Consider the following 57,671-nt stretch of genomic DNA (forward strand, 5'->3'; position numbering starts at 1 on the left):
TCCTGCGAACGCAAGGCGAAAATATCCTGCTGTTCACGGCCGATCTTCCATTGCCTTGCTACATTTTCAGCCGTTTCTCCCATCGTATAAGGATGATAAGCCGCCGACAGGCGCGGATTCACAAAACGCCAGCCCAAAGTGGTATCATACATTTCAGGCTGCCGGCTCCATGCAGTTTCGCCCTTGGCCATTACAAACGGAGCGCGGGTCATACTTTCAGCGCCACCCGCTATGTAAAAAAGCCCTTCGCCACACATGATAGCACGGGCAGCATCCATAATAGATTGTAAACCACTGGCACATAATCGGTTAACCGTTATGCCGGCAGTGGTTACCGGCAGGCCGGCCAATAATGCCGCCATCCGGGCAACATTGCGGTTGTCTTCACCCGCCTGGTTGGCAGCACCCGCAATAACATCCTCGATAACAGCAGGATCCACCCCCGCATTTCTCGTCATAAGCGCTTTTATCACATGCGCAAGCAGGTCGTCAGGACGCATCCTGCTTAACTTTCCGCCATACCTCCCCACCGGAGTACGCACGGCATCAATTATATAGCAAGTTCTCATAGAAACTGAAGATAGGAAAATAATAGATGTTAGTATTGGCGAACGCGGCCACTTGTGTCTACTATTGTATCTTTGCGCCATGGCAATGCAGCAACAGAATATCCGGCACCTTAGCCTGCCGGAATTAGAGGCGTACTTCCTGGAAATGGGAGCTCAGAAATTCAGGGCAAAACAGGTCTATGAGTGGATCTGGCAGAAACATGCACATAGCTTCAACGCTATGACCAACCTGAGTAAGGAACTGAGAAACCAGCTGGCCGAAAACTTTACATTGCCCGCCCTCTCTTTCGATGCCACACAGCATAGTAACGACGGCACCATAAAAAGCCGCTTCAAAACAGTGGAAGGACATCTCGTCGAAGGGGTGCTCATCCCTACCGACGAACGCAAAACCGCCTGCGTATCCTCACAGGTAGGCTGCAGCCTTAGCTGCAAATTCTGCGCAACGGGCTATATGGACCGGAAAAGAAATCTTCATTACGACGAGATCTACGACCAGGTAGTGCTCATCAACCAGCAAAGCGAAGAAGCCTACGGTAAAAAACTGTCCAATATTGTATTTATGGGCATGGGCGAACCCCTGCTTAACTACAATAACGTCCTTAAAGCCATTGAAAGAATATCGGCTGAGGATGGTCTGGGCATGAGCCCGCGGCGTATTACGGTTTCTACAGCAGGCGTTGCCAAAATGATCAGGAAACTGGGAGACGATAAAGTACGCTTTAAACTCGCCCTGTCCCTGCACGCCGCAAACGATAAAAAGCGGAATGAGATCATGCCGGTTAATGAAAGCAACAACATCAAAGCACTGATCGACGCGCTGAATTATTTTTATAAACAAACAGGCAACGAAATCACCCTGGAATATATTCTCTTTCAGAATTTTAACGATAGTTTAGAAGATGCCGCCGAACTGGTGCGCGTATTCAGGCAAATACCAGCCGATCTCGTTAACATCATTGAATATAATACAATAGACGCCTTCCAGTTTTCAAAACCCGATGAAGATACTGTTGAAGCATTCATGCAATACCTCGAGAAAAACCGCGTCAACGCAAGGCTTCGCAGAAGCAGGGGAAAAGATATAGATGCAGCATGCGGACAGCTCGCCAACAAGGAGTCTTAGAATAGAACTGCCGTTGATGATTCCACCCGTCTCAGAATGTACCTCCTGGCATTTTTCTCTATTTTTTTCTATATTTGTTTCGAACGAAATCAGTAGCACTCAACTGCCGACTGCTGCCATATGAGTCCTGGTTAATGTAGAAAAAGCAGTATGCCGGTAAAGAAAATAAATACTTTCATATCCGTTATTCTGGCCATCTCTTTTGGCCTGATGAGCTTTGCTTTGCCCGGAAATCACTTCACTCCGAAGCCGATAAACGGAACCGACCATCTTTCATTAACACCAGACCCACGTACCAACTACGGCACCGACGGATACTTCCTCGGATGTCTGCTCGATCTGCTGGCAGGTAACCCCGAAACAGCGGAAGAAGCACCCATAAAACATTTTCATTTTCACTACAGCTACTTCAACCTGCAACGCACGCCCATCAGGCACCAGGTGCGGCAGAAAGAAGCCCACCAGTATTGCGGCACACATGCTCACGCCAGGAACGCTGTCCTGCATGCCAAACCCGCCAATACCACGGAAGCACTACTACCTCCTTATTACAACTACCTCTTCCGGTTAACACCGTTCTGAGTTCAATCACTGGCTTTAGTACATACGCCCTTTGATTGAATTAACTTAATTGAACATTAATGATACGGAAGAATACACTCTGTTTTTTCACGGCTATGGCTTTGTGTGCCATTGCATGCCGTTCCAATAACGAAAACAAATCCACCGGCAGCGAACTCCAGGAAGTCCCTGTCGTTCAGATCCTGAAAAAAGACACCATCATACATACCAACTACGTCGCAGCTATCGAAGCAAGACGTAACGTAGAATTAAGAGCCAAAGTACAGGGCTATCTCGAGCAGATCTACGTCGATGAAGGTCAGGAAGTAAAAGAAGGACAACTGTTGTTTAAACTCAACGACAAAGAATACCGCCTCGCCCTCGACAAAGCAAAAGCCAACCTCGCCAATATGCAGGCCGAAGCCAAAGCAGCTTCACTGGAAGCACAAAGGGTAAGCGGACTGGTAACGAAAAAGATCATTTCATCAACCGAACTCGATCTTGCCAAAACCAGGGTCCGGTCAGCCGAAGCCAAAGTAGCCGAAGCCCAGGCACTCGAATCCGAAGCAGCACATCACCTTTCCTATACCGCTATCTATGCGCCATTCTCCGGCGTAATAGACCGTATCCCCCTCAGAAGCGGCAGCCTTGTGAATGAAGGTGCACTACTCACAACCGTATCGGACCTCAGCACCGTTCACGCCTATTTCAACGTGTCTGAAAACGAATACCTCCAGATCCTGCAGTCCAATGGCAATGAAAAGAAAAACGATGCATTGAACAGCACCGTGGAACTCTTCCTCTCCAACGGCAATAAGTACGCCCATAAAGGCATCATCAAAACCATGGAAGGACAAATTGATGCAGGTACAGGCTCCATCGCTTTCCGCGCCAGCTTCCCCAATCCCAATCACCTGCTGAAACATGGCTCTACCGGTAAAATCGTTGTCACCACGCCTGTTCAGGAAGTGCTGCTGGTTCCGCAAAAAGCCGTCTTCGAGATCCAGGATAAAAACTACGTGTACGTAGTAGAAAAAAACAACGTAGTAACCATGCGCAATTTCATTCCAAGTGTGCGCATCAACGACTACTACATTGTTCAGTCGGGCCTCTCCAATGGAGATAACATTGTGCTGGAAGGTGTACAGTCTATCAAAAACGGTATGCGCATTCAACCCAGAACCGTCCAAAACGATAGCCTGCTTGCACAACGATTGAAGTAGAACGATCAATTAATCCTTTTATTGACCAACAGATAACCTGCCGGAAGCCATGCTATTGCCGCTTCCGCAGAACTATCACTGAATACGCATCACAATGGTTGAAACATTTATACGACGACCGGTATTATCACTGGTTATCTCACTTATCATATGCCTGCTGGGGGCACTGGCGTTGTTCACCCTGCCGGTAACTCAGTTCCCCGATATTGTTCCCCCTTCTGTAGTAGTAACAGCTAAGTACACCGGCGCCAATGCCGAAGTATGTACCAAAGCTGTGGCCACCCCTTTGGAAAGAGCTATTAACGGTGTGCCCGGCATGACTTACATGTCGTCTGTATCCGGTAACAACGGCACAACGCTCATTCAGGTGTTCTTCCAGGTAGGAACAGACCCCGACCAGGCAGCCGTAAACGTTCAGAACCGCGTATCCACCGTACTCGACGAATTACCCGAAGAGGTGATCAAAGCCGGTGTAACCACCGAAAAAGAGGTGAACAGTATGCTCCTCTACCTCAACGTCATCAGCCGCGACTCTACCATGGACGAAGAATTCATCTACAACTTCGCCGACATCAATGTCTTGCAGGAACTGAAACGCATCGATGGTGTTGGTTTCGCCGAGATCATGGGCGCCAGGGAATACTCCATGCGCGTATGGCTGAAACCCGACCGTATGCTTGCCTACAACGTATCAACCGATGAAGTCATCCAGGCGCTGCGCAACCAGAACGTAGAAGCCGCCCCAGGCAAAACAGGCGAAGGCTCCGGCAAACAATCATACGACCTCGAATATGTATTGCGCTATACAGGTAAATTCTTCGAGCCCTCGCAATATGAGAACATTGTGATAAGAGCTTCGCAGGATGGCGATATCCTGCGGTTAAAAGAAGTAGCCGATATCGAGTTTGGTACACTGAGTTATAGCATGGTATCGAAAACAGATGGCAAACCATCAGCATCTATCATGATCAAACAACGCCCCGGCTCCAACGCAAGCGATGTCATCAAGGCCATCAAATCCAAAATGGCCGAACTCAGGGAAGATGGCTTCCCTCCCGGAATGGACTACAACTATGCCTACGATGTATCGCGCTTTCTCGATGCAAGTATCCATGAAGTATTGCGTACGCTGGTTGAAGCGCTGTTACTGGTATTCCTGGTAGTCTTTGTATTCCTGCAAGACTTCCGCTCTACGTTGATTCCCGCGCTGGCAGTACCCGTGGCATTGGTAGGTACACTGGCTTTTATGCAAATGATGGGCTTCTCTATTAACCTCCTTACCCTCTTCGCACTGGTGCTGGCGATTGGTATCGTCGTCGATAACGCCATTGTCGTCGTTGAAGCGGTTCACGTTAAAATGAGCCATCATCATATGCCCGCCTTACCCGCAACCATTGGCGCTATGAAAGAGATCAGCGGCGCCATCCTGGCAATCACGCTCGTCATGTCGGCGGTGTTTGTGCCTGTGGCATTCCTCTCCGGGCCGGTTGGCGTATTCTACAGGCAGTTCTCTCTTACACTGGCAATAGCCATTGTCATCTCCGGCATCAACGCCCTTACGCTAACACCCGCCCTTTGTGCGTTGCTGCTCAAACATCCTTCGCCAGGCAAAAAGAAAAACTGGCTCCAACGCTTCTTCGGCGGTTTCAATAAAAGTTATAATGCTACCGAAAACAAGTATAAGAACCTTGTAGTCCGTATAGCAGGTAAGAAATGGGTAACGCTGGCAATGCTGGTGTTCTTCTGTCTTAGTACCTGGATAGCCGGCAGCGTATTGCCATCAGGCTTTATACCTACGGAAGACCAGGGCATGATCTACGTGAACGTAACCACCCCGCCCGGCGCTTCGGTGGGCCGTACCGAAAAGGTACTCGATGCCATACAGGTAGCTTCTTCAAAGCTCGGAGAAGTAGAGAACATCAGCACGCTTGCAGGTTATAGCCTTGTTACCGAAGTAGCAGGCGCCTCCTATGGCATGGGCATGATCAACCTCAAAAGCTGGGACAATCGCGACGCCAGCGTCGAAGATGTGATCGCAAAACTGCAGCAACAAACAAAAGGCATTACCGATGCCACGATCGAATTCTTTGCACCACCCACCGTTCCCGGTTTCGGTAACGCCAGTGGCTTCGAATTCCGTTTGCTCGATAAGGGCAAAAGCAGTGATCTCAATAAAACTGCTCACGCTACCCAGGATTTTATAGCCGCCCTGAAAAAGGAGAAAGCCATCGCCAACGCCTTCACCAGCTTCGACGCCAGCTTCCCGCAATACATGATCCGGATAGACCAGGATATGGCCGCCAAAAAAGGTGTCACCGTCGACAATGCCATGCAAAACCTGCAAACATTGCTGGGCAGCTACTACGCCACCAACTTCATCCGCTTCGGACAGATGTATAAGGTGATGGTACAGGCTTATCCCGACTATCGCTCTAAACCGGAAGACATTTTAAGTCTTTATGTAAAGAATGATAAAGGCGAAATGGTATCATACGCCAACTTCGCCACGCTCGAAAGAGTATACGGCCCGGAGCAGCTTACGCGTTACAACATGTACACATCGGCCCTCATCAATGGCGATGCCGCAGCAGGCTTCAGTAGCGGTGATGCCATCGAAACCATTGAAAGGGTAGCAAAAGAAAAACTGCCGAAAGGTTACGACTACGAATGGTCAGGCATGACACGCGAACAGATCCTCTCCGGCAACCAGGCAGGCTTCATCTTTCTGATATGCCTTGTATTCGTTTACCTGTTGCTGGCAGCACAGTACGAAAGCTTCCTGCTGCCATTACCCGTAATCCTGTCTTTGCCTACAGGTATCCTGGGCTCCTTCCTCTTCCTGAAAATGGCAGGGCTCGAAAACAATATCTACGCGCAGGTGGCGCTCGTAATGCTGATAGGCTTGCTGGGTAAAAACGCCATCCTTATCGTAGAGTTCGCGATCCAGCGCAGTAAAGATGGCTTATCGGTACTCGAAGCCGCCAAAGAAGGTGCAGTATCCAGGCTGCGGCCAATCCTCATGACATCCTTTGCATTCATAGCAGGCTTGATACCCTTGTGTATCGCCAGCGGCGCAGGCGCCATGGGTAACCGGTCTATAGGTACCGCAGCCGCAGGCGGTATGCTTATCGGTACCATCTTCGGACTGGTACTGGTGCCGGGGCTCTATGTAGTATTCGCAAGCCTGGCAGCACACAAAGCCAATAAGAAAGCCAATAAGCACGGTCATCATACAGCTCATTCCTAAACAGTAAACACATGCGATTCCTTATATATGCATCACTTATAGTAGTAACAGGCATAACCGGCTGCAAAGTAGCGCAGCCGGTTATACTGCCCGAAGCACGTACCATGCCGGCCGCCTTTAGCGCTGCACAACACGATAGCACCGGCATAGGCGATCTTACATGGCGCCAGTTCTTCAAAGACCCGTTATTACAACAGCTCATCGATACAGCGCTGCACAACAATCCCGATATGCAGATTGCCATGCAACGCATACAAACCGCCAATGCACTGCTGCTGGGCGCTAAAAACGCAATGCTCCCCTCCGTCAACGCCATCCTTTCAGCAGGCATCGATAAATACGGCGACTACACCATGAACGGTGTGGGTAACTGGGATACCAACCTGTCGCCCAATATCTCCGGTAATCAGAAGATCCCCTATCCTGTCACCCCCGACTTCTTCCTGGGGTTGCGCAGCAACTGGGAAATAGATGTATGGAAAAAACTGAAGAACAAAAAGAAAGCGGCATTGGCGCAACTGGCCGCTTCACAGGAAGGTAAACGCCTGCTTACTACCATGCTCGTGTCGCAGGTAGCGGGTTACTATTTCGAACTGATGGCTTTAGACAACCAGCACCGCATCATCCGCCGTAACACCACCTTACAGGAAAGCGCGCTGGAAGTAGTAAAAGCACAGAAAGAAGGCGGCCGGGCCACACAACTGGCAGTGCAGCAAATGGAAGCGCAATTGTATAACACCCAAACATTTGAATACTCCATCCGCCGCGAAATAGTAAAGGCAGAAAACCAGCTCAACTACCTGCTTGGACGCTATGCCCAACCAGTATTACGCGACAGCGGGTTTATGCAGAAAGCCATCCCCGAAAAAGCCATCGCAGGTTTACCCAGCACCCTGTTATTACGCAGGCCGGATATCCGCGAAGCCGAGTGGCAGCTCGAATCAGCCAAAGCAGATGTAGCGGCCGCCAGGGCTGCTTTTATGCCTTCCTTCCAGATCACTCCCTACGCCGGCATCAATGCATTTAAAGCACAACTGTTATTCAACGGCTCTTCACTCACATATGGTCTGTTGGGAGGCCTCACCGCTCCCCTGTTTAACCAGAAGCAACTGCAGGCCAACTACCTGGTATCCACCGCACGCAACAAAGAAGCATGGTACCAGTATCAGAAAACCATCCTCAACAGTTTCCGCGAAGTAGGCACAACCATAGAGCAGCTCAACAATACGCGCCAGCTTTACCTCCTGAAACAAAAACAGGTAACTGCCTTAAGTGAAGCGGTAGCTTCTTCCCGCGAACTTTACATTGCAGGTTACGCCTCCTACCTCGAGGTGATCACCGCCCAAAAGGGTGTGCTGGAAGCAGAGTTGGAACTGAATGAAGCGAAGAAGGCCCAGTTTCTCTATTGGATAGATCTGTACAGAGCGCTTGGAGGAGGAGATAAATAGGAACAGATGGCAGAATGATAGGTTTAAAAGCAGGTGAAGGCCATTACAATAATTATGACACGAGGGTGGCTCGTAAATAAAAATAGCCGCTGAGAATTGCTTAAACGGGAACCCTTCTCCATCAGTTACCCGAGAAAAACGAGGCCGTATCGCACTTCAACTTATGATACGGCCTCTTTGTTTTTATGCTGGAGAACCAAACGTTAATGTTTAGTTGTTATGGCATTTTTTGGAGGAGCGGGTTAAACCTCCGAATTCTGTCGTAGTCTATTTTAAAAACGACACAACATGAAAAAAATCTTAACACTTGCAGTAGTTGGCGTCTTCATGACAGCCAGTGCGATGGCCCAGGATAGTACAGCTGTTAAGCAACATAAAGCAGGCGTACATCAAAAACACCAGGGAGATGGTAAAGACCATAAACATCATGGACACAAGGGCGACAAAGCAATGAAAGGCGTCACTTTCTCCGATGAACAAAAGGCACAGGCCAAAACCATTAACGAAGATTTTAAAAAGAAAGCAGCAGATGTAAAAGCCAAAAACCTGGATGCAGCAGATCAGAAAAAACAATTGGCGGCACTGCACCAGGAGCGTCATCAGAAAATGCAGCAGGTATTAACGGCCGAACAAAAAGCCACTATCGAAACCAACAGGAAGCAGGCAGCAGCAAAAGCAAAGGAAATGAAGGGCAAACGCCTCGATGCCATGAAAGCCTCTCTGAACCTCAACGACGAACAGGTAGCTAAAATAAAAGAAGAAAAAGCAAAGACCCGCGAGCAGATCAAAGCAATCCGCGAGAACCAGTCACTCTCCGAAGCCGACAAAAAAGCACAGGTAAAAGCTGTTATGCAAAAACAAAAAGCCAGCTGGGATAACATCCTCACGCCTGAACAAAAGGCTAAAATGAAAGCGAAACAACAACCTTCAAAATAATAAATGAACGAAACAATAGCCAGATGATGGAATGAATAATGGATAGGATCTAACCATTACAATAATCAACATTGAATAACCGGGTGTGCCTAAAGCTCACCCGGTTTTGTATACAACCTTATCCTCTTTCACAGAAACGTCCTTCTACGAAAGCTGTCCCTCTGTCTTGGTCAGAAAATTTCCTACAGCCTCCTTAATATCGATACCGCTGCGATCGGCAAGCACAATCAGCCACCAGATATTCTCACCAAGCTTATGTTCCAGCTCCGATTGAGAATTAGCTTTCGGCCAGCGCTCCTGCTGCGACATGATATTTCTTCCTACCAATCCCGCATCCGTCAGATAAGCCAATGCATCTTCTTCCACCGTCCATTCACTGCCATGATGCTGTAGCTCCAGTTGGTGATACTTTTTCCTCAATTCCAGTGAACGGGAGACGATATCATTAAAATCTGTTTCACTCATTTCTTCTTATTTAATCGATGATGAATCTAATGGTTTATGTATAATACATGTAGCGTTAGTTCCGGATCGTCTTTTTATAATCCAGGGGCGATAAGGTGGTTTTGGTTTTAAAGAACTTGCTAAAAGATTGCGGATGCTCAAAACCCAGTTGATAAGCAACTTCCGCCACGGTGAGTACATCTTTAGTCAGATACTCCTTCGCCTTTTCGATAACTTTTCTATGAATATATTGCTGCGTATTTGAACCTACCAGGTTCCGTAACAGATCACTTAAATATCTTGGAGTAAGATGCAGTTGTTCTGCTACAAAATTTACAGACGGAAGTCCTTTCTCCAGCGACGTTTTATGATTGAAATAATGTTCAAGCAGCTCCTCCAATCTTACCAGTATGTCATTGTTTACTGCTTTGCGGGTAATAAACTGGCGATCGTAAAAACGGTTACTATAGTTAAGCAATAATTCAATTTGTGAAATGATCACGTCCTGGGAAAATTTATCAATCCGTTCATTCAGTTCCTCCTGCAGGTAGCTATAAACGCTCAGGATAGTGGCCTTTTCTTTTTCAGATAAATACAATGCTTCGGCTGCTGAATAACTGAAAAAGCCGTACTGTTTTATTACCGTGTTCAGGGTATAGGGACGGATGAAGTCAGGATGAATATGCAGTGACAAACCTTCATAATTCGCTTCTTCATCCTGCATGCGCAGGAGTTGACCGGGAGCTACAAACGACATTCCTCCATCCTCGAAATCGTAGAATCCCTGTCCGTATCTCAATTTTCCCGAAAAACGGGTCTTAAACGAGATCTTATAGAAATCAAGGATAATACCTTGTTCAAAATCTGCGGGGTCAAAAACAGCATCTCCGTAATTGATAACACTAATCAGAGGATGCGAAGGCGCCGGCAGTCCCATTGCCCTATGCAAGTGAGCCAGCGAATTGAATATGACGGGTCCCTTCTTCACAATTTTACATTCTTAACAAATCTACAAATTAATAACAGGCTCTAAAATAGGAACGCTGATTTCAGCCTTTCCAGTTGCGCTTCCGCTCCTGTAGCAGTACGTTCATGATACAATGCTATGGCGTCTTTACCTGCCACATAGCGCAATTTATCCTGTCCATCGGTTGCTGCCTCAAAGATCACCCGGGCAATATCTTCAGCACTAGCGTAGTTGGCTACCTGTTCTGCGCTATATCCTTCGGCCACTTTAGCCATCAACTGCCGGTAGGCACCATGCGTACCGGACTGTAAAGAGCGGCCTGCAAAATCGGTCCGGATGCCGCCAGGAGCCACTATCTTCACCCGCACATCAAACTGCGCCAGTTCAAGCGCCAATGCTTCGGAGAAGCCATCTACTGCAAATTTGGTGGCGCTGTAAAGTGTACAGGTTGGGAAGCCTAATAATCCAAAGCTCGAGGTAATGTTGAGAAACAGGCCTTTTCTTTTCTCTCTGAACCAAGGTATGAATGCCTTCGATACGCGTATAACACCCAGTAAATTCGTATCTACCTGTTTATTTATCTGTTCTTCGGAGAAGGCCTCCAGTGGACCAATCAAACCATAACCGGCGTTGTTCAATACCACATCAATATCGTAAAGGTTTGCTACCTGCTCTACAGTATCGTTAACCTGCTGTCCATTGGTGACATCAAGCGGTAGTATGGTTATATTTTTCAACTGCCGCAGCTCCGTTTCCTTTTCCGGTTGCCGCATGGTAGCAATAACATTCCATCCTTTACTTTGAAACAACCTGGCTGCTGCCTTTCCAAGTCCTGATGAGGCACCTGTAATGAAAATTGACTTACTCATAGTTTATATGCTGTTATATAAGGCAAAAATCAAGAGAATGTCACTGCCCCGATGAACCAAAAAGGAGATTTCAGTAGCCAGAATGACCAGGCCGCCCGGCCCCCGGGGAAACGATGTTAACAGTACGGGTGAAACGGCCTGTATGCAGGTTCCGTAAGGCGCAGAAACCATATACCGCATTATTTGCGTACCTTTGCCGTTCCTGTTGCAAAACAGCAAATACAATTTTATGGCAAAACAAGCGTTTGATAAGTTCATCAATAAGGCCAGTGCGGCCAAGAAAAAAGAGGCACACCGCCAGGAAAAGAAAGCCTTAAAAGCCGAAATGCGGGCTGATTATGAAGCCAGGAAAAAAGAAGCCGGCAAAACCAACGAAAAAAAGTATGGAGAAGTAACAGCAGCCGGCAAAAGAGGCAGGACTGACAAAGCTGCTACGCCGGAATCCGGATTTAAAGGCAGAAGTGGTAAATCCGATGCTTCTGAAGGCAAATTCAAATCCAGGGGTAAAGCAGAAACGCCCGAAATCGGCTTTAAAACAAGGAAGCCCGATGCTGCCGGTTTTGAAGCAGGACGTAAGGCAGGCGGCTCATTTGAAGCTGAGAAAAAAGCCAGGCAGGCATCATTCGAAGCCGGCAAAGGCAAACGTACAGAAGGCAACTTCTCTGAAGACAAAAAAGGCCGTGGAATTGGCATAAAGCCCCAGGGCGGCGCGGCAACAAGAGCCACAAGACCAATAAAAGCCACCACACGCACCGCATACGGTAAAACTGACGACGAAAAAGCCGATGCACTGCAAGCTTCTTTACAAGCAACACCACGTTCCAGGTCTTACGCAACTACAGCTACCAATAAAACAACTGCCGCCAAAACTGTTACCGCTAAGGATAGCGAAGGCAACGACATGATGCCACTGAACAAGTTCATCGCTCATGCAGGCATCTGCGGCAGAAGGGAAGCAGCAGACCTCGTAAAAGAGGGACAAGTAGTAGTTAACGGCGACAAGATCTTCGAACCCGGCTTTAAAGTAAGCGCGGCCGATAAAATAAAAGTAAAAGGTAAACCCGTGTTCCTTCAAAAGAACCTGGTATATATACTGCTCAACAAACCCAAAGATTATATCACCACCGCCAAAGATCCTGAGGGACGTAAAACGGTACTGGAGCTTATTAAAGGAGCCACCCAGGAGCGTGTTTACCCTGTAGGCCGCCTCGACCGTAACACAACAGGCGTACTATTACTCACCAATGATGGCGAACTGGCGCAAAAGCTTACCCACCCTTCATACGAGATCAAGAAGATCTATGAAGTAAAGCTGGATAAACCTTTACAGAAAAAAGATTACGAAGCTATCGTCAACGGTATAACACTCGAAGACGGCTTTGTACAAGCCGATGCAGTGGGTTATGCTGATCCCAAAGACAAGTCAGTTATAGGCATACAAATTCACAGTGGCCGTAACCGCATTGTACGCCGTATTTTTGAACACCTGGGTTATGATGTCAGAAACCTCGACCGGGTAATGTTCGCCAACCTCACCAAAAAGAATGTAGATCGCAGCAAATGGCGTTTACTCAACGAAAAAGAAGTACGTCTGCTGAAATACATGAACCAGTCTTTTGTAAGAAAAAGAGAGAAAAAGGATGCCTGATCAATATTTACCTCACCCGTTGAAGCCGGAAATCATATTCGAGAACGATGCTTTCGTTGCCATCAATAAACCTTCAGGCCTCCTAAGTGTGCCCGACAGGAAACAGTCGGAAGTATCGCTGAAAGATCTGCTGCTGAAGAAATACGGCAGCATCTTTACAGTTCACCGCCTGGATAAAGACACCTCTGGTGTTATTGTATTCGCGAAGGACGAAGCTGCCCACAAGCAGCTCTCTGCTCTATTCGAAGGCCGCGATGTAGAGAAGTATTACCAGGGCCTGGTATATGGTATTCCAGCCCATGAAGAAGGCAGTGTTAACGCCCCTATTGCAGAACATCCCGCCAACAATGGTAAGATGATCACGCACAGCAAAGGCAAGGCCTCCTTAACTGATTATAAGATACTCGAAAAGTTCCGCCTGTATTCCTGGCTGGAGTTTCGCATTCATACAGGCCGTACGCACCAGATACGGGTACATATGCAGCACCAGGGAAATTCTATTGTATGCGATGAACTTTACAGCGATGGCACTCCCTTGCTGTTGTCATCTATTAAGAAAAAGTTCAACCTCTCCAAAAAAGAAGATGAAGAAAGGCCATTATTGAACAGGCTGGCACTTCATTCGCATCTGCTCAAATTTGAGTTTGATGGAGAAGCCATTACATTGGAAGCACCGTTGCCAAAAGACTTACGGGCAGCTTTGCAGCAATTAGAGAAGCACAATAAGGGATAGAATTCAGAGTGATTATTAAAGGGGCCTGCTTATCTATTTGATATAGTTAAAACGCCCCATGGAGTCGGTATTTTAGATTCATTAGACGCTAAGAATTTTACCCAATTTTGTTTGAACTTGTCATCTCATATTCCAAAATAATAACTACATACTGGCCTGTAAGTTTTAGGTCTAGCTCAAGCATCTTATTGGAGCAAAACACTCATTAAATTCAATTTTTATCAAAACTCCGATAATGTAAAATATATTTTACAATAATAGCCACATTTGTAAAATATATTTTACATTATCGGAATGACTATTTTTCCTACTGTACAGCGGATTTTAAATGAACTTGGAGAGAATATCAAGCTTGCCCGACTACGTCGTAAGCTTAGCGCTCACCAAGTTGCTCAACGGGCTAATATAAGCCGGCCAACGTTATTGGCGATTGAAAAGGGTTCGCCAGGCGTTGCCATAAGCGCATACGCTCAGGTACTTTTTGTACTCGGATTAGAGAAAGACCTGTTGAAAGTTGCCGAAGACGACAAGTTGGGTAGAAAACTTCAGGACGCCGGATTAACTGTAAAGGAAAGGGCGCCTAAAAAGTCAAATAATAGTAATGTCAAAGATTAAGCAAGAAAAGAAGGATATACTGGTGTATGCACACTGGCAGGGCCAGCCGGAACCATTACGATAGCTTAAAGGAAGCAGTGAAGCAGGATTAAATGAACCCAAAGCCATAGAAAAGCTGTAAAAGAAAAGACCGAAATTTCGTCAAAAAAAGAAGTCCCGCTAGACAACGGGACCGGAACGAGTACAAAGAAATAAACCATTATGCTCTTATAGAGATCTTTGCTATTTGTTAGGCTGCGGCGTATAACGCAGGTAAGGCTTTACCACCTTTACTCCTTTAGGGAACTTCTTGATAGCATCTTCTGTACTTACAGCAGGTACCACAATTACATCTTCCCCTTCTTTCCAATCGGCAGGAGTAGCTACGCTATAGTCGGCCGTTAATTGCAATGATTCTATCACACGTAACACCTCTACAAAATTCCTTCCTGTAGAAGCAGGATAAGTGAGTGTGAGCTTGATCTTTTTATCTGGACCAATAACAAACAGCGAACGCACAGTGGCAGTTGCTGAAGCATTGGGATGAATCATATCGTACAATGTAGCGACTTCTCTGTTTTCATCAGCAATGATAGGAAATCCTACGTTTACATTTTGCGTTTCGTTGATATCTTTTACCCAGCCATGATGCTGGTCGACCGGATCAACACTTAAAGCCAGGACTTTTACATTCCTTTTGGCAAATTCATCCTGTAAAGCAGCTGTCCTGCCCAGTTCTGTAGTGCAAACAGGCGTATAATCGGCAGGGTGAGAAAACAATATGCCCCAGCTGTTACCCAGGTATTCATAAAAGTCTATCTCGCCTATGGTCGTTTTTGCCTTGAAATTGGGCGCGTTATCGCCTAAACGTAAACTCATACGGTACATATTTATGGGCACGAAGATATTAATTCCCTACCAACTAAGTAGATTATTTGAAAAAAAATTTCACCCTTTCTTTTTCATCCCGCCCGCCTTATTTAACGCATTTGTCCCAAACTTGTTCTTCACATCATCTATCGCCTTATACAACCCTGCCTTGCGCGCCGTATCGTCAAACAAATTCGTCTGCATCGCATTCGTTGTAAGATCCGTCAGCCGCACCCCCAGCAGCCGCACCTGCATACCAGGTTTATATAATTTGTGAAACAAGTCTATCGCCATGGGTATCAGCTCATCATCACGAAAAGTATAGGGAATGGTCACCTGCTTCGACGTAGTGGTAAAATCGGGATAACGGATCTTCACCGCAATACATCCGGCCACCTTTTCATCATGCCGCAACTCAAAAGCAACACGCTCCGTCATCCTCACCAGCTGCGATAGTAAAAAATCAGTATCGGCTGTATTTTCATGAAAGGTGCTTTCCGTAGAAACCGACTTCGCCTCATGGAAGGAAGTCACTACGCCATGATGGATCCCCTGTGCCTTCTCATGCAGCTCCAGACCATACTTACCCAGCTTTTTCTCCAATTGAACCGCACTATACTTAAGTATATCTCCGATAGTTTTAATGCTTAACGATTGCAGCACATCAAACGTCCGCTTGCCAACACCGGGGATCTTATTCACCGCAAGCGGCGCCAGGAACAATTGCTCCATCCCCGGCTGAACAAATAAATATCCATTAGGCTTCGCTTCATCGGTCGCTATTTTCGCCACCATCTTATTGGTAGCCAGCCCAAACGAAATAGGCAGCTTCGTTTTATCGATGATCTCCTGCCGCAACGCTATCGTCCACTGGTAAGGATCGAAATATTTATCCATCCCATCCAGCTCGATATAAAACTCATCGATCGAAGCCTTTTCAAAAAGAGGCGCCTTCCCCGCAATAATTTCTGTTACCATTCGCGAATACCGGCTGTACTCTCCCCTGCTCCCTTTTAAAACTATGGCATGCGGACAAAGCTGCAAAGCCTTCTTCATAGGCATCGCACTATGCACGCCGTATTTACGCGCCGCATAACTGCAGGCAGCCACCACCCCCCTGTCGCTGGAACCACCCACCAACACTGCCTTCCCTTGTAAAGAAGGATCATTCAACACTTCCACGCTCACAAAAAATGAGTCGAGGTCAAAATGGGCTATATATCGCATAAGGAAAGATGAAAATACACAAAGTAGAATTATGTTGCAGCTATGCCGCTGGTGTCTACAGGAAGCGATACAAAGAAGATACTTCCCTTCCCTTCCGTACTTTCAAGCCATATACGTCCATTATGGGCTTCTACTATCCTCCGGGATATATACAAGCCCATCCCAAACGGCTGCTCACCCGAAGTTCCCGTACGCTGCGCCTGTGTCAATTGGTCGAAGATCCGCTCCTGCATATCCAATGGCACCCCAATCCCATCATCCTCTATCTGGATAACGACCGCACTATCTTTTATATCCCAGTTTACGCGGATAAGCCCTTTTTCATTACTGAACTTAATAGCATTTACCAGCAGGTTATTGATCACCCGCCAGATCTCTTCGTAGTTCACATAAACCGCGCATGCAGGACCAGCATCTACAACCAGGCGCTGTTGCTTTTTATTGGCCCGGTACTTCAGCAGGTCAACACTTTGCCTTAACAACAGCGGCAAATCAGTTCTTTCTCTCCTCACATTGTTTTCAACCTGCGATTTAGACTGTAACAGGTCCCTGATAATGGTGTTCATATTAGTACTGGCGCCTCTTATAAGCTGCAGCATTTCCAGGTCTTCCGCAGGTTTACCCTCCTGAACGGTCATCAGCTCCGTCAGCATATAGATAACGCTTAGTGGATTTTTAAGATCATGCGCTACCACCCTCAGCAATTGTGCATACTCATGATTACTTTTTTCAACGGCCTCCAGCACCATTTCCAGCTGCTTTCCGTGCCGTTGCGATTCTTCCGCATGCAGCCTCGCTGCTTTCCGGCTTTTGATGGTAAAGTACAACACAGCTGAGGTGATGAGAAGAGAAAGCAGAACGATAAAAAGCCATGCTTTACTAAGTTCTGTCTTCCGTTGCATCGCCTGTACCTCATAACGCTGATGCAACGCATCCAGCCCCTGTTGTAAATTAGCATGCATGAGTCCAATATTGGCGCTATCCAGCGCATTCTTCCCCTGTATATACTTCAGCAGATCCTCGTGCGCCTGCCTGTAATTGCCTTTTTTGTTTTCCCGCTCAGCCTTCATCTTCAATATTCGCAGCTGCCCGGGCGCCGGCAGAGGAATGGCAGAACTGTCTATAAATGAAAGCAGGCTGTCGGCCGCAGCAAACCGGTTGCCCGCAATATAAAGCGCTGCCAGTTTTACTCTCGTGATCAGCGCATCCTGCTCTGCGTAGTCTTTCTGGCCATTGATAGATATATTACGGATAAACGCCTGCTCTGCTTTTAAAGTATCACCTTTCATCAGCCAGGCAGTGCCCTGGTTGCCATATACTACCGCTTTCGCCACTTCTATAAAATGCCTGCGGTCAGGAAAAGCCGGCCCTTCCTTATTTAAAAAATCCAACGCTTTATTATAAAAATAAAGCGCACTATCTGGTTGATGCAGGGCGCTATAACAAAGACCAAGATTGTCAAGCGTCCCCTGGATAGTGTAAAATCTGAAAAAACCGCTGCCACAACTTTCCAGAAATTTAAGTGAAGCAAGATGACTGCTGATAGCCTCAAAATACCGCCCCTGGGAATAACTGATATTGGCAAGACGCCCGCTAATGGTCGACTTCAATTGCGCATACACACAGGAATCGGCTTCAGAAAGTAAACTCTTCCTCGCCATAAACAGGTAAAGACAAGCTTCTTCAAAACGCTTTTCAAATAAAAAAAGATCCGCCTTCCTTACAAACGAACGTGCATATAACAGATTATATTCCCGGGAGTTACTAAAAGGGGCCATCAGCCTGATAAGACTATCTGCATAAAAATAAGCGGAATCGTACTGGTTGCGGGGAGCGTCGGCAAAATACCCTATTTTAATATCCAGCGTATCGAACTGCCGGGTAATATTAACAGACACTCTTTCATGTTCATTCTGCTTTTTATGCGAACACGATATTAACAACCACAAACCCAACAGACAGGCCATCACCCCTACCATCATCTTTTCCTGTCTGTTCCAGGAAGTTTTCATAATGCTAAATTGGATTATTTAGGCGCAAAAATAAGCAATCGGAGGTTCCGCAGGGCGCATCCATATTGGCCACCGCGCTCCCCACCCCGGCTACCTGCCTGTCAGAAATTAAAACCAGCCCCGTTTATACTTCTGAATGCAAAACCCTGCGCGGCAAAATGCTCCAAGGTGCCCGGCAAAGCATATTTCATTCTCTCCCAGGCCTTTGTACTGTCATGAAAAACAATGATACTACCGGGTGTGGCAGAAAGTATAACGTTTTTCAGACATTGCTCAGGCGAAATTTTAACATCGAAATCACCACTGAGCACGCTCCACATGATCACCTGGTAAGGAGGTTGCTGCACCTGTTGCAGGAAGTTGGCCTGAAAACGGCCTATACGGCCGTAAGGAGGGCGGAAAAGACGGCTGTCGATATAACTGGCCGCCTGGTTAATATTGTCCATGTATTCCCTGTCCCTGGTCTTCCAGCCGTTCAGGTGATTATGGGTATGGTTGCCAACGTTATGCCCTTCTTCTATGATCCGGCGATAAATAGAGGGATGCTGTTGTACATTTTTGCCTATACAGAAAAATGTTCCTTTGGCATTATAGCTCCGGAGACAGTCGAGTATAAAGGGAGTGGCTGTTTCATGCGGACCATCGTCGAAAGTGAGGTAAAGCACTTTCTCATCACCCGGCAACTGCCAGGTAAGGGTGGGGTAGAGTTTGCGAAGCCACCAAGGCGTTTTAACGAGGTACATGCAACAAATATACATCTGTCATTCTACCATCTGTCATCTATCTTTGCGGCCTATGAGCAACAAAAAAGTCAGGGTTCGTTTTGCCCCCTCTCCCACCGGGGGTTTACACCTGGGAGGTGTAAGAACCGTTTTATTCAACTACCTGTTTGCCAAAAAACAAGGTGGCGATTTTATTCTCAGGATTGAAGATACCGATCAAACCCGCTTTGTAGCAGGCGCAGAGGAATATATTACAGAAACCCTCAGATGGTGTGGACTGGAAGCCGATGAAGGACCGCACAAAGGAGGCAACTACGGCCCCTACCGCCAGAGCGAGCGGAAACCACTTTACCGCCAGTATGCCGAACAGCTGATCAAGAACGGGCAGGCTTATTATGCTTTCGATACGCCCGAAGAGCTCGAAGCAATGCGCCAGCAATACAAAACCGCAGAAAACCCTTCCCCGCAATACAACCACCAGCTGCGCGCCCATATGCGTAACTCTTTGTCGTTAGACGAAGCGGCCGTAGCAAAGCTGCTCGAAGAAAATACGCCCTACGTAGTGCGTATTAAAATGCCCGACAATGAAACGGTACAGTTCACCGATATGATCCGCGGCGATATCCAGTTCAATACCTCGCAGTCCGACGATAAAGTATTACTGAAAGCCGATGGCATGCCTACCTATCACCTCGCAGTGGTAGTAGATGACCACCTGATGGAAATAAGCCATGCCTTCCGCGGCGAAGAATGGCTGCCCAGTGCACCGGTACATATCCTGCTTTGGAAATACCTGTTTGGCTTAGACCAGATGCCACAATGGGCACACCTGCCGCTGATACTGGGGCCCGACAGCTCAAAACTAAGCAAACGTCATGGCAACAAATATGGCTTCCCCATTTTCGCCATGAACTGGACCGACCCGCGTACACAGGACTTCACAGAAGGATTCCGTGAAAGAGGATTCCTCCCCGAAGCATTCATCAATATGCTGGCGCTGATGGGCTGGAACGATGGCAGCGGACAGGAACTCTTCAGCTTGCAGGAACTTACAGAACGCTTCGATATCAGTCGTGTAAATCATAGCGGCGCCATCTTCGATTTCGAGAAAGCAAAATGGTTCAACCACGAATGGATTAAAAAACAGCCGGTAGAAAAATGGCAGGCCGGCGTAAAAGCATTATTCGATAAAGAGGGTATTGCTGTTGGCAACGACGCAACTTTCACTAAAGTACTGGAACTGGTAAAAGACCGCTGTACTTTACTGACAGACTTCATTCCACAGGCATCTTTCTTCTTCAAAGCGCCTGCCGAAATTGATACTGCTTCTATTCAACCTAAATGGAATGAGCAGAAACAGCTTTTCTTTGCCGAACTCACCCGCGCATTTGAACTGGCAGCCACCTGGGATCACGACACGCTGGAAAAAGAATTCAAGGAAATGGCGGCGGCTCACCAGATCAAACCAGGTGAATTAATGCTGCCGCTGCGTATTATGCTCGTTGGCGGCAAATTCGGCCCCGGTGTATTCGATATCGCATCCATCATAGGTAAGGAAGCAACGATAGCCCGTATGAAGCATACGCTGGAGCTGCTGAAACAGGCATAAATAACAAAATGACAACTGATAGGAACGAGGCCGTATCACACTTATGATACGGCCTCGTTTTATTCGGGTACCTGACGAAGAAGGGTTACCGTTTAAGCAATTCTCAGCGGCTATTTTTATTTATGTGCCACCCTCGTTTGCTAACGATCCCATGTATATTTACAGCAATGCATTGAGCTGGGTCCTCAACTGTGGGTCCGAGGGCCGCTTTGCATCCGCTGAAATAATTTTGCCTTCAGGAGATATTAGTATGAAACGGGGAATGGCATTTATATTGAACTTTTGAATAAACTCCGAATCAAAGGCTTTGTCTGCCATCAGCTGAATACCTTTTAGCTGGTGCCCGTTTACATAGTCAACCCATTTGTTTTTATCGCCCGGCTGGTCAACAGATAAACTTACAAAGCTGATATTCCTGCCATGATAATCCTCTTCTACTTTGGTAAGATGCGGGATCTCTGCTTTACACGGACCACACCAGGTAGCCCATACATCGATATATACATACTTTCCGCGCAGGCTTTTCAGTGAAACCTTTTCTCCTTTTACACTTGTATAAATAAAATCCGGTGCGGCATTATTATCAGAATAAGCTACTGCATTATTGTAGATCTTTTTTATATCCTCTCTTTGTTCCGGCGTACTGTTACCAGCCAGAAAATCTCTGTAGATCTTTTCTCGTTTAGCACTATCCTGTACCATCTTCAGGGCATTGGCAGTGAAGCTATGATTGTAATATCCTTTGATCCATTCGTCAGGGATATTTTCCATAGCAATCTGCCGTTGTAATAGCATCTGCCGTTCCCTGCCTGCATCTGCGCTCATCCCTTTCATATACTTTGTGTACATCAGGTGCGTTATATTATTAGACACAGCCATGCGGTAATACTGCGAATTACGAAAAAGAACAGCATCATCTGCTTTCCAGTCGTTATAAAGCCGCTGATCCAGCATCTTCTTCTGTGTGCTGTCCAGTTTTTTTACGCGGCTATCTTCATAAGCTTTGTGCAGTTTCGCACTAAAGGTGCTGTCTTTTTTCTCGGGCGACTGCATGAGCTTATAGAACGCTTCTTGTTTCTTTAAATCGGTTCCGTAATAAAGAGAGTAGTTATTGAGCAGGTCGTTACAGAAAAAATAAAGGTTTTTAATTGCAACGGAGCGGTAGAATGTATCCTGTATTTCAGCAATGGCTGTACGTCCATACTGTTCAAAGGCGTTTAATTTCTGCAGGAACAGTGGTACTTCCATCATATAAACTTCCTGGGTAAATCCCTCTTCCGCCTGGGGCAAAAAAGCAGGTAAGGCGGCCTTAAGTTGTTTCACCAGGTTGTTTTCACGGGCACCGTTACCGGTAAATATATAGGCGCCATCTTTTCCTATAGCAGCATTCAATTGCAGGCCCGGCCTGAGATAAACAGTACCTATGGCTTCCGCTGAATAAAAGCCCGGGGTAACTGCCGGCAGCGTTACTTTAAAAGCCCCCTTTTCATTTACCGGGATGCTGATATCGGTACCATCCAGATGTTTGAGATGTAACGGTGTGTTAGCAGGCGTTTTCAGCTGGCCACTAAATACCGTTGGCGCCATTTGGGCGATGGCAGCCCCGGAAAAGCAAAGGGCCGCCATTGTGTTTATCCATTTATTCATTATAAGATTTTTAATAGATGATAGAAAGTATAGCGCTACCTGTTGTTTAATTGAATACCGGGATTGAACTGCTGTACTCTTGCAGGGATTTCAAATACATAACCAGCGCCGTGCGGTGGTAATGTAGCTTCAATGACATGGGTTGTGCGGTTCACTCTTTTTACTTCAGGCATACGGCCTTCCTGGTCAAGGCGTTTCATATCCATCCAGCGCAGGCCTCCAAAAGCCAGTTCACGGCGGCGTTCTGCCAGTACCAGTTGCAAGGCCTCTTCGGCAGTGGAAGCCGGCAAAGCCGTCCACGCAGCAGGCTTTATTCTTTTCTTGCGCAGGTTATTGATGATGGTCATGGCGCCGTCCTTATCATTATCACGCGCCAGCGCTTCGGCACGCGACAGGTACATTTCCTGGAAGGTAATACCAAAGTTGGCCCAGCCCGAGGGCGCCAGCCATATCACACCGTTGTTATTGGTATCGGTGAATAACAACGTACGCATGTCGTTATTGTTAAACAACGTTTTCAGTTCATCAGACAATAACAGGAATGTGGGAATAGAGTAGTTATTGGATCCACGTTGCCACAGGATATCGCTGCGCAGGTCGGTATCGGGCATATCATACCCATCGGCGTAATTGTTCAGGTCGAGGATGGCATGCTGTGCTTCCAGCGCTTTGGCGGCATATTCGCCCGCCTCTTTATACAAATGCATATAGGAATATACCCTGCTTAACATACCATAGGCAGCATACCGGGTTCCGCGATACCTGTTGATATTTGACGTTGGCATGTACAAGGCAGCCCGCTTCAGGTTGCTGATGATGGTATCCAGCACCGTTTGAACAGAAGCCCTTTGAGGAACAGCAGCAGTAACATCGGTACTGGTTACCATAGGGATACCAGGATCCTGGGCGGCAGTAGCAGGATCATAGGCTTTTGCAAAGATGGTGAGCAGGGTAAAATAGTTGTCTGCACGCACCAGCCATGCCTCCCCCAATACCGACTGCTTACGCTCCTCAGATCCGCCGGAAGCATTCAGTACATTGTTGATGATGACATTGGTATGATATACACTCTTGTACAGGTCGCCCCATACCGCCGGATTTTCTTTTTCGTTAGGATCGAGCCCGGGCCGCCAGTAGTAGGCGTTGGCAACAGTAGTAATATTCAATGCATCGAAGGTTTCATAGAAATCATCGGTACAATAGAGTAATTCCGGTGCAAAGGAAAAAGCAATTTCGCGGGAATTGAGGATATTTTCATAATCCTCCAGTTTCTCAGGTATCACAATGCCCTTGGGCTTTACTTCCAGGAATTTATTACAGGAGCTTAATAGCGCAACCAGTAACAATGTATTTAATAGTATAAACGTTTGTTTCATGAAGGATCATCTTAGAAGTTGGTGAATAAGGATACGCTGTAGAAAGGCTGCTGCGGCAACCGGCGTATACCGGACTGCCTGTCTATAGCCTCAGGATCTATATCATTTCCGCTGAACGTATAGCGGAACATATTCTGTGCCTGTAAGCGTATCTGAGTTCGTGTAAAGCCCATCTTCTGCATGAATGGCAGCTTCGCATTATAGGTAAGAATAAGATCGCGCAACCTGATGTAATCGGCCTTACGTACAAACCTGCTGGCGTACTGGTAACCATAACGTGCATAAGAACTATAATAATACGGATCGAGGGAAGTCCCCGGCGTAAAGCCTGGTATGATGGTATTTGCCTCATCCCCCGCCTTACGCCAGTAGTTCAGCGATCCCGCTATAGGATTGGAGGTATAGGAGCCGAGGTTATTGGGATTAGGCTGCTCTGCACGCATCACATGCCCGCCGTAATACATAAACAGGAACGACAGATCAAAAGCGCCTAATGTAAACTGGTTGTTCCATCCCAATACGTATTTCGGTGTTGTTGTACCGCTATAGATAAGATCATTGAAGTTTACATCTACTACCGATGCACCATAAAAGTTCAGGATCTTCTGGTTGCCCTTGCTGTCGTATACAAATGGTTTACCCATATTGGTAAGACCGCCGTAATTATAGCTGAATACGGCATTCATAGGCTGATCCTGCACGTTGATGCCGGCACTGGTAATATACTGGCTGTTCGCATACTCTGTTGCTTTTACAGCCATGATCCTGTTCTTGTTAAAAGAGGCTGTCACCTGCGAACGCCATTCGAAATTCCGGGTTCTGATATTGGAAGTGTTTACCATGATCTCGAGTCCCCTGTTGCGGATAGAAGCGGTATTCGCAAAGTACTGGTTGAAGCCGGTGGTCGGATCAGCATCAAACTGACCGAAGACATCGGTAGAAAGTTTGCTATACCAGTCGATGGTACCGGAAACCCTTCCTTTGAAAAGGCTATAGTCGAGACCGAAATTGTAGTTACGGGTTGTTTCCCAACGCAGGCTTTGGTTTTCCGGCGACAACACCCTGTTCAGTGGTTGTGCTGCATAGAAAAGGCTGTTGATCCCCGATTCAAGTATGAGGAAAGGGCCATTATTGCTGCCGGGCACATTCCCGTTAAAACCTGTGGCGGCACGCAGTTTCAATTCGTTCACCCAGCTCACCGGCTGCAGGAAATCTTCTTTATCTATACGCCAGCTAAGACCCGCAGACCACAATGGCTTGTTCTTATATTTTGGATCTACACCAAACAGGTTCGACTGATCGATACGGAAACTGCCCGTGGCGATATACTTCTCCTGCAACATATAGGTAGCCTGCGCGTAATACGACATAAACCGCCTGTCACCATACGATTCATTGAAATAATCGGAGTATCTGACGGCCAAGCCAAACGATCCCACATCGGCAAAAGCAGGTGAATTGCTCGAGTTCAGGCGTTGCCAGTTAACAGGTTTGCTTAACAGTGTTTGTCCGTTATAGCCGAAGTAAGTTGTCTTGAAAGCCGATGTTACCGTTTTACGCTGCTCGATACCTGCAATGCCTGAGAAGTCATGAACCGATCCAATTTTCTTATGAAAGTTCAGTTGTCCACGTACAGTATAGCTGGTTGTTTTCTGCTGGGTTTTACCCAGTATATTTCCCTGCGGAATATCCACGAATAAAGGCTTGCCCGAAGAAGGGTCTTTCGAAGCCCTGCTGTTCAGCAGGTACCTGACGGCAAACGCCTGTTCTGTCCGCAGGTTATCTTGTGTCCCCTGCTGGTTTTCGTAAGTACCACCCAACTCGGCAGATAGCCATTCCGTGACCTTGCCCTGCAGTCTTCCCTGGAAACGAATGGCCGAAAGATAATTGGTGGTGGTATTGGCAGCCAACTCACCATAAGGAGCATAGCGCTGATCATATAACCCGGCAGCCACAAGGCGATCATTCCGTTGTTTGTTGGCAACATAGGATAAATAATCCTTATTGGGGCCAAGTGCAACAGCCAATGCATTACCGTTATCATCGGCAAGCCGTTCATAAGGAAAGAAATCGGTATAGGGAACATCTCCGCCATTGGAAGACTTCGAATTGGTATAAATACCCCTGAAGTCGAAATTAATGCGTTCGCTCAGCTTATAGGTGTTTGCAAGGTTTACTATAAACTGGTTGCTATTGCTGCGTTGCTTTACCGGTTTCTCTCCTACATAATTAATGCCCAGCAGGTAGGTACTGCGATCGTTGCCGCCGCTCATATCAAAGTCGAGGTTGGTAGCCTGTCGTGTACAATAGAACAACTGCTCATATTCCTGCAGGTTATCGTATGATTTAATGGCCGCAAGTCTTTGATCGGCCTGCGCCTGGGTGATCCTGTTTGCTTTCAGGTCGAACATCACTTCCTGTACAGGCGTTTTGGCATAGCCGTAAGTGATATAAGTTGCTTCCGAAGGATTTGCTTTACGGAACTGCTCTACCTGCAGCTGTGCATATTCATCTGCGGGTGCATATTTGAGGTAAGAGAAATCCGGGGCCGGCTGAAAAGCAGTAGTAGCACGCAAAGAAAAAGCCGGCTTACCTTGTTTGCCACGGCGTGTTTCTATGATGATAACACCATTGGAGGCACGTACCCCATAAATAGAAGAAGCGGCCGCATCACGCAGCACCGTTACCGAAACAATATCGATAGGATTGATGGTACGGATATCTATTTCAGTAGGAAATCCATCTACTACGATCAGCGGCTGCTTTACAGCGTCAAAAGTTGAAACGCCCCTGATGGAAAGCTCACCGGACTGACTGTTATAAACCAGTCCCGGCAGTTTACCCTCCAGGCTTTCCAGGAAGTTGCCGGTAACCGCCACCCGCTGGTCATATTGTTTCTGGGAAAGTACGGAAGCTGCTCCCGTAAGCTGGTATTTCTCCAGTTTCTGGTAGCCGGTATTCACAGCAATGGCTACATCGGAGAGGTTATTATCGGCTTCCTGTAAGGTAATGGCTATACCGGTTCCTTTTGCACCAACGTTCACAACCTGTGTATAACGCTGGTATCCTACGTAAGAGACCTCCAGGGTGTACGATCCGGCAGGAATACCTGTAAGAATAAAACTGCCTGCCCTGTCGGTTGTAGTTCCTTTATTTAAGGATGGCAAAGACACCGCTGCACCTTCTACAGGCTGACCCGCGGCGTTGAGTACACGCCCTTTCAGCTCCGCCACAGGTGGTGGCGGCAGAAACAGCAGATCCTCCGGTTCTGTGGCCAGCGTGGCTTTGCTGGCGTTGATAAAAATGGTATTCCCTTTAATGACATACCCCAATGGCTGATTCACCAAACACTGGCGCAGCGCTGCCTGCAGGCTTGCGTCTTTCAGGCTTACCGAAACCGGGCCTGCCTTAACAATATCGCTGCTGTTATAAAAGAATACATAACCGGTTTGTTTCTCTATGGCTGAAAACACTTTTTCCAGGGAAACATTCGTTCCCGAAAAAGTCACGTTCTGCGAAAGAGAGCGGGCAGATACCTGCACCAAAAAAGCAGTCAGAAATAAAGTAGTCAGTTTCATCTGCAACAACATTTGCCTTGAAATAGGCGCGCGGGGGTACACGCCACGCCGAATCGTAATTTTCATACTTTTGCGTTAGTTTGGGTTTAAAAAATAGTCTGTCGAGGACTTGATATAGATCCAGATACTTAGCCCCTTGCGCCTTCACCTGCAGGGGGCTTTTTTCTGCGTTTCCTGTTATACGGTCATTTTCATTTTATTCAATTACTATTTTATTACCAGGCTCAATCCGGTATTTCACATGCGTGAAAGCCAATCCTTCCATCAGTTCCTGGAGGGAAAGATTACGGCCTATTTTGCCGGTAAAAGTTTCTCCACCGGGGTTTCGCTCATAAGCAACCTGCACCTGGTACCAGCGCTCCACCTGGCGCATGATAGCGCGGAGATCAGCTTTCTTAAAACTGAATAATCCCTCTTTCCAGGCTATGGATTGCTGTACATCGGCATGCACGATCGCAAGCCCTCCTGCCGTATTACGTTGCGACTGCTGGCCAGGCAACAATAGTTTCGGCTGCAGCTTTAAAGTCTGGCCTGCAATACTGTCAAACGGCAAAGCAGTAACACTCACGCTGCCTTCAAGTAAAGTAGTATTGGTAAGCGGTTCGTTGGCATAGGCATTTATATTGAAATGGGTACCCAATACCTGCACCAGCTGGCCGGGCGATTGTACTTTAAATGGCCTGCTGCTATTGGATGTCACTTCGAAATAAGCTTCTCCTGTTAATGATACAAGACGCTCATTACCGGCAAATGCTGTAGGATATCGCAATGTAGAAGCAGCATTGAGCCATACTTTACTGCCGTCAGGCAACACAACATTGAATTGTCGCCCCGGCGGCGTACGAAGTGTATTGAACAGCTGCGCGCCTGTACCTGCAAACCCGTTGCCCGCGATATAAACCAGTGAACCATCAGCCGTTTTGGTGATAGTTCCGTTGGCATCACTGGCAACAGCGCCATTAGCGGCGCTATCGAGCAGAATTGTACTGCCATCTGCCAGCGTTAGTATAGCACCATTTCGCCCGGGAGGGATAGCAGCAATAGCAATTGCCGGCTGTTCCTGCGGTTTATGTAGGGGCCATTTTAACCAAACCGCTGTACTTACAAACAGCAGGAGTATTGCAGCTGCATAAGCCATTCGTTGCAGCCTGCGGCGCATGGTTACTACCGGTGCAGACAAAGCTTTATGGCTAAGGGTTGTTGCCGCCACCTGTTCCTTCCGGCTTATTGCAGCCAGGCCCGTTTCCTGCGGCATTATGGAATGAGCTGCTGCCGGCAGGATCTCAGAATAGCTTACGCCGTGCTGTATTACCGGCATGATACGATCAAGAAGTTGTTGCCTGATATTTTCATCGGGCGCATTATCATAGTGCTGCCTGCCCAGGTCATCATCGATGATTCCGGCAAGCACGCGGCTGTAGTCATCGTTCTGCAACAGCGTATGCAGTTGGGCACGCTCCTGCGGGGAGGCCGTTTCGGACATATATTTATCCAATAAATCTCTGAGCAGCGTAGCATTCATATGTTAAAGACGTTATTGCGTGAAAACAGGGTTGCTCTGTTCCGGGATTTTTTTTCAAACAGGCAAAATGCATAGATGGTGGGTTCAAAGGCGGGTGGAAAGCAGCAACAGGAGTAATACATCGCCATGGGAAACGAGGTAGGTGCGAACAAAAGCCAGGGCTTTCACCATATGCCCTTTTACTGTTTCACGGGAAATCCCCAGCTGCTGTGCTATTTCTTCATAAGAAAGTCCTTCATAGCGATTGAGGGAGAATACCAGTTTCCGCTGGGGCGGAAGCAGTTCTACAGCTTTCGCCAATAGCTGGTGCTGCTGGCGGTAGGCATATTGTTTATCCGGCTGCATCACCAGCTCCGGTGCCTGCTCCGGCAAAGCGGAGGCGTCGCCCTCGGGAAGCTTCTTGCGCAACTGGCTGATAATTTCGTTACGGGCAATGATAAAAATGTAGTTATCAATACGCTCCACAGCTGGCAGGGCGGCTCTTTTATGCCATACCTTAAGAAACACTTCCTGCACAATATCCTGTGCGAGCGACACCGATTTCAGGTAGGCCAGCGCCTGCGCATAAACAGTATTCCAGTAGCTGTTAAAAAGCTGGGTAAATGCCAGCTCGTCGCCATCTGCTACCAGTTGCAGTAATGCTTTTTCGTTATGTGAGTGTTCAGCAGTCAAATTGGTCTTCCCGGAAACTATGATTCAGCTGATAAAAGTAGGGCAATTTATCGGAATCGGCTGGCGGAGAAAAGCAAAAGAAACAAGCCCCAAAAAGTAAGACACTTAATGGGGCATTTCCAAAAGCACATTTGCATCATGTAAACTATAATGGGAGGCGTTTACCAGTTACTTTCATGCGCCTCATTGGTTCGTTCCACTTTAGCCGGCGCATTGGTTCGCCAGTTACGATCGTAACGGACAAAAAAGGCCAGCCACCCGGTGCGTGCCAGACGCATTAGGTAGGGTTGTAATGCCAGCAGGAATATGCCGTTAAAGATGAGCCAGTAAAAGATCCGGTTATCATCTAAAGAAAACCCAATCAGTACCCACCATGCCGCAAACGTGGCAACACTCAATGCAATGGTCAGTGCATAGCTGATATAGCTGGAGCCATAATAGAATCCAACTTCCAGGTTAAAAGGTTGTTTACAAACCGGGCACTCTTTACGCATCTTCATGGTCTTTTTCAGATCCCACGGATTGGAGCCTTCAAACATATTTCCGGTCCTGCACCTGGGACACTTACATTTCAATAAAGAAAGTGGGCCCGGCTTTTTATCTTTTGACACATGATCGTTCATTGTTCCTATATTTTCCATAACCTATTTTTTAATGAATTGTTTTCTGAATGCTTCAGGGGTCATCCCTTCATATTTCTTAAAAAACTTCGTAAAGTAAGAGTTATCGATAAAGTCTAATTCGGATGCAATTTCTGTTACATTCATCCTGGCATTCACCAGAAGACGCTTTGCTTCAAGCAGCACGCGCTGCCGGATCAGCTCTCCCGCCGAACTTCCTGTAACGTCTTTACTTAAAGCAGTTAAATAATTAGGTGTAACATATAACAAGGCGGCATAATCCTTTGTCAGCTTCTTTTCTTTATAATGCTTTTCTATCAGCTTGCGGAAGTTACTGATCACCAGTGAACCTGCATCAGGCAATTGTGTTGCATCCGCTTTGCCGGTATAACGGCTTACCATGATAAAAAGCTGCAGCAACGCTGTTCTTGCAAAATCGTCGTGGAATACCTCAGTTGATCTGCCTTCACGGACAATTGTTTCGAGCAGCTTCTCAAACACCGGACGATCGCCTTCGGGTATGGTTATCACCTGTTCGCGGGCAATGCCCGAAAAGATGCTGAACTGATCCAGATAACGCGGATCGGCCACCAGGGCCGGAATGTAGGATTCTGAAAAATTAACGATGAAGCCATCAGGGGCCGATTCAAAGTCCCAGCTATGCACCTGGCCCGGCGCCATAAAATAGACCTGGCCGGGCTCTACAGGAAAACCAACAAAATCGATGGAATGCCCGCCCGATCCTTTTGAAAAATAGACCAGGTGGTAAAAAGCATGTTTATGGGGAAAATGGAGGTTCTTATGCGCTTCCAGGTAATGCGCAAACCCATCCGCCATAAAGCCACCGGCAGCTACCGGCTGCTCCTTTAAGGTATCAATACTGTAGGTAGGAAGGGCTTTAGACATAACCTTACTGTTTCTACTGCAAAGCTATGAGAGATCTACCGCCGGATAAGGTGTTTTTTATGCCATTTATGGTACTTTTTACAGGTACATAGCTAATCATTTCCCATGCGGAAGTCGGAAACCGCCTTCTGGCTAAGACTTATTTCCGAAAAATCAGCAACGCTGCCTTTGTCAACCGGGCATTGTGTACTTATACCCGCCCATATTTCCGCCGGGTAATTATTCTGATAAAGCCGCACCATATGCCAGTTTTTTCTATCCAAAGAATAATAGCTCGCCACCGTACGGGTGTCGGATGATATTTTCATATAAACGTACGGCTGGGTAACTACATCGTGGTTATTGTCGTCGGAAGTACCAATGGTACGCACCGTAACAATCCTGTGTTGTCCTCTTTCGTCCTGCTCAAAGCAATGCTTTTGCCAGAAGTTATCGTTGACATAGAGATACAATACGCCGGCATTATACAATCCTGTTTTTGTAAATGTTGGTTTCACCTTGGCTATAAGTGTAAAGGGCTTTTTGTTGTCTACTTTCGCCAGTAAAACCGGGGCAGTATTGTTGGATAGTTCATTGTTGGGATCGCAGAAAAAATCCTTTTTCTCTCCCGCCCTGAAAGTAACGATACCATCCTGGCCAGGTGTTATAAGAGAGTCCGCCCCATTGATTGCTTTTGTAAAATGAATATCATTAAGCCTGATATCGCAGTCAACACCGCTCACCTTTGCAGAATCGGTTTTGGCAGCCGCAGCTTCCTGCAGCGGATTAGATTGCTCAGTATTGCCGGAACAGCCAAAAACAACAGCAGCGATAACAACAGTCCAGGTACAGTATACGATCCTTTTCATTTTACCGGTTTATATTACTTGTATGAAGTGCAGGACACTGAAAAACGCAGGCCTGCTCATTTATGCGCAAGATTAGCATAGATTTGAACTACTGCAAATGCTTAAAATTAGCCATACATGTCTTGCCCAAGGATGCCAGAAAAAGGAGACCATACCATACCAGCATTACTGGATCAGCCATTCTGTGACGATGCATCACAACTGGAGGCACTCGAAGAATGCCGGCGTTTGGCGCAGTCATATGTACAGGTAGATGGCAGTGTTGCCGTGTTATCGGATTTTGCTTCTGATGTAAGTTATATGTACGCAGGCGGCTTTGGCAAAAGTCTTCATATAGAAAAACCCTTCACACTGCTGCCATCGGCATTTGAAGACTGCATTTTCCATTTACTGCATCCCGATGATCTGTTGGAAAGACATATACTGGAACTGAGATATTTTGCCATGCAAAAAGAACTGCCGGTTACAGAACGTACCAAATTCAGCTGCCATTGCCGGGTAAGGGTATCAAACGGAGATGGCGGCTATACTTATATCAATCACCGCATCTTCTACCTGAAAAGCCATCAAAACGGCAGCATCTGGCTTTCGCTGTGTCTCTACGCCCCTGCAACAGACAATTCAAACCGTGCAGGTATAGACGGCAAAATAATGAACCAGGATACCGGGGAAATAATAGCCGTGGAACAATACAGCAGGTACGACAGATCATTGCTCACCGGCAGAGAAGTACAAATATTGTCGCTGGTAGCAAAGGGACTGGGCAGCAAGCAGATTGCCGCAAAGCTGCATATCGCACTTTACACGGTTTATCGTCACCGGCAAAATATCATTTCAAAAATGCAGGTAACGAATGCAACGGAAGCTGTACGAATAGCCATGACAATGGGCCTCCTGCACGAATAAGCTTTTCGTGAAGCATCAGCAACCGCAGGCAAAGAACAGCATACAGCTATTATCCCTGCTTTCTGACGTATTTGGTAAGAATGACGATGGTCTGCCCTTCAATCTTGCCTTCGATCTGGTCGGTATTGTCTTCTACAAGACGTATATTCCTTACCACTGTGCCCATTTTCGCATTCAGGGTAGAACCTTTTACGTCAAGGGATTTTGTAAGCACTACAGAATCGCCATGCTGGAGCTGCTGGCCGTTGGCATCTCTGTGAAGCACTACAGCTTCATCATTTTCATGATCGCCGGTAGCTTTGGCCCACGCAAGGTTTTCATCGTCGAGGTATAACATGTCCAGATTATCTGCCGCCCAGCTTTCCTGTTTCAGGCGGTTGAGCATGCGCCACGAAACAACCTGTATCGCAGGTAATTCACTCCACATAACTTCAGACAGGAAACGCCAGTGATTGCTGTCCAGCTCTGCTTTTCTTTCGAGCTGCGCACGGCAGGTATCGCAAATGAGGATGGTATTATCGGCATTAGCCTGATCAACAGGTGGCACTTCGTATGCTTTTAAAGGAGCTTCAGACTGACACAGTTCACATTTGTTGCCGCTTCTCTGTTGTAATTGTTCTTCCAGTTTCATGCTTTGCCGTTTTTAAAATGCGGGCGAATGTAGCGTTTTTTAGTCCACAGTCTCTCAAAACTGATATATATCATGTTTTCAACTGACTTTTGCAGTTTGAAAAGCCCGCGTAATACCTTCTATTTGTAAGCATAGCATTCCTAAACTTACCCGTAAATCCATATCAATGAAGATCTATCTTCTGTTGGCACATCCTGATACGAGCAGCTTTAACGGAAAAATTGCCGATGCGTATGAGCAGGCTGCTATTGCAAAAGGACATGAAGTAAGGCGCCAGAACATTGGCGACCTGCAATTTGATCCCATTCTCTGGAAGGGCTATAAAAAAATACAGGAACTGGAACCCGACTTGCTGAGGGCACAGGAAAACATCAGCTGGTGCGAACACTGGACCATCATTTACCCTGTATGGTGGGGCTCCGTGCCTGCCCTACTGAAAGGATTCATGGACAGAGTATTGCTACCTTCATTTGCTTTCAAATACCACGAAAATGATCCCTTCTGGGACAAGCTGCTAAAAGGCAGATCGGCCCAGCTGATCAGCACGAGCGATTCCCCGCAATGGTGGCTCTCGTGGCATAACCGCAACAGTGACCTGCATACGCTTAAGAATGCCACGCTGAAATTCTGTGGCTTTTCGCCGGTAAAACATACCCGTATCGGCAATATGAAATACCTGTACGAAGAAAAGCGCGCAGAGAAACTGGAGAAAGTAAGAACGCGCCTTATTCCATGATCTTTATAGGATGTTTATGCTCGTCGATGGCAACAAAAGTAAAGCTGCCTGTTATCGCCTGCTCCCTGATAAAAGAATACATCTCTTCTACATAAATATCAACCTGAACTTTCATGCTGGTATTGCCAACATGGATCACTTTAGCTACCAGCTCTATAAAAGTACCAGCCGGGATCGACTTGTTAAAGTTGATACGGTCGGAGGATACCGTTACCATACGTTTGCGGCTGAAACGGGTAGCTGCCACAAAAGCAACTTCATCCATCAGCGCCATGGCTGTACCGCCAAATAAAGTGTCGTAGTGATTGGTTGTGCTGGGAAATACGGTCTTGAATATGCGTGTTTCTGACTGACTAATCCTTTCTTCAAGTGTCATCTTCTTGGATATTAGAAAGCAGCAAAGTTAGGTCAACTATATTAAGTTTCAGGCAGAGATCTTAAAGAGGGGTGTTTCGGCATAGCGGGACGCCACTATGATCTTTGTACCATTGGCATGCTGATCGAATAATTGCTGCACCAGGCTGGGGCAGTTATTATCCTGCGAGAGATGCGATAAAAACAGGTGGCTCATAAAAGCCGGACGGTGTGTGGTAAATAACTCCAGCGCCTGTGTATTGGACAAATGGCCATTACCACCGCGAATTCTTTTTTTCAGGAAATAAGGATACCTGCCATTTTCAAGCATGGCTTCATCGTAGTTGGTTTCGAGGAAAGCGGCATGGCACCGGCGGAATTCATGGACCAGGTGCTCACATGGCGTACCTATATCGGTAAATACGCCAATGCGCAGTTCTTCATGTTCAATTGTAAAACTATGCGGATCACAGGCATCGTGAAACTTACGGAAGGGCTTGATGAAAAAGCTGCCTACCTGCACTTTTTCTTCTGCGCAAAATGATCTTACCAGGTCCGGCGCCAGCGTTAAACGCCCTTCCCGCATGGTATCGCCTGTAATATAAACAGGCAGCTTGTATTTTTTTACCAATACAGGCAATCCCCTGATATGATCGGAATGTTCATGTGAAATGAAAACAGCCTTTACATTTTGCATAGAGAGGCCCAGGCGCAACATTCTTCTTTCCGTTTCACGGCATGAAATGCCCGCATCAACCAGTATCGCTTCCGATTCTGATCCTACATAATAGCAGTTACCATTGCTGCCGGAGTTTAAAGAAGTAACAAACAGAGACATGAGCAGCAAATTTACAAACAAGCATCCGAATCGCGGCTAATCATTTATACTGCTGCAGCAGGGATAATAACTGCCGGTCGAGTTGCTGACCATGCCACTCTTCGTATGCCACATCCGTTCTGCGGGAATTGAGAATACCGAAATCGCCGGAGAACTCCCAGAGTGAGAATCCTATTTTATTGGCCGCCAATACATCCAGCACATCTTTAAACCATGTCAATACCACGGAATGTGGTGTTTTATTCCAGGCGCCACATTCTCCGCAATGGATCCCAACACCTTTATTCATCAGTTCAATCCAGGGCTTGTAATAGGCTTCTATGGCTGCTTTATCGAAATACTGCTGCCCGGTTTTACCGGGGTAAACAGGAACAGGCAATTTTTCAGGCTCCTTATTGGCCCATGGAGCTTTATAATGCGAAATCGCGTGGGGAAAATAACCACGGCAGCTTTGTGCCAGGGGCAGATCTGCCAGCTCGGGGATAGGCGTATTACCCATGCTGTTTCCATCAGCAATGACAATGCGGCTGCTATTCTGCTCATGAATCACCTTTAACGCCGCTTTCGCCACCTGGTGGTAAAGTGCACCGGGCACAGGCCCTGATGTAGAAAGCTGGTCGTTCATATCATCCCTCATGCTGGGTTCATTCAGCAGGTCGAAGCTTAGTTTCGCCCCGGAGACATTTTTATAGCGTTTCGCCCACATCGACCAATGAAAATAAAAGGCATCCTGCGCTTCCTTATCCTTCCAGAGATTATAAGGTTCATGAAAGCCTGCATTTACACAATAACCCGGAGCACGATGCATGTTAAGGCTTACGTGCAGGTTGTGTTTATGCGCCAGGTAAACCAGGTTGTCGATACTATCCAACCGCTTATTACTGAATTCAAATACTTCGTCGGGCCTGATATCCCTGTTTTTATTGAAACTGAGATAGTAAGGATAGGCAATGGGCAGGCGAACAAAATTGAATCCCCAATCGGCAATCCATTGCAACTGTTCCTCTGAAGTGTATTTGCGGTTTAAAGCGGGACGCGGCGTATTGAAGTCGGTAAGATTAAATCCTTTCCAGGCAGGCAGTTTGTTTGCTGCTGCATTGGCGCCATCCGGAGCCGGCTTGTTTTCGTTGAATCCCTGGCCCGGCTTAACGAAAGCTGCCGTACCTTTTACGCCGGCAGCAAGCGATAAAATAGCCGCATTGCGAAGAAATGATTTCCTGTTCATATGGCATAGAGGATTTAAATCGTCATCATTTGTACAGATTTAGTTTTGCCGCTTCTTTTTCAAAAAGCGTTTCGGGAAGGCGGTAAAACGCGTTGAAATCTGCCGCCGCTTTATGGCCTTTGTAAGGCACATAATATTCCGTTGTTTGATCATGCGGTTTGAAACCTGCATTTCTCCAGAACAACAGGTAAGCCAGGCGCCGGCCTTTTAATGCACCTGCCACGATTTCTGTAAACCATTTATCGTAAGGGATCTTATTGAATCCCATTTCACCAATAGCCGGAATCTTATTCTTTTCTAATGCCAGCTGTTCTACAATTGTCATATGCGCGGAAAGGCTTTTGGCAAAAGCAGTATCAGGCGAAGTATTGTCATTATGCTGATAGGTATCGAAAGAAAGGATATCGGCATAGTCATCACCCGGGTAACGTTCCAGGAATTCATTGCGGCCGGTAAACTCCGTTCCGGTATTATAACTGATCAGGAGATGATGAAGTCCCTTTTTGTTGCGCAGGTAATCTACAGTAAAACGGAACAAGGTTTTAAATTCTGCAGCAGTACAGGATTTAGCGCCCCACCAGAACCAGCTTCCGGTAAGTTCATGAAACGGCCTGAAGATAACGGGAATAGGGCGACCCTCTTTTGCCGTAAGGCTTTCGAGGTATGCCGCCACTTTATCGAGCTGCTGCACAAACACACCATGACTGGCGCCACCCGGAAGAATTGCCGCCACCGTACCCGGAGTGACATCCCAGGCCGACTTACCCGTTACCGGGTTGTTGCCATGCCAGCTGATAGTAATTACACCGCCCCTGCTATAGCCTTCCCTGATATAATTTCTCATTTTATCAAATGGAACACTGTCAAGGTTCACTGCAGCACCCAGTTCCAGGTTGCCCAGTTCCCAGCCGTACAATGCGGGATAATCACCGGCAAGCTCTTTAACATCACTTCTGCCTTTCACGTACTTCCAGTTAACGCCGTAGGCAAGCGCATCCTGGTGCCCCACCAGGAACCCTTTGCCCGGAAGCGTTTTAAGATGCTGGTATAATTTGACAGTTTCTGTAGTTGCCTGCCTGTCCGCAGGAAGTTCATTGTCTTTTACACGCGGAGCAGCGGCGTTTTGCCTGCCGGCAATGCCGGCAGGAGGAAACGCTCTAAGCATTAAAACATCATGTGGTGGCAAAACATATTTTAACATGCCGGTAGTAGTACCCTGCTCTTTGCCTGTCCATAAGTTGACCAGGCGATATGTATTGTCCTCTGTATTTAGCTCATAATTGAATATCTCATCTTTCACTACGGTTTTCCAATTATGATGAACAACAACAGCAAGCGTACTTCTGTTAAGGAAACAGATCGCCCATTCACCATTATGCAATGGCTTATACCAGGTTTCAATACTGTCTTTCACAGTATGTCTGAAACCCTGTACACCCAGGCTATCCTGGTTTACCGCTATCACATGCTTATTGGTAAGCACTTCCTTTGTTTCAGGCGCCATACTTCTCAGATCATTACCTGCCATTAACGGGGCCGACAGCATGGCCCACATAGAAAAATGCGCCCTGTCTTCCGCAGGGGTTAACCTGCCGTTGCCAATTTCAAGCATATCAGGGTCATTCCAGTGACCCGGACCGGCGTATTTGCGCAGTCCTTCCTGTTTGTCGAGGATCTGCATTACACCCCATGATTTCCAGGTACCATGATCTTCTATGCAATCGAAACAATTGAAAATATCACCGGTAGTGCGCCAGAGATGTCCTACCTGTTGTCCCCATGTCCAGGGAACATCGGTCCCCCATTCACAGATACTCAATACCATCGGGCGGCCTGCCTTACGTAAAGCAGCGGTAATGGTTTTATAGGCCCCTTCGGCTTTAAGCCCTTCGGTATTACACCAGTCGTATTTTAAATAGTCTATTCCCCAGGAAGCGTAAGTAAGTGCATCCTGGAATTCGTACCCCCTGCTGCCGGGACGGCCGCCACAGGTTTGGGAACCTGCATCGGAATAAATGCCCAGCTTCAGGCCAAGAGCATGTACATAATCGGCAAGCGCTTTCATACCGGATGGGAAACGTTGCGGATCGGGATGGATAAAACCAAGACTATCCCGTTCACCATGCCAGCAGTCATCGATGTTCACATAAGTATAGCCTGCTTCTTTCATCCCGCTTGCCACCATGGCATCGGCCATTTGCCGGATCATATCTTCCGTTACATTACAAGCAAATTTGTTCCAGCTATTCCATCCCATCGGCGGTGTTAGCGCCAGGCCGGGAAACTTCGTATAGTTCTGAACATAGTTATTTCCCTGCGCCCGGCCCGCTAACGTTAAACAGGACAACCCAAGCAAAACAATCCATTTTTTCATTGGCATACTTATTACAATCGATGAAACATTATTTCAATTCAAAACCAGCTTCCAGCACATCTCTTGAGTTACCTCCCACAAAAACAGTAAAGGCGCCGTTCTCCAGCACTTTATTACCATCAGCGTCATAGAACGACAAGGCATCACTACGCAGCGTAAACGACACCACCCTGCTTTCGCCTTTTTTGAGATAGATCTTCTGATATCCTTTCAGCTCTTTTACCGGGCGTATGATACTTGCAGCATGATCGCGGATATATAACTGCACCACTTCCTCACCATCAAACTCACCAGTATTGGCAACGGTTACAGAAACCTGTAAAGGTTGTGTTCTGCCAATAACATTACTGCTTAGTTTCAGTCCCTCATATTTAAAACTCGTATAGCTCAAACCAAAACCAAAGGGATATAACGGCTCCCTGGGAATATCGCGGTAGCGGCTGAACCAGTTACCCTTACCATCGGTTTCCACGGGGCGGCCTGTCTGGAAGTGGTTATAGTAAACAGGAATTTGTCCCACAGCATAAGGGAAGCTAACCACTGTTTTAGCAGAGGGATTCACTTTGCCGGAAATAATATTGGCCAGGGCGTTACCAGATTCGGTTCCCAGGATCCAGCCATAAACAATAGCATCGGTATATTCCTCTATCGCGGTAAGCACCAGCGGTCTGCCGGCCGTTACTACAGCTACAACAGGTTTACCGGTAGCTTTTAATGCTTTCAGCAACTGTACCTGCCCTTCAGGAATAACAGGCGCAGCCAGGGAACGGTCTTCTCCTGCAAGCTTACCCGACAACCCGATATTTACAATCACTATTTCAGCTTCCCTTGCCTGCGCTACTGCTTCATCGATAAGCGCATTGGTAGAAGAACCATCGGCAAGATATCCGGGTGTAAAGCTTATACGATTGCCAGGCCATACCGTTTCCAGGCCCTGTTTCAGCGTTACGGCGTTGGCAGCATCCCCCTGCGCGATCCAGAAGTCGAAGGCATCATCTGCGCTATTGGCATAATGTCCTATGAGCGCAATACGGGCAGGCGTTTTTTGTACCGGCAGTACGTGGTTATTATTCTTCAGCAATATCACCGCGCCTTGCGCTGCTTCCAATGCCTGCTGCCTGTTCTCAGGAGTGAACATGGTATTCTTTTCTCTTGCTTCATCACTAAACTTGTAAGGCGATTCAAAAAGGCCGAGTTTAAACTTGGCAGCCAATACAGCGCCTACCGCCTGATCGAGTTCCGCCACGGTAATTTTTCCTTTTTTTACCAGTGCAGGAATATATTCGATCATTAGTTTGGATTCCATATCAATCATGCTGCCTGCCTTCAATGCTTTCAGGGCGGCCTCTTCCCTATCGCCGGCATATCCCCAGTTCACCATCTCCCCGAATGAATTCCAGTCGCTCACCAGGAATCCGTTAAAACCCCATTTTTTCTTTAAAACATCTGTTACCAGGTATTTGCTGGCACTTACGGGTATTCCTTCAAAAGTATTAAAGCCATTCATCACCGAAGCAGCGCCCGCTTTTACCGCAGCCTCGTAAGGAGGCAGGTATTTATTCCAGAGCGATACGCGCGACATATCGGTATAGTTGTATTCTCTTCCCGATTCTACGGCGCCATAGGCGGCGAAATGTTTTACGCAGGCGAGAATATGTTTTTCATCACCATTACCCTGAAGCCCTTTTACACGGGCAGCAGAAATTAAACCGCCATACCAGGGATCTTCACCAATGCCTTCCATCACACGTCCCCAGCGCGCATCGTTACTGATATCACACATTGGCGCGAAGGTCCAGTGAATGCCGGCGGCAGCGGCTTCCCTGGCTGCTACGGCGCTGTTCTTTTGCACCTGGTCAAGATCCCAGCTACAGGCTTCCGCCAATGGAATGGGAAATATTGTTTTAAAGCCATGAATAACATCGTACCCAAAGAGCAGCGGTATACCCAGGCGGCTTTCTTTCACAGCGATCTCCTGGATAGCTTTGGTTTCAGCGGCTCCAATTACATTTAACATAGAGCCAATCTTTCCTTCGCGCACCATCTGCATTTTTGCCTGCTGGCCGGCATCGTTCAATGCAGGTCCTGTGAAAGCACCACCCGTCAGCTGGTTCAATTGCCCGGCTTTTTCTTCAACCGTCATTTTACCGAGCAGGTCTTTCACTCTTGTTGCCACAGGTAAAGAAGCATTTTTGTACATGGCTTGTGAAGTAGTTTTTGTTTGAGAATAGGCAAAGCTGGTTAGCAGCATCGTTAGCAGCCAAAGCTGAATTTTTCTGAACATTTTTATAGGTTTTAGTTCCTGAATTTACGCGATATCGGGTTCCTACAAGTTCAATGCTTTGAATATAACATCAGCCACCAGCTTGTTTCCCTGTTCAGTTAGATGAATACCGTCGGTGGTTAAAATCCCTTTCTCCTGATTATCAGGATTATGCACGAGGTTATACGCCATAAATTGTTGACGCATATCTATGATACCACAATTATGCTGCGCGGCCAGTTTCCTTACGATCTGCGCATAACGGTTAAGATCGCCATCCATAGCATTAGTACAATCCGTTCTTTCTCCTATGACCGCAGGGGTCACCAGTACCAGCTTTGCATTTATTTCTTTCAGCCTGTTAATGATGGCATTATAAAAGGCTTCAAATTTATCGGCATCGGTGCCGGTTCCAATCGATTTGTGACCTACATCATTTACGCCAATCCAGATCAATACCACCTGCGGCTTTTGTGCTACCACATCTTTTTCGAGGCGCAGGAACAGATCATACACTTTATTATAACCTACACCGGCGCCCAGGAGGTCATAGGCCGATGCCTTTCCTTTTTCATCGAGCTTTTTTTGAATCAACCTGATATAACCACCTTCATTCACGCCCATTTGTGTAATAGAGTCGCCAAAGAAAACTATGCGTTGTTTTGCCGGAGCTTGCATGGCCGCTGTAAACATGAACAGCGCTGCCAGCCACAAATAGCAGGATCTTTTTTTCATCGTTCATTTATTCTTTTAATGATTTCAATACAGGCGCGGCTATTATGATAGGGGCATTTCCATAATCCAACCTTATCTTGCCCGGGCATAAGCTGATCATTTTCATCTACCCCCCAGAACCATTCACCATTTGTTTTATCGAGCAGATGCCGTTTCGAAAAATCCCAGGACGCCAGCGAACGATGGAGGAAATGATCTTCACCCGACAACTCCCAGGCATTCATAAATCCCACCATAGCTTCGGCCTGTGGCCACCAGTGCTTTTCATGTACCAGGTGCCCGGTCTCCGGTTCATATTCGTACCAAAGACCTCCATCAGCATCCAGGCCGCGACTGGCAGCGTCAGCCATACGCAGACATACAGGTTTCAGCATATCCACCAGTTGCTTGTCGTCAATGATCAACGCCGCTTCCAGTAGCAGCCATGATGCTTCTATGTCGTGTCCATATGATACGGTACGGGCTTTAGCATTCCATCGTTCATCAAAAAAAAGAAGCAGGTGTCCTGTCTGTGCGTCAACGATATGACTGGTAAAAACTTCCAGCAGGTCCTTTATGTTATGATATAGAGATTTATCAGGCCAGATGCGGTAAAGGTTCGCAAATGCTTCCAGTACATGCAAATGCGTGTTCATGGTCTTCTTTTCATTGGCATCCTTTTCGCTCAGGCGCAGGTCATCCAGTTCTTTCCAGTCTCTGCCAAGCGCTTCGAGGTAACCGCCATAGACCGGGTCGTAGCTATGCAACATGATCGATTGATAAAGCGCTACAGCCTGAGCCCTGGCATTATCATCACCCGAGGCAATCACGTATTCGCTGAGTCCATATACAGCAAAAGCAATCGCATAGATCTGCTTTTTAGCATCAAGGGGTTTACCCTTATAGTCTACCGTCCAGTACACACCCCCGAATTCCGGGTCTGTAAAATGGCTGACAAGATATTTGTAAGCGCGTTCTGCCATTTGAAGGAACAGCGGGTTGCCTGTAACATGATAACCTGCTGAAAAACTCCAGAGAATGCGGCTATTCAGCACACTGCCTTTAGGAGCCAGCTCATCGGCTTCATTTTCGTTATTCAAACGCCCTGCAAAACCTCCATACTTTTCATCTACAGCATGAGCGGCCCAATAATGCAGGATATTATCCAGCTCTTCCTGCATTTCCTTCTTATAGTCAGTAAGTTGCCTGTTCATATTACTCATTGTTTAACGGACTACTTCCGCCGGCCGATTTACATAACTATCATTCGCTGCTATCAGCTTATTCAGCACTTCTACCGAAGCAGCCGATCTTAAACCATCTTCCGGTGTATTGATGACATAATCCAGTAATCGCTCTATAGTAGTGGTTGCCACATGCAGGCGCGTATCGGAGGATGCATAGTAAATGAATACATCACCATTATCATCGGCAATCCAGCCGTTACTGAAGACCACGTTCGACACATCACCTACGCGTTCCTCTCCTTCGGGCGCGAGGAAATAGCCTGCGGGCTTATGAATAACGCGGGTAATATCGTCGAGGCTGGTCATAAACAGGTACAGGACATATCGCAGCCCTGCAGCGTTATTGCGCACGCCATGCGCCAGGTGCAGCCAGCCATGTGGTGTTTTTATGGGAGCAGGTCCCAGCCCGTTCTTTGCCTCATATACCGTGTGATAGACCTTCCTGTCGATCACTATTTCCTTTTCGATAACAGCGTTCTCAATAGAAGCACTGAGACCAAAGCCAATACCGCCACCTTTACCTGCTTCTATAAAACTATCCTGCGGACGGGTATAAAAGGCGTATTTACCTTCTACGAACTCCGGGTGCAGCACTACGTTGCGTTGTTGCGGCGAAGGCGTTACCAGGTCGGGCAGGCGTTCCCAGCTGACCAGGTCCCTGGTTCTCGCAATACCACATTGGGCAACGGCTGCCGACTGGTCTCCTTCAGGCGCCGAGGGGTCGCGGCGCTCGGCGCAGAAGAGGCCATAGATCCATCCATCTTCGTGCAGCACTACGCGCATATCGTAAATATTCACAGAAGGCTCATCCGTTTCGGGCATGGTAACAGGGCGATCCCAAAAGCGGAAGCTGATGCCATCATCACTCTCGGCAACAGCGAAGAAGGACTTTCTATCACTACCTTCCACCCTGGCAATTACATAATATTTATTATTTAGTTTAATAGCGCCGGCATTCATTACAGCGTTGATCCCAAACCGTTCCATCAGGAAAGGATTGGAGCCGGGGTTCAGGTCATATTTCCAGGCGATCGGGGCATGTTGTGCGGTAAGAACAGGATATTTCCATCGTTCAAACACACCATTTCCGAGGGGTATCTTTTCATTTTCGCGGGAGAGCAGTGCGGCGTATTGTTGTTGCAGGGCCGCAAGTCTTTTTTCAAATTTTTCCACCATAAAGAAGTTTTTAAACCTGTTCCATAATAGGAGTTTCTTTATGCCGCCTGTTCAGCAAATCCCTGCTTACAACCAGCATGAAAGCATCACTTAGTTTATAAAAGAAGATAAATATTGCCGACAAAAGCGCCCCTGCCGCAGGAACGAAACTTAACATCATCCTGATGCCTGTGCGTGCCTGTTCGGTTTGCACCATGTTGGCCTCGAAGCCCCAAACGGCCAGCAGCCAGCCGGTGAGGGCGCCACCAAGCGTCCATCCCAGTTTCTGCGACATGGAAGAAGAGGAGAAGATAAGACCGGTAGCACGCCTGCCTGTTTGCCATTCAGAGTAATCGGCGATATCGGCATACATAGACCATAACAGTGGAAATACACTGCCGGCACAGATACTGATGAGCACCTGCAGCGTCATGATCAGGGCTACATTTTTTTCGCCTAAAAAATAGAAGATACAACTCAGGGCCGACGCCACCAGCATTGCATACAGGAAAGTATTTTTCTTTCCTATACGATCGGAGACCGGCTTGGCAAGCACTACGCCAATAATATTGGCGCCTTGCCCAAGCACCAGGTACAAAGTACTATAGCCAACAGCAATAGACGTTAACGGGATTTTAAAAGCCTGCTGATCGCTGAAATAATACTTAAAGTAATAAACGGCAGAACCATCGCGCAGGGAGTTGAACACCAGCGTAGCCACACCTGCTCCCAACAGTATAAACCAGGGTTTATTTTTTGAGAGATCGGCCAGATCGGCTTTCAGGGAGATCTTCTGATCTTTCGGCGGGCTCACCCTTTCCCTGGTCCAGCGAAAATTGAAATAGAACAATACTACCGCTATCGCAGCATAGATCATCATGGAATACTGCCATCCTGTTTGCAGGTTCACACCTTTCGATGAAGTCCCCAATGCATTCACCAGCGGCTCTGCGGTAGCAAGCACCAGTATACTGCCTGCAAAGGCAAAAACAAAGCGGAAAGTAGAAAGCGTTGTACGCTCTTTGATATCGGCCGTCATTACGCCCATCAACGAAGCATAAGGCACGTTGATAGCCGAATACACCATCATCATTATGGTATAGGTGATGTAGGCATAAATAAGTTTACCTGTAAGAGATAGTTCCGGCGCCGAAAAGGTAAGGATCCCTGCTATTCCAAAAGGGATTGCCATCCACAGCAGGTAAGGACGAAATTTGCCCCATCTTGTTTCTGTCCGATCGGAGATAATACCGATAGCGGGATCCAATGCGGTATCCCATATTCTTGTAATGAGGAACATGGTACCTACGGCAGCGGCAGGAATGCCAAATACATCGGTATAATAATACAGGAGGTAAACGGAGAACAACTTCCAGAACATAGAAGAGGCAAAGTCTCCAAAGCCGTAGCCTGCTTTTTCTTTAATACTTATTTCCAATTTCTTCTGTTTTAATGGATCTTATAATCATCTGTTTGCAACGGACCGCCGGCTTTATCAGGGCTTCAGGTAAGAACGGATGAGTAACCAGGTAGCCTTATCGCTATCAAAAACAGTATTCAGCCCCTGCTCCTCCATTGGCGGATCGCCGAGGTAATCATCACCTTCTTTCCAGAATACCTGTCCCGGTACCGGCCTGCCTGTGCCACCAAAGGCCCAGAAGTTTAAACCCGCCACCCCTTTTGTTTTCCAGGCATCCAGGATTAGTTTATAGAAACTGTTACGCAAATCAACCGGAGCGGAAGGGCTAAAGGAATGATCGTTACGCGGCAAGCCAAACTCTTCTACAACCAATGGTTTATTGAGGCGGGCCGCAGCAGCTTCATGCCGTTTTACATAATCTGCAGTATTGGCAAGCACAACGGGCAGATCGGCGCTCATAGTTTCGGGCTTCAGCCAGCCCCAGTTTTTGGGCCAGATATGAACGGTAAGATAGTCTACAGCCGTATTGGCGTGAATAGCTTCGTACAAGGACATATCGCCATCTGTAGCCTGATCGCCTTCGTGCCCTATTGTTACCAGGTGATTGACGTCCTGCTTTTTAATGTTCTCTGCCGCTGATTTTATCCATTTTTTATAAGCCTCGTTCGCAGCAGGACGCATAGGACGGGGCTCATTGGCCAGCTCCCATGACATGATAGCAGGATCTTTTGTATAAGGAACGCCTGTAATGGTGTTGATGCGATTAACAACAAGATTCACCTGCCGGGCATAAGCCAACATACACGAATCACAGGTATAGAATTTACTGGTATAATCTCTCAGTTCATCCCAGTTGAGCTTCCTGCGTAAAACAGAATCGGCAATAAGACCATTCCAGTTCAGGTATTGCAGAAAGCCGCCTGTCCATTCCCAGTTATTACTGAGGAAGATAACCGCCTTCATGTCTCTTTTTTTCATCTCAGCCAGGAGCACATCCAATCCTGTTAACAGATCCTCGTTAAATACCCCCTGCCTGGTTTGAAAAGCCTGGTTCACACGCTGTACGCCATTGATGTTACCGCTGCCTTCCACACCAGCCATCACTCGCAGGTTGGTTACACCGTTTGCTTTCAGGAAATCCAGTTCTTTCTTCAGTCGTTGCGTGCCTTCTTTCGTCAGTCCCAGCAATCCGCCGTACCAGTAATTGGTACCTATGTAGTGATAAGGTTTATCACCCAGTACAAACTGCTGTCCTTTGCAGCGGACAAAAGCTGGCTGCCTCTGCGCAGAGAGGCAGCCCGTGATGAACATTGCCAGAAAAAACAAAGCCTTTGCTTTCTTCATATATACAGCTTACTTAATAAGGATCAGATCGTCCATGTACAGTGTTTCGCCGGCGTCTTCAATTTGCATCACCCAGGTAGTTAAAGTAGACGCATTCATTTCCGTAAGATCGATTTTGTAGTAGGTCCACACATTTGCCGGCACTTTCACTACATTATCTTTTGCCCAGTTGAAATTGAACTTGGCAATGTTTTTATCTACGGCAGCGCCTTTAATCCAGAACGAAACATATTTATAAGGCGTTAAATCAACAGGCTGGCTGAAATTCAGCTGAACCCCTCCCCAGGTGCCATTATAGGCCACTTTCCAGGAGGCGCTTCCGCTTTTCACATTTTCAGTTGAAACGGAATTAAGCGTACCCCAGCTCCAGTCATTGATACCCGGGGCCAGTGCATCTTTAAATACACCATAGGCAAGATCCAGGTTCACAAACTCTTCCTTGGTAGTCATGGCCCCTGCATCGTTAACGATGGTAAGCTTAGACCTGGTAAGTGTTGTTACCGGGAATTTGATCGTAAGCGTAGTGGCAGTTTTAGCCACTACCTCCAATTGGGTGGTAGTGCCGGCAAAAGTTACGGATTCTACTTTTTCAAAGTATTTGCCGGTAAGTGTAAGTGTGCCGTTCTGCTGGAAGTTATAGTTGCTCACATCGGTGATCAGCGGCAAAGCAATTACTTTAAACGGAACAGAGAATGATTTGCCAAGTCCATTGGTAAAGACAATATTCTGGCTTGCCGGAATAGCGTCTACCGGCACACGGAACAGGATGGCATTATCGGTATTAAATGCCGGGTTGAAATTGGCAATAATGTTACCGTTATCAAAGATGATGGTACGAATATCACCAAGGCCTTTACCGGTTAAGGTGAGGCTGGCATTGGATGCGCCTTCGCCCGGGGCGATGGCATCCGGTACCGGGTTATTGGAAGCGCTGCTAAGCGAATAATCTTTATCTTTTACACAGCCAACCAGCATGAAGCAAGTCAGGCTCATTACGGCGCCGATGTTGCGTAAGTAGTTCAGTCGTTTCATATGAATCGTTTATACACTGGTTAATAATAAGGTACCGCTTCACCAAGTAAAGCCGGGTTTTCAATTGTTTCGGCCTGCGGCACCGGAAGGAACAGCTGCGAAGGACTGGTAAGCACCACCTTTAGCGGATTAAGCGTTCCGTCGAAATTAAGGTTACCCCTTTCCTGTGCTCCCACCATTTGTTTTGCTTTTTCAAAGCCCTGGCGCTGAATATCGAACCAGAAGTCGCCTTCAAAAGCAAATTCTACCTTACGCTCATGCAGGATATCATCGATAGTAAATGTACTTACAGGTGAAAGCCCTGCGCGTGTATGAACAGCATTGTAACCATCCAGCGCCACACCGTCGATACCGCCGCTTAACAGCGAAGCCTCCGCATAAATCAACAATACATCAGCATAACGCAGAATGTAAGTGCCCATGCTGGTGAACAAGCCACTCACGGGCTCAGCACCACCGGCAGGTCCGATCACATATTTCAGGATATTGGCACGTACATCGTTGAAGGTGTTGGAGAGGTCGTCTACCTTCGCAGTGGTATCGTATTTAAAGCCGTTCGGGAATTTATCATTTATCCAGTCGGCACGATGAAAGCCCTGCTCCATCACACTCCAACCGCGTCTTTTATCGCCCGTAGCGTATCCCGTAGCGGGATTGAGCATGTCCAGTGAAGGCCTTACGGCAGAATAGCCGTCTGCATTTGTAGGACCGGGTTTCAGCAGTGCCTGCGGCGCTACATACTCCTGGAACAGGTTACCTCCATTATAGCCCATGGAAGCCAGCCATTGTAAAGAGAACAGTGATTCTTTGTTATTGTTGGCAGAGGCAGAAGTGAACATTTTACCATAGTCGCCATACAAGCCCACTTTAGCAGGATTGGCATTGGAGTAATCGATCACTTCTTTTGCTTTCAGCTTGGCATTGGCATAATCTTTTGAATACAGGTACAGTTTAGCCATCATCCCTTTTGCCGCCCATTTGGTAACACGGCCTGCCTGGTAGGCATCCTGGCCAAGATGTTCTTCTGCATATTTAAGATCTTCCAACGCATAGCGCAGTACATCTTTCTGCAGATAACGGGGAACGAGGTATTTACCGGGCTCGGTAAGCATAACCGGATCATCTACAATAGGTGCATCTCCAAATGCGCGGGCTATGTAGAAGTAGGCGAATCCCCTGATAAACCTGGCTTCGGCAATACCTTGTGTAAGATAAGCCTGATCACCTACCTGTTTTTTCTTCTGTTCAAAAAGATTGATCAGAACAGCCGCACTACCGGCAGCTTTATAACACGAACGCCAGGTAGCACCCACAGGTCCATCGGTACTGAGGATATTAAAATTATAAAACGTTTTATAGTTTTCATCACCTCTTACGATGGCAGTTCCGGCCATGATATCACCTACGCACAAGAAGGCTTTATCGAACCATCTGCCCCAAACGGCATTGTAGAGCACACCGGTGGCGCCGTTAACCTCTGCGGCATTCCGGTAGTAATTTTCTACTGTTACACTGGTAGCGGGCGTGGTATCCAGGAAATCTTTTTTACAGGAACCGACCGATACTGCCAGTAGCAGGATATATATAGAAGCAAGCTTTTTCATTCTGTTTCATTTAAAAGTTAGAACTCGATGTTAGCACCTATGGTAACTGTACGCGGAATAGGATAACGTCCCTGGTCTATGTTCATCAGCAATACGTTGTTGTTGATAGATCCCAGGTCAGGGTTATAGCCGGAGTAACCGGTAAATGTGTACAGGTTCTGACAGGAAACATACACCCGTGCAGAAGAAAGTTTAGCCCTTGTTACCCATGCAGCTGGCAGATTGTATCCCAGGGAAACAGTTTGAATTCTCAGGAAAGAGCCATCTTCAATATACCTGTCGGATACCCTGAGGTTATAGTTGCTCCATTTATTGAAGCGGGGCATATCGCTGCCGGTATTATCGGCTGTATACCTGTCCAAAACGGTAGTCAGCTGGTTAGACCACTGGTTGCTCATTCTCTCGGTAAGCATACGGGTTGCATTGTACACTTTAGCGCCATAGCTGCCGTACAGGAAAATCGACAGATCAAATTCTTTGTACTGGAAGGTATTGTTGAGGCCACCTGTAAACTTAGGATTGGGGTTGCCTATCATTTTCACGTCCTTGTCATCCAGTATTTTATTACCATCCAGGTCTTTGTAGCGCTGGTCACCAAGCCATAACTGCTGCGGCCCTACTGCCAATCCCCAGTTTACACCGTTATTGAGCTCGTCCTGGCTTTTAAACAGGCCATCGGTCACATAACCATAGAAAGCGCCTACAGGCTGTCCCTGCTGGCTTACGGTGATAACAGGGTCTTTACCGGAATAGTCTACACGAATACTACCTGCCAGCTTTGCATCCTTGGTATTCAGTTCATTTAAAGTGTTCTTGTAGTGACTGAACGTTAAAGTAGTTTTCCAGTTGAAATCTTTACGCGTCATGTTATAGCTGGTAAGAGAGACATCGATACCGGTATTGGTCATTTTACCGTTGTTGGCGATTGGGGTCCATATATCGTCCCAGTTATCGCTATTGGTTTGTTCGCCTATACCAGAGAAATCGGCCAGCTGTGTCGCCAGCAGCATTTTGCTGGATACCTTTTTATAAACGTCGATAGTAAGATCTATTTTCTTATTGAACAGGGCCGCATCTATACCTGCATTATATGTTTTAACCGCTTCCCAGCCCAGGTTCAGGTTACCGATATTACGCGGAAAACCTGCAGGTCCAAAGGGACTGGTACGTGACAGATCGATATTGGTGTAGTACTGGTTGGCAGCAACATTCTGGTTACCAACAGCACCGTAACCGCCCCTGATCTTGATAGAGCTGGCCCAGGAAAGATTGTTCGCAAAAGACTCGTTAGTGAGCGTCCAGGCCACCGATACTGCCGGGAAATAACCGATGCGGTTATTGGGACCAAAAGCAGAAGAACCATCCCTCCTGACAGAAGCGCTTATAGAATACCTGTTATCGTAAGAATAGTTTACACGTGCAAAATAGGATTCCATTTTCCAGTCACCTGCACCTGCGCCAATAGTTTCGTTGGAGTTATTACCTTGTTCACCAACCCCGAGCGAAGGCAGGTTTTGCTGCAGATTTTGCCTGTAGGCCTGGAGGTAATCGTAACGTGAGCTTTGTACTTCATGACCTAATGTGGCAAATACCCAGTGTTTACCAAAGCCGCCATTATAGTTCAGGTAATTCTTCAAACCCCAGTAGAGGCTATTATCCCTTTGTTCCCTGAGTTTGGATGGGCCAAGGATCCTGACACTGTCGTAACCGCCATGGTTATTAGGTTGTACGTTGAACAACAGTGGCTGGAATGCTTTCCCATTCATGAAGTTAAAGTCGTAGTTCACTTCACTGCGGAAGGTGAGCCCCTTCAGTATTTCTACTTCGCCATAAATGGCGCCAAAGGCTTTGGACTGAATTTGTCTTACATCTCTGAGGTTAGCCATCGCAACAGGGTTATTATCGGTACCTATTGGATTACCTGAGATCTGCAGCGCACCGGCATACTGCCCATCCGGGGAAAGGATCACGGCAGCGGGGCTGTTGTGCAACACCACGCTGGTTACCGCATCAAAGCCATCGGTAAGTCCCACTCTTTGATTACTGCGCGACAGGTTGGTACTGATACCTGCTTTCAACCAGCTTTTCACCTGCTGATCAACATTCATTCTGAAGGAATATCTTTTAAAGTCGGTTCCTATTAACGTACCTGTTTGTGTGTAATAGTTACCGGAGAAATAGTAGGTTGTTTTACCCTGGCCTCCGGAGAACGAAAGCTGGTGATTTTGCGTGATACCGGTTTGAAAGATGGCGCTTTGCCAGTCGGTACCGGTACCGAGCAGATCGGGGTTTTTGAATTCAACTGTTGTATCGGCCACTTCACCTACGGCGCGGAATTCTTTTACCAGTGAGTTCTGGTACCGGCCATACTCGCGCAGGTTCATGATGGGCAGTTTTTTAGGAACGGCAGCAGCACCATAATACATGCTGTAAGCCATTTTACCTTCACCGGCCTTACCCTTTTTTGTATTGATAAGCACCACACCATTAGCCGCCCTGGAGCCATAGATCGCCTGGGCCGACGCATCTTTCAGGATATCGATGGAAGCAATGTCGTTGGGATTTAAGGTGGCGAGCACGCTCTGGCCGGTTTGTCCGCCGCTGCCACCCAGTACATCCTGGCTAAGACTACTGGTTGAAGCAGCTAATGGCACCCCATCGATCACATACAGCGGATCGTTACCGTTTACGCTGGTGATACCCCTTACCCTAACGGAAACACCGCCACCGGGCTGACCGCCGTTGGCGGCAATGGTAACACCGGCTACTTTACCCTGCAATGCCTGATCCACACCAGGCACCGGCAGGTTTTTGATCTCCCGCTCCGACACTGATGCGATTGAGGTGGTAACGCTGGAACGTTTAGCGGTACCGTAACCAATTACCACCACCTCGTTCAGGTTGGTAACGGCGCCTTTAAGTACAATGTTGAATGTGGTATTCAGTCCAATCTCCACTTCTGCAGATTCCAGTCCTACATAACTTACCACCAATATGGTGGCAGCTGGCGGCAGTTGCAATTTGAATGCGCCCGACTGGCTGGTGACGAATGATTTTGACTGACCTTTTACTGTAACGGTTGCTCCTACCAGGGGAGCGCCTTTTTCATCGGTTACAACACCTGATATGGTTTTGTTCTGTGCCCATAAAATAGAACTGACAAGCAGCAAAGTTGTGAGTAAGCAGATGAACCGTGGAATAGTTCTGTTTGGCATATGGCAATTCGTTTTAATGAACCAAATGTAGAGTATAAGGCATTTTAAAAATGATACTATTTTATCTTTTCAATGTATTTTTTATACAATACGATAATACACTAAAGAACGGATACTGCCTAATACCTTAATTACAGGGGTATTGCAAGGAAATACACTATAATAAAACGCCTATATTATTTAAACAATAATCATATTTTTCATTACTTTCATCCAACGAAATGCTTGCTATATGAAAGAAGAGTTGCTGCGGGAGATCATTCCGCTTACTCCAAGCGATTGTTTTACAATATTTTCAAGAATAAAATCGGAGTTTGATTTCCCTCTTCATCACCACGAAGAGTTTGAATTGAATTTTATCCGGAATGCCAGGGGGGCGCAGCGTGTTATCGGCAATCATATTGAAGAGATTGGCGACCTGGAACTGGTTCTTGTAGGCCCCAACCTCCAGCACGGGTGGTTCACCCACCGGTGCAAAAGCCGTAAGATAGAAGAGATAACGGTACAGTTTCACCGCGACCTGTTCCCGGAACGTTTCCTGCACAGGAACCAGATGAGTGCGCTGCGGACCATGTTCGAGCGTTCGCTGAGAGGGATCTTATTTCCGGCAAAGGCAACCACCGCATTAATGCCCCGCTTAAAAGCGCTGACGCAGGCACAGGGCTTTCCTTCCGTACTGGACCTGTTGACGCTGCTGCATGAGCTCTCTGTTGTAAAGCCTATCACTATATTATCCGATATAGCGTTCACTCCCAAAGAAAGTATTGCCTATAACAGCCGGCGCATACATCGTGTCATGGAATTCATTAACGGAAATTTCCAGAAAACGGCCAGCCTGGAAGATGCTGCAGCCATAGCAGGCATGGCGCCTGTATCGTTCAGCCGCTTTTTTAAAACAAGAACAGGCAAAACCTATATCGACACCCTGAATGAAATAAGGGTGGGTAATGCCTCCAGGATGCTGATAGATACCACCCAAAGTATTGCCGAAATAGCGTCCAGGTGCGGCTTCAACAATCTTTCGAACTTCAACCGCATCTTCAAAAAGAAAAAAATATGCACACCGAAGGAATTCCGGGAAACATTCAATGCTTCGGGCGTTCGCACGTTCATTTAGCCAACATTTCTATCATAATATCACTATCATTATGAAATACTTTCTCTTGTTACTCATGAGTTCGTTGCTGGTTACCGGATTACAAGCCGGCAGCACTAACAAGCCGCTGCAATTTTATAAGGCCAGCTCTCCGTTATTACGTTATACCGGCAGGATAGATTTTACCGATATCAACCAGCCACGTTTATGGACCGCAGGAAGTTATGTAACCGCAGGTATCAAGGGCGACAGCTGCGCTTTTATTATCGGGGATGAACATTTATACAATAAGTACAGGAACTATATAGAAATAATCATCGATGGCAAACAAACCTATCGTTTGCAATTGAAAAAGGATGTTGATACCATCGGCATTCACCTGGGAGACGATAACAATGCAACACACCAGGTGATCATTTGCAAGAATACAGAAACCAGTATAGGCTATATGAGCATTGGCGGTATAATGGCAATGGACTTAAGTTCTTTGCCCGCGCCCGCGCCTGTACGTAAGATAGAGTTTATCGGCAACTCCATCACCTGCGGTACCGGCAGCGATATATCGGAGAAGCCCTGCGGCCAGGGAGAGTGGTACGACCAGCACAATGCATGGTTCAGCTATGGCGCAATAACGGCAAGGAATTTAAAGGCCAACTGGCACCTGACTTCTGTATCAGGCATTGGCCTGGTACATAGTTGTTGCGATATGAAAGTGTTGATGCCCCAGGTATTTGATAAGATAAACCTCGCAGGCAACAGTCTTGCCTGGGATTTTTCACGCTATCAGCCCGATGTGGTGACGATATGCCTTGGGCAAAATGACGGGCAGCAGGATTCTGTATTGTTTTGTAACGCCTATGAAAAGTTTATAAACACGATCAGAATGCATTACCCTGAGGCAGCTATTATTTGTTTAACAAGCCCTATGGCTGACGAGGGTTTATTAAAGATGATGCGGCGATATCTCGACGCCATTGTAACGGGGTGTAATGACCGGGGCGACAGGAATGTTTACCGGTATTATTTCGGCCGGCGTTACCATTCGGGCTGCGGCGATCATCCGAGCCTGGCCGAACATCATGAAATTGCACAGGAACTGTCTGATTTTATCAGCCGGATAAAGGGCTGGCCGATGTAAGGTTGTTTTTCCTTACATTTGAATACAAACAACCGTTAGCATCAATGAACAGCACACTCAATCGCCCGATACGGGTATTGGTAGCAAAAGTAGGCCTGGATGGTCATGACCGGGGCGCCAAGGTAATCGCAACTGCTTTGCGTGACGCCGGCATGGAGGTGATTTATACCGGTTTGCGCCAGACACCCGAGATGGTGGTGAATGCCGCTTTGCAGGAAGATGTGGACGCCATAGGTATCAGCATATTATCAGGAGCGCATATGACCGTTTTCCCGCGGGTGAAGCAACTGATGGATGAAAAAGAGATGGACGATGTGCTGTTAACCGGCGGCGGCATTATACCGGAAACCGATATGAATACTTTGCAGGCGCTGGGCATAGGAAAATTATTTGCGCCGGGAGCTTCGATGGCAGATATCGCAGATTACATTAATAATTGGACAAAAGCCCACAGGGAGTTCTAACTTGCACCAAAATTCATTGCTATGTCCTATAAGACTTTATTAACGACGTTAGAGGAAGGAATATTTACGATTACCATCAACAGGCCCGACAAGATGAACGCATTGAACAGGGACGTCATCGAAGAATTGTCACAAGCCATCAGCGAAGTATATGAGCGTTCCGATATCCGCTCCGCCATTATCACGGGTGCAGGAGAGAAAGCTTTTGTTGCGGGTGCCGATATCAGTGAATTCACTTCATTGGATGCAGCCGGCGGCGAAGCACTGGCACGCAAGAATCAACAACTGGTATTTGACCGCATAGAACAGGCCCCCAAGCCTATTGTAGCTGCTGTAAACGGTTATGCGTTAGGCGGTGGTTGTGAGCTGGCACTGGCTTGTCATTTTATACTGGCGAGTGAAAATGCAAAGTTTGGCCAGCCCGAAGTGAATCTGGGTTTACTTCCCGGTTATGGCGGCACCCAGCGTTTAACCCAGGCAGTGGGCAAAGGCAGGGCTATGCAGCTTATCATGACCGGTGAAATGGTTAGCGCGCAGGAGGCACAGCAATATGGCATTGCGAATGCAGTAGTACCTGCTGCTGAGCTGCTGAACGCTGTAAAAAAGATACTGTTGGTGATACATACCAAGGCGCCGCTTGCGATAGCGCGTGTGATTGCCTGCATCAACAATTTTGATCATACACAGAAGGGGTACGATTTTGAGATCAGGCAATTCGGTGAATGTTTTGGCACTGCTGACAAGGTTGAGGGTACCAATGCCTTTCTTGAGAAGCGTAAGCCTGTATTCACGGGCAAATAAACCGGTTACGTTTTTTGGTTCCGGGCGCCTAACTTTGCGGCACACAAAAAAATAGCTGTATGGACTATCGCATAGAAAAAGATACGATGGGCGAGGTAAAGGTTCCTGCTCATGTTTACTGGGGTGCGCAGACCCAGCGTAGCATTGAAAATTTCAAGATTGCCCAGGACATTAACCGTATGCCCAAAGAGATCATAGCAGCGTTTGCTTATCTCAAAAAAGCGGCAGCACAGGCTAACCTGGAGCTGGGTGTTTTACCAAAAGAAAAGAGTGACCTGATCGGGCAGGTATGTGATGAGATCCTGGAAAACAAGCTGGATGATCAATTCCCATTGGTAGTATGGCAAACAGGCAGTGGTACGCAAAGCAACATGAACGTGAACGAAGTGGTAGCTTACCGTGCACATGTTATTACCGGCGGCGCGTTAACCGATAAGGAGAAAGTATTACATCCCAATGACGACGTTAACAAGTCGCAATCTTCGAACGATACCTTCCCTACTGCAATGCATATTGCAGCTTACAAGATATTACTCGAAACCACTATTCCCGGTATCGAGAAGCTCCGTGATACGCTTGCAGCCAAAAGCGCCGCTTTCATGCATGTTGTTAAGATAGGCCGTACACACTTCATGGATGCTACGCCGCTTACCGTAGGACAAGAGTTCAGCGGTTATGTATCGCAGCTGAACCATGGTTTAAAGGCCATCAAAAATACGCTGGAACATTTGAGCGAACTGGCTTTGGGTGGCACGGCAGTTGGTACCGGCATCAACACTCCTAAAGGTTATAGCGAAGTAGTTGCCAAAAAGATCGCCACACTTACCGGTTTGCCTTTCATCACTGCAGAGAACAAATTTGAAGCACTGGCGGCTCACGACGCTATCGTTGAAGCCCATGGCGCTTTAAAGACTGTTGCTGTAAGCCTGATGAAGATCGCCAATGATATCAGGATCTTAAGCTCAGGTCCACGTTCAGGTATCGGAGAACTGTTTATCCCTGATAACGAGCCAGGTTCTTCTATCATGCCGGGTAAGGTTAATCCTACACAATGTGAAGCATTGACTATGATTGCCGCACAGGTATTGGGTAACGACGTCGCTATTAACATTGGCGGCGCCAATGGCCATTTTGAGCTGA

Annotated in this window: 47 protein-coding genes (2 of these 47 running past the window's edge); 17 read left to right on the forward strand and 30 right to left on the reverse strand. The window is 47.1% G+C overall.

All coding sequences use genetic code 11. The annotated features are described in order from the left end of the window. A protein-coding gene (locus tag ESB13_RS13865) for a thiolase family protein (RefSeq protein WP_129004251.1) crosses the window boundary here: on the reverse strand, nt 1-569 show its 5' end (the start). Its footprint begins 625 nt before the window's first position; the window shows 569 of its 1,194 coding nt (coding positions 1-569); it begins with the start codon at nt 567-569; its stop codon lies off the left edge, out of view. Between the two features lie 79 nt (nt 570-648). On the opposite strand from ESB13_RS13865, the gene rlmN reads away from it, so the two are divergent. The 6 genes from rlmN to ESB13_RS13895 all read left to right on the forward strand — a co-directional run bounded on the left by rlmN (nt 649) and on the right by ESB13_RS13895 (nt 9,110). Next, on the forward strand, nt 649-1,695 hold the full coding sequence (rlmN, locus tag ESB13_RS13870; RefSeq protein ID WP_129004252.1) for a 23S rRNA (adenine(2503)-C(2))-methyltransferase RlmN: 1,047 nt from the start codon (nt 649-651) through the stop codon (nt 1,693-1,695). Between the two features lie 150 nt (nt 1,696-1,845). Further along, the gene (locus ESB13_RS13875; RefSeq protein ID WP_129004253.1) at nt 1,846-2,277 is read left to right on the forward strand and encodes a hypothetical protein; all 432 of its coding nucleotides are present in this window, start codon (nt 1,846-1,848) and stop codon (nt 2,275-2,277) included. Between the two features lie 59 nt (nt 2,278-2,336). Continuing rightward, nucleotides 2,337-3,479, forward strand: coding sequence for an efflux RND transporter periplasmic adaptor subunit (locus tag ESB13_RS13880; RefSeq protein ID WP_129004254.1), 1,143 nt, complete (start codon nt 2,337-2,339; stop codon nt 3,477-3,479). A gap of 94 nt (nt 3,480-3,573) precedes the next feature. Next, nucleotides 3,574-6,726: an efflux RND transporter permease subunit gene (locus tag ESB13_RS13885; protein ID WP_129004255.1), complete on the forward strand. Its 3,153-nt coding sequence runs from the start codon at nt 3,574-3,576 to the stop codon at nt 6,724-6,726. A gap of 11 nt (nt 6,727-6,737) precedes the next feature. Then, nucleotides 6,738-8,174, forward strand: a complete 1,437-nt coding sequence (locus tag ESB13_RS13890; protein WP_129004256.1) for a TolC family protein — start codon at nt 6,738-6,740, stop codon at nt 8,172-8,174. 288 nt (nt 8,175-8,462) lie between these two features. Then, nucleotides 8,463-9,110 (forward strand): hypothetical protein, encoded by a 648-nt coding sequence (locus ESB13_RS13895; protein WP_129004257.1) that lies wholly within the window; start codon nt 8,463-8,465, stop codon nt 9,108-9,110. A 144-nt stretch (nt 9,111-9,254) separates the two neighbouring features. Here ESB13_RS13895 and ESB13_RS13900 read toward each other — a convergent pair whose 3' ends face one another. Genes ESB13_RS13900 through ESB13_RS13910 form a run of 3 tightly spaced genes read right to left on the reverse strand, consistent with a single transcriptional unit; the run spans nt 9,255 to nt 11,390 of the window. Next, the gene (locus tag ESB13_RS13900; RefSeq protein ID WP_129004258.1) at nt 9,255-9,575 is read right to left on the reverse strand and encodes a nucleoside triphosphate pyrophosphohydrolase family protein; all 321 of its coding nucleotides are present in this window, start codon (nt 9,573-9,575) and stop codon (nt 9,255-9,257) included. A gap of 55 nt (nt 9,576-9,630) precedes the next feature. After that, the gene (locus tag ESB13_RS13905; RefSeq protein WP_342772670.1) at nt 9,631-10,542 is read right to left on the reverse strand and encodes a helix-turn-helix domain-containing protein; all 912 of its coding nucleotides are present in this window, start codon (nt 10,540-10,542) and stop codon (nt 9,631-9,633) included. Nucleotides 10,543-10,583: 41 nt separating this feature from the next. Then, a complete protein-coding gene (locus tag ESB13_RS13910) occupies nt 10,584-11,390 on the reverse strand; it encodes an SDR family oxidoreductase (protein WP_129004259.1) in 807 nt (268 codons plus the stop codon). Between the two features lie 229 nt (nt 11,391-11,619). Between ESB13_RS13910 and ESB13_RS13915 the strand changes: the two genes are divergently transcribed. From ESB13_RS13915 to ESB13_RS13925, 3 genes are all read left to right on the forward strand, one after another. Further along, on the forward strand, nt 11,620-13,038 hold the full coding sequence (locus ESB13_RS13915; RefSeq protein WP_129004260.1) for a pseudouridine synthase: 1,419 nt from the start codon (nt 11,620-11,622) through the stop codon (nt 13,036-13,038). After that, nucleotides 13,031-13,771 carry an RluA family pseudouridine synthase gene (locus ESB13_RS13920; RefSeq protein WP_129004261.1) on the forward strand — a complete coding sequence of 247 codons (741 nt, stop codon included), beginning with the start codon at nt 13,031-13,033 and terminating at the stop codon, nt 13,769-13,771. The genes ESB13_RS13915 and ESB13_RS13920 overlap by 8 nt, the downstream gene beginning before the upstream one ends. Before the next feature lie 294 nt (nt 13,772-14,065). Continuing rightward, complete coding sequence (locus tag ESB13_RS13925) at nt 14,066-14,386, forward strand: helix-turn-helix domain-containing protein (RefSeq protein WP_129004262.1); 321 nt, start codon at nt 14,066-14,068, stop codon at nt 14,384-14,386. Between the two features lie 222 nt (nt 14,387-14,608). On the opposite strand, the gene ESB13_RS13930 is transcribed toward ESB13_RS13925, so the two are convergent. The 4 genes from ESB13_RS13930 to ESB13_RS13945 all read right to left on the reverse strand — a co-directional run bounded on the left by ESB13_RS13930 (nt 14,609) and on the right by ESB13_RS13945 (nt 19,217). Further along, entirely contained in the window at nt 14,609-15,244 is a 636-nt protein-coding gene (locus ESB13_RS13930) for a peroxiredoxin (protein ID WP_129004263.1), read from the reverse strand. A gap of 69 nt (nt 15,245-15,313) precedes the next feature. Then, nucleotides 15,314-16,462, reverse strand: coding sequence for a DNA polymerase IV (gene dinB, locus ESB13_RS13935; protein WP_129004264.1), 1,149 nt, complete (start codon nt 16,460-16,462; stop codon nt 15,314-15,316). A 29-nt stretch (nt 16,463-16,491) separates the two neighbouring features. Further along, a complete protein-coding gene (locus ESB13_RS13940) occupies nt 16,492-18,474 on the reverse strand; it encodes a tetratricopeptide repeat-containing sensor histidine kinase (protein ID WP_129004265.1) in 1,983 nt (660 codons plus the stop codon). 101 nt (nt 18,475-18,575) lie between these two features. After that, nucleotides 18,576-19,217 carry a polysaccharide deacetylase family protein gene (locus ESB13_RS13945; protein ID WP_129004266.1) on the reverse strand — a complete coding sequence of 214 codons (642 nt, stop codon included), beginning with the start codon at nt 19,215-19,217 and terminating at the stop codon, nt 18,576-18,578. A gap of 52 nt (nt 19,218-19,269) precedes the next feature. Here ESB13_RS13945 and gltX point away from each other — a divergent pair, with 52 nt between their 5' ends. Further along, nucleotides 19,270-20,805 carry a glutamate--tRNA ligase gene (gene gltX, locus ESB13_RS13950; protein WP_129004267.1) on the forward strand — a complete coding sequence of 512 codons (1,536 nt, stop codon included), beginning with the start codon at nt 19,270-19,272 and terminating at the stop codon, nt 20,803-20,805. 159 nt (nt 20,806-20,964) lie between these two features. Here the strand turns inward: gltX and ESB13_RS13955 are convergent, their stop codons facing one another. The 8 genes from ESB13_RS13955 to ESB13_RS13990 form a co-directional block, all read right to left on the reverse strand. Beyond that, nucleotides 20,965-22,452: a TlpA family protein disulfide reductase gene (locus tag ESB13_RS13955; RefSeq protein WP_129004268.1), complete on the reverse strand. Its 1,488-nt coding sequence runs from the start codon at nt 22,450-22,452 to the stop codon at nt 20,965-20,967. 35 nt (nt 22,453-22,487) lie between these two features. Then, a complete protein-coding gene (locus tag ESB13_RS13960; protein ID WP_129004269.1) occupies nt 22,488-23,828 on the reverse strand; it encodes a RagB/SusD family nutrient uptake outer membrane protein in 1,341 nt (446 codons plus the stop codon). Nucleotides 23,829-23,839: 11 nt separating this feature from the next. Further along, complete coding sequence (locus ESB13_RS13965; protein WP_129004270.1) at nt 23,840-27,472, reverse strand: SusC/RagA family TonB-linked outer membrane protein; 3,633 nt, start codon at nt 27,470-27,472, stop codon at nt 23,840-23,842. Nucleotides 27,473-27,602: 130 nt separating this feature from the next. Beyond that, nucleotides 27,603-28,928 carry a FecR domain-containing protein gene (locus ESB13_RS13970; protein ID WP_129004271.1) on the reverse strand — a complete coding sequence of 442 codons (1,326 nt, stop codon included), beginning with the start codon at nt 28,926-28,928 and terminating at the stop codon, nt 27,603-27,605. Between the two features lie 84 nt (nt 28,929-29,012). Next, nucleotides 29,013-29,600 carry an RNA polymerase sigma factor gene (locus ESB13_RS13975; RefSeq protein ID WP_164974213.1) on the reverse strand — a complete coding sequence of 196 codons (588 nt, stop codon included), beginning with the start codon at nt 29,598-29,600 and terminating at the stop codon, nt 29,013-29,015. 161 nt (nt 29,601-29,761) lie between these two features. Further along, the gene (locus ESB13_RS13980) at nt 29,762-30,241 is read right to left on the reverse strand and encodes a DUF983 domain-containing protein (protein ID WP_129004273.1); all 480 of its coding nucleotides are present in this window, start codon (nt 30,239-30,241) and stop codon (nt 29,762-29,764) included. A 3-nt stretch (nt 30,242-30,244) separates the two neighbouring features. Then, a complete protein-coding gene (locus ESB13_RS13985) occupies nt 30,245-31,126 on the reverse strand; it encodes a helix-turn-helix domain-containing protein (protein ID WP_129004274.1) in 882 nt (293 codons plus the stop codon). A gap of 92 nt (nt 31,127-31,218) precedes the next feature. Further along, the gene (locus ESB13_RS13990; protein WP_129004275.1) at nt 31,219-31,974 is read right to left on the reverse strand and encodes a DUF1349 domain-containing protein; all 756 of its coding nucleotides are present in this window, start codon (nt 31,972-31,974) and stop codon (nt 31,219-31,221) included. 117 nt (nt 31,975-32,091) lie between these two features. On the opposite strand from ESB13_RS13990, the gene ESB13_RS13995 reads away from it, so the two are divergent. Further along, nucleotides 32,092-32,880, forward strand: a complete 789-nt coding sequence (locus ESB13_RS13995; protein WP_129004276.1) for a response regulator transcription factor — start codon at nt 32,092-32,094, stop codon at nt 32,878-32,880. A 49-nt stretch (nt 32,881-32,929) separates the two neighbouring features. On the opposite strand, the gene ESB13_RS14000 is transcribed toward ESB13_RS13995, so the two are convergent. After that, the gene (locus ESB13_RS14000; protein ID WP_129004277.1) at nt 32,930-33,511 is read right to left on the reverse strand and encodes a PhnA domain-containing protein; all 582 of its coding nucleotides are present in this window, start codon (nt 33,509-33,511) and stop codon (nt 32,930-32,932) included. A 166-nt stretch (nt 33,512-33,677) separates the two neighbouring features. Between ESB13_RS14000 and ESB13_RS14005 the strand changes: the two genes are divergently transcribed. Next, nucleotides 33,678-34,247 (forward strand): NAD(P)H-dependent oxidoreductase, encoded by a 570-nt coding sequence (locus ESB13_RS14005; RefSeq protein WP_129004278.1) that lies wholly within the window; start codon nt 33,678-33,680, stop codon nt 34,245-34,247. Here the strand turns inward: ESB13_RS14005 and ESB13_RS14010 are convergent. Genes ESB13_RS14010 through ESB13_RS14070 form a run of 13 tightly spaced genes read right to left on the reverse strand, consistent with a single transcriptional unit; the run spans nt 34,237 to nt 53,032 of the window. After that, the gene (locus ESB13_RS14010; protein WP_129004279.1) at nt 34,237-34,623 is read right to left on the reverse strand and encodes an acyl-CoA thioesterase; all 387 of its coding nucleotides are present in this window, start codon (nt 34,621-34,623) and stop codon (nt 34,237-34,239) included. The two genes, ESB13_RS14005 and ESB13_RS14010, sit on opposite strands and share 11 nt — an antisense overlap. Nucleotides 34,624-34,671: 48 nt before the next feature. Next, on the reverse strand, nt 34,672-35,439 hold the full coding sequence (locus tag ESB13_RS14015; protein WP_129004280.1) for an MBL fold metallo-hydrolase: 768 nt from the start codon (nt 35,437-35,439) through the stop codon (nt 34,672-34,674). Nucleotides 35,440-35,479: 40 nt separating this feature from the next. Continuing rightward, complete coding sequence (locus ESB13_RS14020) at nt 35,480-36,664, reverse strand: glycoside hydrolase family 5 protein (protein ID WP_129004281.1); 1,185 nt, start codon at nt 36,662-36,664, stop codon at nt 35,480-35,482. Between the two features lie 25 nt (nt 36,665-36,689). After that, entirely contained in the window at nt 36,690-39,038 is a 2,349-nt protein-coding gene (locus ESB13_RS14025) for a glycosyl hydrolase (protein ID WP_129004282.1), read from the reverse strand. A 28-nt stretch (nt 39,039-39,066) separates the two neighbouring features. Next, entirely contained in the window at nt 39,067-41,322 is a 2,256-nt protein-coding gene (bglX, locus tag ESB13_RS14030; RefSeq protein WP_129004283.1) for a beta-glucosidase BglX, read from the reverse strand. A gap of 42 nt (nt 41,323-41,364) precedes the next feature. Next, nucleotides 41,365-42,036, reverse strand: a complete 672-nt coding sequence (locus ESB13_RS14035; protein ID WP_129004284.1) for an SGNH/GDSL hydrolase family protein — start codon at nt 42,034-42,036, stop codon at nt 41,365-41,367. Beyond that, nucleotides 42,033-43,229, reverse strand: a complete 1,197-nt coding sequence (locus ESB13_RS14040) for an AGE family epimerase/isomerase (RefSeq protein ID WP_129004285.1) — start codon at nt 43,227-43,229, stop codon at nt 42,033-42,035. Before ESB13_RS14040 ends, ESB13_RS14035 begins: the two co-directional genes overlap by 4 nt. Before the next feature lie 12 nt (nt 43,230-43,241). Beyond that, nucleotides 43,242-44,438, reverse strand: coding sequence for a glycoside hydrolase family 130 protein (locus tag ESB13_RS14045; RefSeq protein WP_129004286.1), 1,197 nt, complete (start codon nt 44,436-44,438; stop codon nt 43,242-43,244). Between the two features lie 10 nt (nt 44,439-44,448). Continuing rightward, nucleotides 44,449-45,855, reverse strand: a complete 1,407-nt coding sequence (locus ESB13_RS14050; protein WP_246022542.1) for an MFS transporter — start codon at nt 45,853-45,855, stop codon at nt 44,449-44,451. Nucleotides 45,856-45,912: 57 nt separating this feature from the next. Beyond that, nucleotides 45,913-47,181 carry a glycoside hydrolase 5 family protein gene (locus tag ESB13_RS14055; protein WP_129004287.1) on the reverse strand — a complete coding sequence of 423 codons (1,269 nt, stop codon included), beginning with the start codon at nt 47,179-47,181 and terminating at the stop codon, nt 45,913-45,915. A 9-nt stretch (nt 47,182-47,190) separates the two neighbouring features. Beyond that, the gene (locus tag ESB13_RS14060; protein WP_129004288.1) at nt 47,191-48,213 is read right to left on the reverse strand and encodes a cell shape determination protein CcmA; all 1,023 of its coding nucleotides are present in this window, start codon (nt 48,211-48,213) and stop codon (nt 47,191-47,193) included. Between the two features lie 20 nt (nt 48,214-48,233). Continuing rightward, on the reverse strand, nt 48,234-49,817 hold the full coding sequence (locus ESB13_RS14065) for a RagB/SusD family nutrient uptake outer membrane protein (RefSeq protein WP_129004289.1): 1,584 nt from the start codon (nt 49,815-49,817) through the stop codon (nt 48,234-48,236). 17 nt (nt 49,818-49,834) lie between these two features. Further along, entirely contained in the window at nt 49,835-53,032 is a 3,198-nt protein-coding gene (locus ESB13_RS14070) for a SusC/RagA family TonB-linked outer membrane protein (protein WP_129004290.1), read from the reverse strand. Between the two features lie 232 nt (nt 53,033-53,264). On the opposite strand from ESB13_RS14070, the gene ESB13_RS14075 reads away from it, so the two are divergent. The 5 genes in view from ESB13_RS14075 to fumC are tightly spaced (at most 59 nt apart) and all read left to right on the forward strand, a layout consistent with a single transcriptional unit that may run on beyond the window. Further along, a complete protein-coding gene (locus tag ESB13_RS14075; RefSeq protein ID WP_129004291.1) occupies nt 53,265-54,149 on the forward strand; it encodes a helix-turn-helix domain-containing protein in 885 nt (294 codons plus the stop codon). Between the two features lie 31 nt (nt 54,150-54,180). Further along, nucleotides 54,181-55,266: an SGNH/GDSL hydrolase family protein gene (locus tag ESB13_RS14080; protein WP_129004292.1), complete on the forward strand. Its 1,086-nt coding sequence runs from the start codon at nt 54,181-54,183 to the stop codon at nt 55,264-55,266. A gap of 44 nt (nt 55,267-55,310) precedes the next feature. Continuing rightward, a complete protein-coding gene (locus ESB13_RS14085) occupies nt 55,311-55,730 on the forward strand; it encodes a cobalamin B12-binding domain-containing protein (protein ID WP_129004293.1) in 420 nt (139 codons plus the stop codon). Between the two features lie 21 nt (nt 55,731-55,751). After that, nucleotides 55,752-56,531, forward strand: coding sequence for an enoyl-CoA hydratase/isomerase family protein (locus tag ESB13_RS14090; RefSeq protein WP_129004294.1), 780 nt, complete (start codon nt 55,752-55,754; stop codon nt 56,529-56,531). A gap of 59 nt (nt 56,532-56,590) precedes the next feature. Continuing rightward, a protein-coding gene (gene fumC, locus ESB13_RS14095) for a class II fumarate hydratase (protein WP_129004295.1) crosses the window boundary here: on the forward strand, nt 56,591-57,671 show its 5' portion. It continues 317 nt past the right edge of the window; 1,081 of the gene's 1,398 nt are visible here — the first part of the coding sequence; it begins with the start codon at nt 56,591-56,593; its stop codon lies off the right edge, out of view.

This window comes from Filimonas effusa, from assembly GCF_004118675.1.
Lineage (GTDB): Bacteria > Bacteroidota > Bacteroidia > Chitinophagales > Chitinophagaceae > Filimonas > Filimonas effusa.

Excerpts from the sequence above, each read along its gene's own strand:
- rlmN (WP_129004252.1), top strand. The coding sequence starts at position 649 with ATGGCAATGCAGCAACAGAATATCCGGCACCTTAGCCTGCCGGAATTA.
- ESB13_RS13875 (WP_129004253.1), top strand. The coding sequence starts at position 1,846 with ATGCCGGTAAAGAAAATAAATACTTTCATATCCGTTATTCTGGCCATC.
- ESB13_RS13880 (WP_129004254.1), top strand. The coding sequence starts at position 2,337 with ATGATACGGAAGAATACACTCTGTTTTTTCACGGCTATGGCTTTGTGT.
- ESB13_RS13885 (WP_129004255.1), top strand. The coding sequence starts at position 3,574 with ATGGTTGAAACATTTATACGACGACCGGTATTATCACTGGTTATCTCA.
- ESB13_RS13890 (WP_129004256.1), top strand. The coding sequence starts at position 6,738 with ATGCGATTCCTTATATATGCATCACTTATAGTAGTAACAGGCATAACC.
- ESB13_RS13895 (WP_129004257.1), top strand. The coding sequence starts at position 8,463 with ATGAAAAAAATCTTAACACTTGCAGTAGTTGGCGTCTTCATGACAGCC.
- ESB13_RS13900 (WP_129004258.1), bottom strand. The coding sequence starts at position 9,575 with ATGAGTGAAACAGATTTTAATGATATCGTCTCCCGTTCACTGGAATTG.
- ESB13_RS13910 (WP_129004259.1), bottom strand. The coding sequence starts at position 11,390 with ATGAGTAAGTCAATTTTCATTACAGGTGCCTCATCAGGACTTGGAAAG.
- ESB13_RS13915 (WP_129004260.1), top strand. The coding sequence starts at position 11,620 with ATGGCAAAACAAGCGTTTGATAAGTTCATCAATAAGGCCAGTGCGGCC.
- ESB13_RS13920 (WP_129004261.1), top strand. The coding sequence starts at position 13,031 with ATGCCTGATCAATATTTACCTCACCCGTTGAAGCCGGAAATCATATTC.
- ESB13_RS13925 (WP_129004262.1), top strand. The coding sequence starts at position 14,066 with ATGACTATTTTTCCTACTGTACAGCGGATTTTAAATGAACTTGGAGAG.
- ESB13_RS13930 (WP_129004263.1), bottom strand. The coding sequence starts at position 15,244 with ATGAGTTTACGTTTAGGCGATAACGCGCCCAATTTCAAGGCAAAAACG.
- dinB (WP_129004264.1), bottom strand. The coding sequence starts at position 16,462 with ATGCGATATATAGCCCATTTTGACCTCGACTCATTTTTTGTGAGCGTG.
- ESB13_RS13940 (WP_129004265.1), bottom strand. The coding sequence starts at position 18,474 with ATGAAAACTTCCTGGAACAGACAGGAAAAGATGATGGTAGGGGTGATG.
- ESB13_RS13945 (WP_129004266.1), bottom strand. The coding sequence starts at position 19,217 with ATGTACCTCGTTAAAACGCCTTGGTGGCTTCGCAAACTCTACCCCACC.
- gltX (WP_129004267.1), top strand. The coding sequence starts at position 19,270 with ATGAGCAACAAAAAAGTCAGGGTTCGTTTTGCCCCCTCTCCCACCGGG.
- ESB13_RS13955 (WP_129004268.1), bottom strand. The coding sequence starts at position 22,452 with ATGAATAAATGGATAAACACAATGGCGGCCCTTTGCTTTTCCGGGGCT.
- ESB13_RS13960 (WP_129004269.1), bottom strand. The coding sequence starts at position 23,828 with ATGAAACAAACGTTTATACTATTAAATACATTGTTACTGGTTGCGCTA.
- ESB13_RS13965 (WP_129004270.1), bottom strand. The coding sequence starts at position 27,472 with ATGAAAATTACGATTCGGCGTGGCGTGTACCCCCGCGCGCCTATTTCA.
- ESB13_RS13970 (WP_129004271.1), bottom strand. The coding sequence starts at position 28,928 with ATGAATGCTACGCTGCTCAGAGATTTATTGGATAAATATATGTCCGAA.
- ESB13_RS13980 (WP_129004273.1), bottom strand. The coding sequence starts at position 30,241 with ATGGAAAATATAGGAACAATGAACGATCATGTGTCAAAAGATAAAAAG.
- ESB13_RS13985 (WP_129004274.1), bottom strand. The coding sequence starts at position 31,126 with ATGTCTAAAGCCCTTCCTACCTACAGTATTGATACCTTAAAGGAGCAG.
- ESB13_RS13990 (WP_129004275.1), bottom strand. The coding sequence starts at position 31,974 with ATGAAAAGGATCGTATACTGTACCTGGACTGTTGTTATCGCTGCTGTT.
- ESB13_RS13995 (WP_129004276.1), top strand. The coding sequence starts at position 32,092 with ATGTCTTGCCCAAGGATGCCAGAAAAAGGAGACCATACCATACCAGCA.
- ESB13_RS14000 (WP_129004277.1), bottom strand. The coding sequence starts at position 33,511 with ATGAAACTGGAAGAACAATTACAACAGAGAAGCGGCAACAAATGTGAA.
- ESB13_RS14005 (WP_129004278.1), top strand. The coding sequence starts at position 33,678 with ATGAAGATCTATCTTCTGTTGGCACATCCTGATACGAGCAGCTTTAAC.
- ESB13_RS14010 (WP_129004279.1), bottom strand. The coding sequence starts at position 34,623 with ATGACACTTGAAGAAAGGATTAGTCAGTCAGAAACACGCATATTCAAG.
- ESB13_RS14015 (WP_129004280.1), bottom strand. The coding sequence starts at position 35,439 with ATGTCTCTGTTTGTTACTTCTTTAAACTCCGGCAGCAATGGTAACTGC.
- ESB13_RS14020 (WP_129004281.1), bottom strand. The coding sequence starts at position 36,664 with ATGAACAGGAAATCATTTCTTCGCAATGCGGCTATTTTATCGCTTGCT.
- ESB13_RS14025 (WP_129004282.1), bottom strand. The coding sequence starts at position 39,038 with ATGAAAAAATGGATTGTTTTGCTTGGGTTGTCCTGTTTAACGTTAGCG.
- bglX (WP_129004283.1), bottom strand. The coding sequence starts at position 41,322 with ATGTTCAGAAAAATTCAGCTTTGGCTGCTAACGATGCTGCTAACCAGC.
- ESB13_RS14035 (WP_129004284.1), bottom strand. The coding sequence starts at position 42,036 with ATGAAAAAAAGATCCTGCTATTTGTGGCTGGCAGCGCTGTTCATGTTT.
- ESB13_RS14040 (WP_129004285.1), bottom strand. The coding sequence starts at position 43,229 with ATGAACAGGCAACTTACTGACTATAAGAAGGAAATGCAGGAAGAGCTG.
- ESB13_RS14045 (WP_129004286.1), bottom strand. The coding sequence starts at position 44,438 with ATGGTGGAAAAATTTGAAAAAAGACTTGCGGCCCTGCAACAACAATAC.
- ESB13_RS14055 (WP_129004287.1), bottom strand. The coding sequence starts at position 47,181 with ATGAAGAAAGCAAAGGCTTTGTTTTTTCTGGCAATGTTCATCACGGGC.
- ESB13_RS14060 (WP_129004288.1), bottom strand. The coding sequence starts at position 48,213 with ATGAAACGACTGAACTACTTACGCAACATCGGCGCCGTAATGAGCCTG.
- ESB13_RS14065 (WP_129004289.1), bottom strand. The coding sequence starts at position 49,817 with ATGAAAAAGCTTGCTTCTATATATATCCTGCTACTGGCAGTATCGGTC.
- ESB13_RS14070 (WP_129004290.1), bottom strand. The coding sequence starts at position 53,032 with ATGCCAAACAGAACTATTCCACGGTTCATCTGCTTACTCACAACTTTG.
- ESB13_RS14075 (WP_129004291.1), top strand. The coding sequence starts at position 53,265 with ATGAAAGAAGAGTTGCTGCGGGAGATCATTCCGCTTACTCCAAGCGAT.
- ESB13_RS14080 (WP_129004292.1), top strand. The coding sequence starts at position 54,181 with ATGAAATACTTTCTCTTGTTACTCATGAGTTCGTTGCTGGTTACCGGA.
- ESB13_RS14085 (WP_129004293.1), top strand. The coding sequence starts at position 55,311 with ATGAACAGCACACTCAATCGCCCGATACGGGTATTGGTAGCAAAAGTA.
- ESB13_RS14090 (WP_129004294.1), top strand. The coding sequence starts at position 55,752 with ATGTCCTATAAGACTTTATTAACGACGTTAGAGGAAGGAATATTTACG.